The 55,935-nt window shown below is 71.7% G+C and carries 59 protein-coding genes, 1 tRNA gene and 1 riboswitch (2 of these 61 running past the window's edge); of the genes, 35 read left to right on the top strand and 25 right to left on the bottom strand.

Annotated elements, in window-relative coordinates:
- The 6 genes from IEZ13_RS18045 to IEZ13_RS18020 all read right to left on the bottom strand — a co-directional run.
- Positions 1–1,366 carry the 5' portion of a serine/threonine-protein kinase gene (locus IEZ13_RS18045; protein WP_183218836.1) on the bottom strand. Its footprint begins 56 nt before the window's first position, so 1,366 of the gene's 1,422 nt are visible here — the first part of the coding sequence; the start codon lies at positions 1,364–1,366; the stop codon falls past the left edge of the window.
- Between the two features lie 64 nt (positions 1,367–1,430).
- A complete protein-coding gene (locus IEZ13_RS18040) occupies positions 1,431–2,165 on the bottom strand; it encodes an anti-sigma factor (protein ID WP_183218835.1) in 735 nt (244 codons plus the stop codon).
- Positions 2,162–2,776 (bottom strand): sigma-70 family RNA polymerase sigma factor, encoded by a 615-nt coding sequence (locus tag IEZ13_RS18035; RefSeq protein WP_183218834.1) that lies wholly within the window; start codon positions 2,774–2,776, stop codon positions 2,162–2,164. The genes IEZ13_RS18040 and IEZ13_RS18035 overlap by 4 nt, the downstream gene beginning before the upstream one ends.
- Positions 2,777–3,078: 302 nt before the next feature.
- Positions 3,079–3,717 carry a hypothetical protein gene (locus tag IEZ13_RS18030; RefSeq protein ID WP_183218833.1) on the bottom strand — a complete coding sequence of 213 codons (639 nt, stop codon included), beginning with the start codon at positions 3,715–3,717 and terminating at the stop codon, positions 3,079–3,081.
- Positions 3,718–3,982: 265 nt separating this feature from the next.
- Entirely contained in the window at positions 3,983–4,264 is a 282-nt protein-coding gene (locus tag IEZ13_RS18025) for a hypothetical protein (RefSeq protein ID WP_229794766.1), read from the bottom strand.
- A 5-nt stretch (positions 4,265–4,269) separates the two neighbouring features.
- Positions 4,270–4,710 (bottom strand): carboxymuconolactone decarboxylase family protein, encoded by a 441-nt coding sequence (locus tag IEZ13_RS18020; RefSeq protein WP_183218832.1) that lies wholly within the window; start codon positions 4,708–4,710, stop codon positions 4,270–4,272.
- A 96-nt stretch (positions 4,711–4,806) separates the two neighbouring features.
- Here IEZ13_RS18020 and IEZ13_RS18015 point away from each other — a divergent pair, with 96 nt between their 5' ends.
- Complete coding sequence (locus tag IEZ13_RS18015) at positions 4,807–7,551, top strand: AfsR/SARP family transcriptional regulator (protein ID WP_183218831.1); 2,745 nt, start codon at positions 4,807–4,809, stop codon at positions 7,549–7,551.
- On the opposite strand, the gene IEZ13_RS18010 is transcribed toward IEZ13_RS18015, so the two are convergent.
- Positions 7,434–8,357 (bottom strand): LysR family transcriptional regulator, encoded by a 924-nt coding sequence (locus IEZ13_RS18010; RefSeq protein ID WP_183218830.1) that lies wholly within the window; start codon positions 8,355–8,357, stop codon positions 7,434–7,436. The two genes, IEZ13_RS18015 and IEZ13_RS18010, sit on opposite strands and share 118 nt — an antisense overlap.
- 83 nt (positions 8,358–8,440) lie before the next feature.
- Between IEZ13_RS18010 and IEZ13_RS18005 the strand changes: the two genes are divergently transcribed.
- The 16 genes from IEZ13_RS18005 (at position 8,441) to IEZ13_RS17930 (ending at position 24,517) form a co-directional block, all read left to right on the top strand.
- Complete coding sequence (locus tag IEZ13_RS18005; RefSeq protein ID WP_203833688.1) at positions 8,441–9,289, top strand: EamA family transporter; 849 nt, start codon at positions 8,441–8,443, stop codon at positions 9,287–9,289.
- Between the two features lie 60 nt (positions 9,290–9,349).
- Positions 9,350–9,925, top strand: coding sequence for a hypothetical protein (locus IEZ13_RS18000; RefSeq protein WP_183218828.1), 576 nt, complete (start codon positions 9,350–9,352; stop codon positions 9,923–9,925).
- Positions 9,922–10,683 (top strand): aminotransferase class IV, encoded by a 762-nt coding sequence (locus IEZ13_RS17995; protein WP_183218827.1) that lies wholly within the window; start codon positions 9,922–9,924, stop codon positions 10,681–10,683. Before IEZ13_RS18000 ends, IEZ13_RS17995 begins: the two co-directional genes overlap by 4 nt.
- An 891-nt stretch (positions 10,684–11,574) precedes the next feature.
- Complete coding sequence (locus IEZ13_RS17990) at positions 11,575–12,306, top strand: DUF7873 family protein (protein ID WP_183218826.1); 732 nt, start codon at positions 11,575–11,577, stop codon at positions 12,304–12,306.
- Between the two features lie 864 nt (positions 12,307–13,170).
- The gene (locus IEZ13_RS17985; protein ID WP_183218825.1) at positions 13,171–13,914 is read left to right on the top strand and encodes a GntR family transcriptional regulator; all 744 of its coding nucleotides are present in this window, start codon (positions 13,171–13,173) and stop codon (positions 13,912–13,914) included.
- A gap of 17 nt (positions 13,915–13,931) precedes the next feature.
- The gene (locus tag IEZ13_RS17980) at positions 13,932–14,159 is read left to right on the top strand and encodes a 4Fe-4S dicluster domain-containing protein (RefSeq protein ID WP_183218824.1); all 228 of its coding nucleotides are present in this window, start codon (positions 13,932–13,934) and stop codon (positions 14,157–14,159) included.
- Positions 14,156–15,505 carry an aliphatic sulfonate ABC transporter substrate-binding protein gene (locus tag IEZ13_RS17975; RefSeq protein WP_183218823.1) on the top strand — a complete coding sequence of 450 codons (1,350 nt, stop codon included), beginning with the start codon at positions 14,156–14,158 and terminating at the stop codon, positions 15,503–15,505. Before IEZ13_RS17980 ends, IEZ13_RS17975 begins: the two co-directional genes overlap by 4 nt.
- The gene (locus tag IEZ13_RS17970; RefSeq protein WP_183218822.1) at positions 15,502–16,326 is read left to right on the top strand and encodes an ABC transporter permease; all 825 of its coding nucleotides are present in this window, start codon (positions 15,502–15,504) and stop codon (positions 16,324–16,326) included. Before IEZ13_RS17975 ends, IEZ13_RS17970 begins: the two co-directional genes overlap by 4 nt.
- Positions 16,323–17,051: an ABC transporter ATP-binding protein gene (locus tag IEZ13_RS17965; RefSeq protein ID WP_183218821.1), complete on the top strand. Its 729-nt coding sequence runs from the start codon at positions 16,323–16,325 to the stop codon at positions 17,049–17,051. Before IEZ13_RS17970 ends, IEZ13_RS17965 begins: the two co-directional genes overlap by 4 nt.
- The gene (locus tag IEZ13_RS17960; protein ID WP_183218820.1) at positions 17,048–19,726 is read left to right on the top strand and encodes a fumarate reductase/succinate dehydrogenase flavoprotein subunit; all 2,679 of its coding nucleotides are present in this window, start codon (positions 17,048–17,050) and stop codon (positions 19,724–19,726) included. Before IEZ13_RS17965 ends, IEZ13_RS17960 begins: the two co-directional genes overlap by 4 nt.
- A gap of 9 nt (positions 19,727–19,735) precedes the next feature.
- A complete protein-coding gene (locus tag IEZ13_RS17955; RefSeq protein ID WP_183218819.1) occupies positions 19,736–20,401 on the top strand; it encodes a M23 family metallopeptidase in 666 nt (221 codons plus the stop codon).
- 120 nt (positions 20,402–20,521) lie between these two features.
- Positions 20,522–21,661 (top strand): NAD(P)/FAD-dependent oxidoreductase, encoded by a 1,140-nt coding sequence (locus IEZ13_RS17950; protein WP_183218818.1) that lies wholly within the window; start codon positions 20,522–20,524, stop codon positions 21,659–21,661.
- Between the two features lie 8 nt (positions 21,662–21,669).
- A complete protein-coding gene (locus IEZ13_RS17945) occupies positions 21,670–22,551 on the top strand; it encodes an RNA polymerase sigma-70 factor (protein WP_183218817.1) in 882 nt (293 codons plus the stop codon).
- A gap of 43 nt (positions 22,552–22,594) precedes the next feature.
- Positions 22,595–22,969 (top strand): PH domain-containing protein, encoded by a 375-nt coding sequence (locus tag IEZ13_RS17940; protein WP_183218816.1) that lies wholly within the window; start codon positions 22,595–22,597, stop codon positions 22,967–22,969.
- Positions 22,970–23,022: 53 nt separating this feature from the next.
- A complete protein-coding gene (locus IEZ13_RS17935; RefSeq protein ID WP_183218815.1) occupies positions 23,023–23,604 on the top strand; it encodes a hypothetical protein in 582 nt (193 codons plus the stop codon).
- Positions 23,605–23,716: 112 nt separating this feature from the next.
- Positions 23,717–24,517, top strand: coding sequence for a poly(ethylene terephthalate) hydrolase family protein (locus tag IEZ13_RS17930; RefSeq protein ID WP_203833689.1), 801 nt, complete (start codon positions 23,717–23,719; stop codon positions 24,515–24,517).
- Here IEZ13_RS17930 and manD read toward each other — a convergent pair whose 3' ends face one another.
- Entirely contained in the window at positions 24,518–25,726 is a 1,209-nt protein-coding gene (manD, locus tag IEZ13_RS17925) for a D-mannonate dehydratase ManD (RefSeq protein ID WP_183218814.1), read from the bottom strand.
- Between the two features lie 95 nt (positions 25,727–25,821).
- On the opposite strand from manD, the gene IEZ13_RS17920 reads away from it, so the two are divergent.
- Positions 25,822–26,322: a SigE family RNA polymerase sigma factor gene (locus IEZ13_RS17920; RefSeq protein ID WP_183218813.1), complete on the top strand. Its 501-nt coding sequence runs from the start codon at positions 25,822–25,824 to the stop codon at positions 26,320–26,322.
- Positions 26,323–26,324: 2 nt separating this feature from the next.
- Entirely contained in the window at positions 26,325–27,509 is a 1,185-nt protein-coding gene (locus IEZ13_RS17915; RefSeq protein WP_183218812.1) for a WD40 repeat domain-containing protein, read from the top strand.
- A gap of 1 nt (position 27,510) precedes the next feature.
- On the opposite strand, the gene IEZ13_RS17910 is transcribed toward IEZ13_RS17915, so the two are convergent.
- Entirely contained in the window at positions 27,511–28,479 is a 969-nt protein-coding gene (locus IEZ13_RS17910; protein ID WP_183218811.1) for a 2-dehydropantoate 2-reductase, read from the bottom strand.
- Between the two features lie 224 nt (positions 28,480–28,703).
- On the opposite strand from IEZ13_RS17910, the gene IEZ13_RS17905 reads away from it, so the two are divergent.
- From IEZ13_RS17905 to IEZ13_RS17890, 4 genes are all read left to right on the top strand, one after another.
- Entirely contained in the window at positions 28,704–29,201 is a 498-nt protein-coding gene (locus tag IEZ13_RS17905) for a hypothetical protein (protein ID WP_229794765.1), read from the top strand.
- A 70-nt stretch (positions 29,202–29,271) separates the two neighbouring features.
- Positions 29,272–30,666 (top strand): CoA transferase, encoded by a 1,395-nt coding sequence (locus IEZ13_RS17900; protein WP_203833690.1) that lies wholly within the window; start codon positions 29,272–29,274, stop codon positions 30,664–30,666.
- A gap of 134 nt (positions 30,667–30,800) precedes the next feature.
- Complete coding sequence (locus IEZ13_RS17895) at positions 30,801–31,403, top strand: TetR/AcrR family transcriptional regulator (RefSeq protein WP_183218809.1); 603 nt, start codon at positions 30,801–30,803, stop codon at positions 31,401–31,403.
- A gap of 109 nt (positions 31,404–31,512) precedes the next feature.
- Positions 31,513–32,874, top strand: coding sequence for a gluzincin family metallopeptidase (locus tag IEZ13_RS17890; protein WP_183218808.1), 1,362 nt, complete (start codon positions 31,513–31,515; stop codon positions 32,872–32,874).
- 57 nt (positions 32,875–32,931) lie between these two features.
- Here IEZ13_RS17890 and IEZ13_RS17885 read toward each other — a convergent pair whose 3' ends face one another.
- Entirely contained in the window at positions 32,932–33,426 is a 495-nt protein-coding gene (locus tag IEZ13_RS17885; protein WP_183218807.1) for a GNAT family N-acetyltransferase, read from the bottom strand.
- A gap of 236 nt (positions 33,427–33,662) precedes the next feature.
- A riboswitch (cyclic di-AMP (ydaO/yuaA leader) is annotated at positions 33,663–33,836 on the top strand.
- On the opposite strand from IEZ13_RS17885, the gene IEZ13_RS17880 reads away from it, so the two are divergent.
- The 4 genes from IEZ13_RS17880 to IEZ13_RS17865 all read left to right on the top strand — a co-directional run bounded on the left by IEZ13_RS17880 (position 33,835) and on the right by IEZ13_RS17865 (position 36,258).
- Entirely contained in the window at positions 33,835–34,371 is a 537-nt protein-coding gene (locus tag IEZ13_RS17880) for a LysM peptidoglycan-binding domain-containing protein (protein ID WP_183218806.1), read from the top strand. Its footprint overlaps the riboswitch before it by 2 nt.
- A gap of 62 nt (positions 34,372–34,433) precedes the next feature.
- Positions 34,434–34,751, top strand: a complete 318-nt coding sequence (locus tag IEZ13_RS17875; RefSeq protein ID WP_183218805.1) for a hypothetical protein — start codon at positions 34,434–34,436, stop codon at positions 34,749–34,751.
- A gap of 12 nt (positions 34,752–34,763) precedes the next feature.
- Complete coding sequence (locus IEZ13_RS17870) at positions 34,764–35,924, top strand: DUF6745 domain-containing protein (RefSeq protein WP_183218804.1); 1,161 nt, start codon at positions 34,764–34,766, stop codon at positions 35,922–35,924.
- Positions 35,925–35,946: 22 nt separating this feature from the next.
- Positions 35,947–36,258 carry a transposase gene (locus IEZ13_RS17865; RefSeq protein ID WP_183218803.1) on the top strand — a complete coding sequence of 104 codons (312 nt, stop codon included), beginning with the start codon at positions 35,947–35,949 and terminating at the stop codon, positions 36,256–36,258.
- A 585-nt stretch (positions 36,259–36,843) separates the two neighbouring features.
- On the opposite strand, the gene IEZ13_RS17860 is transcribed toward IEZ13_RS17865, so the two are convergent.
- From IEZ13_RS17860 to IEZ13_RS17840, 5 genes are read right to left on the bottom strand one after another with little or no spacing between them, the layout of a single operon-like run.
- Positions 36,844–37,701: an STM4011 family radical SAM protein gene (locus IEZ13_RS17860; protein ID WP_183218802.1), complete on the bottom strand. Its 858-nt coding sequence runs from the start codon at positions 37,699–37,701 to the stop codon at positions 36,844–36,846.
- Positions 37,698–39,002, bottom strand: coding sequence for an STM4012 family radical SAM protein (locus IEZ13_RS17855; RefSeq protein WP_183218801.1), 1,305 nt, complete (start codon positions 39,000–39,002; stop codon positions 37,698–37,700). The genes IEZ13_RS17860 and IEZ13_RS17855 overlap by 4 nt, the downstream gene beginning before the upstream one ends.
- Positions 38,999–39,796, bottom strand: a complete 798-nt coding sequence (locus tag IEZ13_RS17850) for an STM4013/SEN3800 family hydrolase (RefSeq protein WP_183218800.1) — start codon at positions 39,794–39,796, stop codon at positions 38,999–39,001. Before IEZ13_RS17850 ends, IEZ13_RS17855 begins: the two co-directional genes overlap by 4 nt.
- Positions 39,784–40,899 (bottom strand): STM4014 family protein, encoded by a 1,116-nt coding sequence (locus tag IEZ13_RS17845; RefSeq protein ID WP_183218799.1) that lies wholly within the window; start codon positions 40,897–40,899, stop codon positions 39,784–39,786. The genes IEZ13_RS17850 and IEZ13_RS17845 overlap by 13 nt, the downstream gene beginning before the upstream one ends.
- The gene (locus tag IEZ13_RS17840; RefSeq protein WP_183218798.1) at positions 40,900–41,820 is read right to left on the bottom strand and encodes an STM4015 family protein; all 921 of its coding nucleotides are present in this window, start codon (positions 41,818–41,820) and stop codon (positions 40,900–40,902) included.
- A 124-nt stretch (positions 41,821–41,944) separates the two neighbouring features.
- On the opposite strand from IEZ13_RS17840, the gene IEZ13_RS17835 reads away from it, so the two are divergent.
- From IEZ13_RS17835 to IEZ13_RS17810, 6 genes are all read left to right on the top strand, one after another.
- Positions 41,945–42,040: transfer RNA gene (locus IEZ13_RS17835), tRNA-Sec, on the top strand.
- Positions 42,041–42,067: 27 nt separating this feature from the next.
- Positions 42,068–43,081 carry a selenide, water dikinase SelD gene (gene selD / locus IEZ13_RS17830; protein ID WP_183218797.1) on the top strand — a complete coding sequence of 338 codons (1,014 nt, stop codon included), beginning with the start codon at positions 42,068–42,070 and terminating at the stop codon, positions 43,079–43,081.
- Positions 43,078–44,373, top strand: a complete 1,296-nt coding sequence (selA, locus tag IEZ13_RS17825; RefSeq protein WP_183218796.1) for an L-seryl-tRNA(Sec) selenium transferase — start codon at positions 43,078–43,080, stop codon at positions 44,371–44,373. Before selD ends, selA begins: the two co-directional genes overlap by 4 nt.
- Positions 44,364–46,145: a selenocysteine-specific translation elongation factor gene (gene selB, locus IEZ13_RS17820; RefSeq protein ID WP_183218795.1), complete on the top strand. Its 1,782-nt coding sequence runs from the start codon at positions 44,364–44,366 to the stop codon at positions 46,143–46,145. Before selA ends, selB begins: the two co-directional genes overlap by 10 nt.
- A complete protein-coding gene (locus IEZ13_RS17815; protein WP_183218794.1) occupies positions 46,142–46,555 on the top strand; it encodes a rhodanese-like domain-containing protein in 414 nt (137 codons plus the stop codon). The genes selB and IEZ13_RS17815 overlap by 4 nt, the downstream gene beginning before the upstream one ends.
- A 25-nt stretch (positions 46,556–46,580) precedes the next feature.
- Positions 46,581–47,117 (top strand): MauE/DoxX family redox-associated membrane protein, encoded by a 537-nt coding sequence (locus IEZ13_RS17810; RefSeq protein ID WP_183218793.1) that lies wholly within the window; start codon positions 46,581–46,583, stop codon positions 47,115–47,117.
- Between the two features lies 1 nt (position 47,118).
- On the opposite strand, the gene IEZ13_RS17805 is transcribed toward IEZ13_RS17810, so the two are convergent.
- The 9 genes from IEZ13_RS17805 to IEZ13_RS17765 form a co-directional block, all read right to left on the bottom strand.
- Positions 47,119–47,811, bottom strand: coding sequence for a hypothetical protein (locus tag IEZ13_RS17805; RefSeq protein WP_183218792.1), 693 nt, complete (start codon positions 47,809–47,811; stop codon positions 47,119–47,121).
- Positions 47,808–48,326 (bottom strand): SigE family RNA polymerase sigma factor, encoded by a 519-nt coding sequence (locus tag IEZ13_RS17800; RefSeq protein ID WP_183218791.1) that lies wholly within the window; start codon positions 48,324–48,326, stop codon positions 47,808–47,810. Before IEZ13_RS17800 ends, IEZ13_RS17805 begins: the two co-directional genes overlap by 4 nt.
- Before the next feature lie 72 nt (positions 48,327–48,398).
- Positions 48,399–48,884, bottom strand: coding sequence for a hypothetical protein (locus tag IEZ13_RS17795; protein WP_183218790.1), 486 nt, complete (start codon positions 48,882–48,884; stop codon positions 48,399–48,401).
- Positions 48,885–48,959: 75 nt separating this feature from the next.
- On the bottom strand, positions 48,960–49,112 hold the full coding sequence (locus tag IEZ13_RS17790) for a hypothetical protein (protein ID WP_183218789.1): 153 nt from the start codon (positions 49,110–49,112) through the stop codon (positions 48,960–48,962).
- A 23-nt stretch (positions 49,113–49,135) separates the two neighbouring features.
- Positions 49,136–49,684, bottom strand: coding sequence for a hypothetical protein (locus IEZ13_RS17785; RefSeq protein WP_203833691.1), 549 nt, complete (start codon positions 49,682–49,684; stop codon positions 49,136–49,138).
- 1 nt (position 49,685) lies between these two features.
- A complete protein-coding gene (locus tag IEZ13_RS17780; RefSeq protein ID WP_183218787.1) occupies positions 49,686–50,204 on the bottom strand; it encodes a hypothetical protein in 519 nt (172 codons plus the stop codon).
- A 4-nt stretch (positions 50,205–50,208) separates the two neighbouring features.
- Positions 50,209–50,907, bottom strand: a complete 699-nt coding sequence (locus IEZ13_RS17775) for a hypothetical protein (RefSeq protein WP_183218786.1) — start codon at positions 50,905–50,907, stop codon at positions 50,209–50,211.
- A gap of 1,027 nt (positions 50,908–51,934) precedes the next feature.
- Positions 51,935–52,426, bottom strand: coding sequence for a hypothetical protein (locus IEZ13_RS17770; protein WP_183218785.1), 492 nt, complete (start codon positions 52,424–52,426; stop codon positions 51,935–51,937).
- A gap of 403 nt (positions 52,427–52,829) precedes the next feature.
- A complete protein-coding gene (locus IEZ13_RS17765) occupies positions 52,830–52,994 on the bottom strand; it encodes a MerR family transcriptional regulator (protein WP_183218784.1) in 165 nt (54 codons plus the stop codon).
- A 99-nt stretch (positions 52,995–53,093) separates the two neighbouring features.
- On the opposite strand from IEZ13_RS17765, the gene IEZ13_RS47915 reads away from it, so the two are divergent.
- Together IEZ13_RS47915 and IEZ13_RS17755 are read left to right on the top strand one after the other, a co-directional pair.
- Positions 53,094–53,228: a hypothetical protein gene (locus IEZ13_RS47915; protein WP_229794764.1), complete on the top strand. Its 135-nt coding sequence runs from the start codon at positions 53,094–53,096 to the stop codon at positions 53,226–53,228.
- Positions 53,229–53,304: 76 nt separating this feature from the next.
- Positions 53,305–55,248 (top strand): cellulase family glycosylhydrolase, encoded by a 1,944-nt coding sequence (locus IEZ13_RS17755; protein WP_183218783.1) that lies wholly within the window; start codon positions 53,305–53,307, stop codon positions 55,246–55,248.
- A gap of 341 nt (positions 55,249–55,589) precedes the next feature.
- Here the strand turns inward: IEZ13_RS17755 and IEZ13_RS17750 are convergent, their stop codons facing one another.
- Positions 55,590–55,935 carry the final stretch of an SDR family oxidoreductase gene (locus IEZ13_RS17750; protein ID WP_183218782.1) on the bottom strand. Its footprint extends 398 nt past the window's final position, so 346 of the gene's 744 nt are visible here — the last part of the coding sequence; its start codon lies beyond the right edge, outside the window; it ends in the stop codon at positions 55,590–55,592.

The raw sequence follows: 55,935 nt of genomic DNA, 5'->3' as shown, positions 1-55,935 counted from the left end.
CCCAGTCGGGGTCGGCGACCGTCCACCGCAGCAGGTACGACCGGGAGCCGGCCGCGACCAGCACCCGCCGCTCGTGGCGGACCGTTCGAGAGTCCGGCCGCCACGTGTACTCCCAGTCCGCCCCACCGCCTTTCAGCAGCAGGACGCCCATGCTGATCCGCTGATAGCCGGGCAGGTCGCCCCGGGCCAGCGACGCCTTCTCCCGGCCCTGCCAGTAGGCGAGCGGCTGCCGGGTGACGACCGGTGACACGTTCACCCGCAACGCCCGCCGCCCGCCAGGATCGCTGAAGCACACCTCGTTGCCGTCCATCGACCGCCGCCACCCGGGCGGCACGGCCAGCGCGAACCCGGACGGATCCCGCGTCCACACCCATCCGTCCGGCAGCCCGGCCGGAACCCGGTCGCCGGCGGCCGTGACCGGTTGTGGGGCGGCGCCGCCGCAGGCGTCCTGTGCATAGGACATGAGCGCGGTGAAGGAGGACGGCGCCGGCGCCGGTGCCGGCACTGACCGGTGCGGGGCCAGCACCACCCCGGCGGCTCCGGCCAGCGGCAACAGGAGGAGGGCGACGGCGACCCGGCGGCGCCGGGACTTCGGGCGCAGCACGGCCCGCAGCCGTGTCTCCACCTCGTCGGTCGTGGGGCGGTCCGCCGGATCCTTCGCCAGCAGGGCCAGCAGCAGCCCGGCCAACCGGCCGGACCGTACCGGCCGGTGCGGCGGATCGCTCAGCAGCGCCCGCAACGCCGTCCCGCCGTCGTCCCGGGCGAACGGCGCCCGCCCCTCGACCGCCGAGTACAGGGTGGCCCCCAGCGACCACAGGTCCCCGGGAACGCCCGCCTCCCGCTCCAGCAGCCGCTCCGGCGCGATGTAGCTGGGCGAGCCGAGCCGCGGATCCGGGCCGTCCTCGCCGCCACTGTCCAGTGAGGCCAGACCGAAGTCGGTCAGCACCACCCGGCCGTCCGCGGCGAGCAGCACGTTGTCCGGTTTCACGTCCCGGTGCAGCACCCCGGCGGCGTGCGCGGCCCGCAGCGCGGCCAGCATGCCGAGGCCGATCCGGGCCGCCTCGCGGGGCGCCAGCGGGCCGTCGTCGCGGACCACCTGGTGCAGCGAGCGGGACGGCACGTACTCCATGACGATCCAGGAACGGCCGACGTCGTACACCTTGACGACGCCCGGATGGTCGAGTCGCGCCGCGGCCCGCGCCTCCCGCACGGCTTGCGCGGCGAGCCGCGGGCTGGACGGCGTCACCATCTCCTTGACCGCGACCGTACGCCGCAGCAGCGTGTCCTCGGCCCGCCACACCCGGCCCATGCCGCCCGTGCCGATCAGCTCCAGCAGCCGGTACCGGCCGTCCAGGTCCCCGTCCATCTCCCCACCCCGATTCCTCGGCTGGAAGGGGTTCGGACCGCCGGGGCCGGCGGATGGGCGGGAATCAGGTCAGCTTCACGACCGCGTCCAGCGGTGTGGTCGGTGTCGCCGAGCCGGGAGCCGGCTCCACGGTCACCCCCACATCGGATGCCCCGGGCATGCCGTCGACCACCTGCACCGCCGTGGACTGGCCCTCGCCGAGAGCGCCGGCCGACGCGGGTGCGCCGCCCCGGATCGTCCACAGCTGGTAGACCTTCCCCGGATCGGGGGCCCCGTCGGCGGCCAGCATGATCACCCCGGCGTTCCGCGACTGCGAGCTGGCCACCGTGACCCGGCCGCCGCTGTTCAGCCGCTCGGCGTGCACCTGGACGTCCGGGGCGGACAGGATCGACCGGACCCGGGCCTCCCGCTGCTCGGCGAGAGCGGCGACCTGGCGCGCGTCGCGTACCCGCTGATCTTGAATGGCGTAGACGGCCGCGCCCGCCCCGGCCGCCGCGACCACGACGGCGGCCGCGGCCACCAGCCGCAACCGGCCCGGCGACCGGCGCCGCGCCGGGGGAGGCGCCGGAGGCGCGAGCTGACGGGTGCCGGCGATCTCGGCCAGCACGTTCTCCCGCAGCCGGGGCGGCGGCGCCGACCAGGCCCCGTCGGCCAGCCGGGCGGCGACCTCCCGCAGCTCGTCGGTCTCCATCCGGCAGACCTCGCACTCCCGCAGATGCCGGTCGAAGGCGGCCCGCTCGAGGTCGTCGACCGCGTCCAGCACATACGCCCCGAGCAGGGCATGCACGTCCGGGCTCATGCCGCCACCCCCGCCGAGAGGCAGTCGCGAAGGCGGATCAGGCCGTCGCGCATCCGGCTCTTGACGGTCGGCAACGGCACCCGCAGCAGCTCGGACACCTGCGGATACGAATGTCCCTGATAGAACGCGAGGGTGACGGCCTCCCGCTGCACCTCGGTCAGCACGTCCAGACAGTGCCGCACCTGCTGGCGTTCCAGCCGTCCGGTGACCTCGTCGGCCACCTCGTCATAGGGCGTGCCGATCGACGCCACCCCGACCTTCACCGTCCGCTCGGCCGCCGCCTGCTCGGCACGCACCCGGTCGACGGCCCGCCGGTGCGCGATCGTGAACACCCACGAGGTCGCCGACCCGCGCTCCGGATCGAACCGGGACGCCGTCCGCCACACCTCGACGAGCACCTCCTGCGCGACCTCCTCGGCCTGCGCCGGATCCCGCAACACCCGCCGGACCAGCCCGTAGACGCGTGGCGCCACCAGGTCGTACAGCCTGCCGAACGCCTTCTCGTCACCTCGCGCCACCGCCGCCAGCAACACCTCGGCGCCGGGCGCCGTCCCCGGTCCGGGCACCGGAGTCAGATACTCCGGCCGCCCGCCGATGTCGCGCTCCGCCATGTCTCTCCGCTTCTCGCAGACCGACTCTTCCCAAGCCATTCGCAGCGGTCACCCTCACGGATGGGTGAGATTCTCCCCGATTTTGTACGCTCACCGCCGCGATCTCCGTGCCACACCGGGCCGCGACGCGCCATCACGCGCCACTGCCCACTCACCCACCCACCCACGTGCCGCCGCCCGCCACATCAACCCGCGGCGATCTTGGAGGTTTCCGCCATTTCGGGTGGATGGGCGTCCAACGGCCGAGCGTCACCGGCGGCAGAAGCGGGGCGTCGCGGCGCGGTTGAGCGTCACGATGACGCTCAGGACCAGTCGTCTGATCGCCCGGCGGGGGCGGACTCGGCGGCCAGGCGGTTCCACTCGGCCGTGCCGCCGCGCAGGGGCCGACCCTCGGTGCGGGCGTCCTCGTCGCGGGTGAGGACCAGCGTCACCGGCGGCAGACCCTCGGCCCGGGCGGCGGCCAGGCGACTGTGGCCGTCGATCAGGAGCCAGCCGTCCAGGTTGCTCGCCCACCACAGCAGCAGCGGGGGCAGCAGGCCGTCGCCGGCCAGTTTGCGGTACGCCTTCACCCGGCCGTCGTCGGGTGTGGGCAGCGGGCGCAGCGGGACCACGCCGTTCCAGCCGTCGCCCAGCCAGTCGAGTTCGGCGCCGGGCCAGTCCAGCACCAGGTCGGTGGTGAGGCTGTAGGGCGGCAGGTTGCGGACGCCGGGAAGCCGGGGCCAGCCGGCGCTGAACCGGTGGGCCCAGGACACGGCGGCGGTGATGCGGCGGGCCTCGTCGGCCCGGACCGGCGGCACCGGGGAGCGGAATCCGCCGGTTCGGTGCAGCCGGACGCGGTAGCGGTGTGGATGGACCCGGGCGAACAGAACCGGCTGCCCCTGCTGGCGCAGCAGCATCCGGTCGGTGCCTGCCAGCTCCCACCACATACCCGGCACACTCACGCCGGAGATCCTGCCGCATCCGGTGCGGGGTCGGCGACCGGGTTCGGCCGCCGTGGGGTGAGGGTGACCACCGATCTACGCCCGGCGCGGGCCTCGCGGGCCGGACCCGGCAGACGGTCGCAATCTGCCCCGGGCGGTACGCCATCCCCGTACAAGGAAAGGGAGAGAGTGCGGCGCCCGGGGCCGTGAGCCCGCGATCAGCGTGGGGTGCGGCGAATGATCGGGTTTCCGGTGTTCCCGGTCCGCCGCATTCCGGTGGAGCGGCTCATCGCTGATCCACCACCAGGCCGTTGCTGGCGGTCGCGTCACTGGTCAGGGCCATGGCGAGCGGCGCCTCGGGGAAGGTGGCGATGGCGGCCAGCGCGGCGTTCAGCTCCTGCTCGCCGGACCAGTGCCACGTGTCGGTGTAGGTGCCGTCGTCGAGCCGGACCAGCACCGCCGCGGTGAGGCCGGGGTGGGTCTCGCGCACCGTGCCGATCAGCGACGCCCGCCGGGCCAGGAACTCCTCCAGGTCGGCCGGGTCCACCGAGTACCGGTGCGAGCGCACCGCGGTCACCATGAACCGGCCTGCTGACGGATCGGGGCGTTGAGCCGGTTGAACAGGTTCGTCGTGGCGATCGTCAGCAGGATCGCGGCCAGTTGCGGCTCGCTGAAGTGGGCGGCGGCCGCGTCCCACACGTCGTCCGGCACGGCGGCCGGCCGGTCGGTGACCGCCTCGGCCAGCGCGAGCGCGGCACGTTCCGGCTCCGAGTAGTACGGGGTCTCCCGCCACGCCGCGACCACGCCGATCCGTTCGCCGGTCTCGCCGGCCTTGGTCAGGTTCTTCACGCCGGCGTCGACGCAGAAGCCGCACCCGTTGATCTGGCTGACCCGCAGGTGCACCAGCTCCAGCAGTTCCTCCGGCACACCCTGGGTGCGGGTGGCCGCCATCAGGCTCTGGATCGGCCGCATCGCGGCGGGGACGAGCACGGCCGGGTTCTTCATGCGCTGCATGGGTCTCTCCTTGTTCGTTCTGCTTCGTTCTCGTGAGACAGAGGTTGTCGGACCCCGTTGATAGATTCGCGATGCATCGACGATGGGAGGCACATCGTGGGGGGCCTTCGCTTCGCACTTCTGGGGCCCGTGCTGGTCACGGACGGCGGCGAGCCACTGCCCGGCCTCGCCCCACGGCACCGCGCCGTCCTCGCCTACCTGCTGCTCCACGCGGGGACGGTGATCCCGATGGAGCGGCTCATCGAGGCCGTGTGGGGTCTCGACCAGCCGGAGACGGCGCGGTCGCAGATCCACGCGGCGATCACCGCGCTGCGCCGGGCGATGGGTGGGGCCGAGGTGCTGCTGACCCGTTCGGGCGGCTATCTGGCCGATCCCGGGCCCGGCAGCCTGGATGTGCGGGAGTTCAGCGATCTGGTGGCCGAGGGCCGGCTGCGGGAGGCGCTCGGCCTGTGGCGGGGCGAGGCGCTCGCCGACGTGCACGCGCACTACGCCCCCGCCGCCCGCGCGCTGCTGGCCGACCGGCGGCTCGTCGCGATCGAGCGGCTGATGGAGGCGGAGCTGACCGCCGGGCGGCATGCCGCCGTGCTGGACGAGCTGGCCGGGCTCGTGGCGGCGCACCCGCTGCGGGAGCGGCTGGCCGGGCAGCTCGTCACGGCACTGCACCGGTCCGGGCGGCAGGCCGACGCGCTGGCCGCCGCCCGGGCGTACCGGGAGGGGCTGGCCGAGGAGCAGGGCCTCGACCCGGGGGCGGGCTTCCTGGCCGTGGAGCAGAGCGCCCTGGCGGCGTCCCGGTCCAGCTTCCTGCCCTACGACGTGCCCGACTTCACCGGCCGCGACGACGAGCTGGACCGGATCGTCACCGATCCGCGCGGCGGCATCGTCACCGTCGACGGGATGGCCGGGGTCGGCAAGACCACCCTGGCGATCCGGGCCGCCCACCGGCTGGCCAGCCGCTTCCCGGGCGGGCAGCTGTTCGCCGACCTGAGCGGGCACACCGCGTCGGCGGCGCTGGAAATCCTGCTGCGCCAGCTCGGCCTCACCGAGATCCCGCCCACCGAGGCCGGTCGCGCCGCCCTGTGGCGGGCCGAGTTGGCGGCCCGCCGGGTCCTGGTGGTGCTCGACAACGCGACCGACGGCGGTCACGTCCGGCCGCTGCTGCCCGGCAGCTCGGAGAGCCTGCTGCTGATCACCAGCCGGCGCCGGCTGGTCGACGTCGACGGCGCCCGCGCCCTGTCCATGGAGGTGCTGCCGCCCGGCGACGCGCTCGCCCTGTTCGCCGGCATCGTGGGGGAGCGGGCGGCCGCCGAGCCCGCGGCGGTCACCGAGGTGCTCGGCCTGTGCGGGCATCTGCCGCTGGCCATCCGGCTGGCCGCCGCCCGGCTCCAGCACCGGCCACGATGGAGCGTGTCCTATCTGGCGGGCCGCCTGCGGCTGGCCGACCTGGCCACCCCGGAGCGCAGCGTGGCGGCCGCCTTCACGGTGTCGTACGAGCAGTTGGACCCGGCCGAACAGCGCATGTTCCGGCTGCTCGGGCCGGCCCCGGTCCGTGACGTCGAGCCGCACGCCGCGGCCGCCCTCGCCGGCCTGCCGGTGCCCGAGGCGGAGGACCTGCTGGAGAGCCTGCTCGACGCGAACCTTCTGATCCAGCGTGAGCCCGGCCGCTACACCATGCACGACCTGCTGCGCGAGCACGCCCGAGCCTTCCCGGAGGAGGACGGGGCGGTGATGCGGCTGCTCGTGCACTACCTGCACCGGTCCCGGTCGGCGGTCCGCCGGTTGTTCCCGGCCAACGTCGGCGACCGGCCCGGGCTGCCACCCGAGCTGACCCCGGTCGAGCCGATCCGCGATCCCGCCGAGGCCCTCCGGTGGCTGGACGCCGAGCGCGGCAACATCATCGCCACCGCCGCCCACGTCCCCCGCATCTGTGTGGGGCACCTGGCGCACGCGCTCCGGCCGTACCTGGACCGGCAGGCCCACCACGACGACGCCGTCACCCTGCACGGCATCGCCCTGGAGCGCAGCCGCGCCAACGGCGACCCGGACGTGTCCGGCCGTGCGCTCGCCGACCTCGCCTGGACCCACTGGCGGCGCGGCGACTACGAGCGGGCGCTGGACTGCGCCGGGCAGGCGCTCGCCGTCGCCGAGGACGATCCGTTCCCCCGCTCGATGGCCCTGCACACGCTCGGCGACGTGGCCTGGCGCCGCCGCGACACCGCAACCGCCGAGCGGCACCTCAAACAGGCCCTCGACCTGGCCCGGATCGCCGGGGACCGGGCCCGGGAAGGGTTCGTCCTCGGCGACCTCGGCATGGTCCTGGACCAGCCGGGCCGCCACGAGGAGGCCCGCCGCCACCTGGATCTGGCCCTCGCCCTGCACCGGCGCGACGGCAACCCGCTCGGCGAGGCGCGGGTGCTCAACCAGATCGGCACCCTGCTGCGCCATCAGGGCCGCCCCACCGAGGCGGTGGAGCGGCACCGGGAGGCGGGCCGGATCTACCGGGCCATGGGCAACCGCACCGACGAGGCCGCGGCGTTCAACGGCCTCGGTGAGGCGGCGCTGGCCGGCGGCGACCCGGAGCGGGCGATCGAGGAGCACACGCGGGCGGTGGCGTCCGGCGACCGGCCGGAGCGGGCCCGCGCCCATCACGGCCTCGCCCGGGCCCTGCTCGGCCTCGGAAGAGCCGGCGACGCGGCGCCGCACCTCGACGAGGCGGTGCGTCTCTATCAGGAGCTGGGCGTGCCCGAGGCGGAGGAGGCCCGATCGCTCATGCCCGATTCGAGCAGGCGGAGCAGCAGGGCCAGTGGGGGCCAGCCGGTGCGGCCGGTGCGGACCACCGCGTAACAGCGCAGGATCGGGGCCGGGTCGCGCAGCGGCAGCAGGCGCACGCCGGGGCGGGTCGGGCCGGCGACCGGGAGCAGCCCCACGCCGAGGCCCGCCACCACCAGGTCCTGCAACAGCTCCAGGCTGTCCGAGCGATGGGTGATCAGCGGGTCGAAGCCGGCCATCGACGCGATCGTGCGGACCACCTGCTCGTCGGCGACGCCACGGGAGTTGACGATCCAGTCGTGGTCACGGTAGCGGGCGAACACGGTGGGGGCGTCGGCGTCCGCGTGCGGGTCGGCGGCCGGGACGCCGAGGGCCCACTCCGCCGACCACAGGGGACGGGACACGACCGTCCGGTCCGGGGCGGCGGGGGCCAGGTTGAAGTCGTAGGTGAGGGCCAGGTCCAGGTCGTCGGCGGCGATCATGGCGAGCGCCTCGTCGGTCTCGTGTTCGTGGATGCGTACTCGTACCCGGGGGTGATCGTCGGCGAGCCGGGCCACGACGGGCAGCAGCGATCGCCGGATGGCCGTGCCGAAACCGGCGGCGCGCAGCGTCCCGGCGGGTTCCGCGGCCGGATCCAGGTCGAGCCGGGCCGCCTCCAGCGCGGCCAGGATGGTGACCGCGTGCTCGGCGAGCCGCCGCCCGGCCGGGGTGAGCCGGACCCGCCGCCCGTCCGGCTCGATCAGCGGCGTCCCGGCCTCCCGGGCCAGCGCCGCGATCTGCTGCGACACGGTCGACGTGGTGGTGTGCGTCTCCTCGGCGACGGCCCGCATCGACCCGAGCCGGGACAGCATCAGCAGAGTCTCCAGGCGGCGCACGTCCATACCCCAATTGTTAAGTGGTAGCGAACGGTATGTCCAGCATCGTCACGTGGACGCGAACGGTCCGGATCGCATCTACTGGCGGCATGACGCTCACCGCCGTACGCCCACGCACCGACACCCGCACCGGGGCGGCCCTCGCCGTCACCGCCATGACGTGCGTGCAATTGGGTCTGGCCGTCTCGGTGGGCCTCATCGACGACATCGGTGTGGCCGGCGCCGCGTGGATCCGGCTCGCGTGGGCCGGTGTGCTGCTGTTCCTGCTCGTCCGGCCGCGCCTGACCGATCTGAGCCGGCGCGCCCTGTGGTCGGCGGTCGCCCTCGGCGTGGTCACCGGGACGATGACGATGCTGTTCATGGCGGCGGTCGCCCGGCTGCCGCTGGGCACCGCGAGCGCCCTGGAGTTCCTCGGCCCGCTCGGGGTGGCCGTGATCCGCGGGCGGCGGGCACTGTGGCCGCTGCTGGCCGGGGCCGGCGTGCTGCTGCTGACCGAGCCGTGGCACGGCGGCGCCGACCCGGTGGGGGTGGCGTTCGCGCTGGCCGCGGCGGTGTGCTGGGCCGCGTACATTCTGCTCACCCAGCATGTCGGCGACGAGGGCGCGGGGCTGAGCGGCCTGGCCGTCTCGATGCCGGTGGCCGGTCTGGTCGCCACCGTGGTCGCCGGCCCGCAGGTGATCGGCCGGGTCACCGTCGACGTCCTGGTGGCCGGGCTGTTCCTGGCCGTGCTGCTGCCGGTGGTGCCGTTCGTCCTGGAGTTCCTGGCGCTGCGCCGGCTCACCACCGCCGCCTTCGGCACCCTGATGAGCCTGGAGCCGGCCATCGCCGTGCTGGCGGGCCTGGTCCTGCTGCACCAGGTTCCGGGGTGGACGGCGGTCGCCGGCATCGGCCTGGTGGTCGCCGCCGGGATCGGTGCGGAACGCTCCGGCGCCCGTTAATGCGTTGCGGACCGGCCGGGACGGCGGCTACAACCGGCCGCCGGACCGGATGGAGAAAACTTGACCTTGGATATCCGTCCGCTCACCGGCCCCGGTGAGCTGGACCTCTTCAACTCCTTCGAGTACGCGCTCAACGAGGAGATCCCCGGCGATCTGAGCGCCGGCCATCGCCGCCCCGAGTGGCTGTGGGTGGCCGTCCGCGACGGCCGGGTCACCGCCCGCGCCGCCTGGTGGTCCCGCCACGGCGACGAGAAGCCGATGTTCATGGACATCCTCGACGTGGCGCCCGGCCACCTCGACGACGGCGTCCAGTTGATCGAGGCGGCCGCCGTCCACGCCCCGGAGTACGTTCGGTTCGTCCCACCGGACTGGCGCGACCACGGCCACGACTGGCTGCACGTCCTGGAACGCTCCGGCGCCCGGATCTTCGTCGAGCGGCTGCGCCTGCAATGGCAGCCGGGCACCCCGGTCCGGCCGTCCACGGGCCGCCTCGTCTTCCGGGAGCCGCACGACGCCGACGAGCTGATCGGGCTCATGGAGCGGGTGCTCGACGACCTCGGCAACGTGCCGATGGCGGCCGCCTTCGCCCGGGCCGGTTACGCCGTCCTCGAACACCAGGTAGACATGACCTGGTGACGTATGTGGAGATCAACGGTGCGGCGCCGGACGTCGAGGCGCTGCACCGGGCCGCCACCCGGATCCTCGGGCATTTCACCACCATGCAGGTCCGCGGCGGCGCGGTGGCCGGCCTCGACCTGCACCTGCGGCGGCTGCGGGAGGGCTCGGCCGAGCTGTTCCCCGGCGCCGAACCGGCCGCCGACGACACGATCCGGGCGCTGATCGTCCAGGCGCTGCGCGGCGAGCCGGACGCCACGGTCCGGGTCACCGTGCTCGCCGCCGACGAGGTCATGGTCTCCGTCCTCGAACCCGGGGCCGACACGCCACCCCCACCGCTGCGCGCCCGCACCATCGTCTACGAACGCGAACTGCCCCACCTCAAGCACCGCGCCACCCTCGGCCTGTTCCACCACGCCGCCGAGGCGCAACGCGCCGGTTTCGACGACGTCGTCTTCACCGGCCGCGACGGCCTGCTCCGGGAGGGCTCCGTCTGGAACCTGGCGTTCTCCGACGGCAAGCGCGTGATCTGGCCCGACGCGCCGATGCTGGCCGGCGTGACGATGCTGTTGCTGCGCCGCGAACTCGACGTCCCCCAGGCCGTGCGCCCGCTCACCGCCGCCGACCTGCCCGCCATGACCGGCGCGGCCGCCACCAACTCCCGCCACCCGGCCCAGCCGATCGCCGCCATCGACGACGTCCTCTTCCCGGACACCCCGGCCCTGACGTCGGCACTCCAGGAGGCTTGGCGCCGGGTCCCCTGGCAAAAGATCCACTGATTTTGGTACGGGTGACGCCGTCCCGTCATTTTCAGGGCGGTTCCGCCCCGCCGCGCGAGCTCCCTGCCCGCTCCAGCCCGTGCCGCGCCCGCCGGGCGTAGATCGGTGCCTGGGCGGGTCGCCACTTCCTCAGGCGCCGCCGCCCCTGCTGTCGGTCACGTCGGGCGGGTGGTCGGGGTGTTGCCGGCCGGGCTCCCGGGTTGCCCCCTGCCGGTCGCCTGCGTTGGTTTTGTTTCCCAGGCGCGGGGGGTTGCCCGCTCGCGGCCGTTGCGCCGGTCGCTCTGGGCGGGTGGTCGCGCTTTCACGAGGGTGGGCGCGCACGGTGGCGGTGTCGTGGTCGCCTGCGTGGTCTATCGCCGCGATGGCCGCTCACGGGGCAGCCTTCGTGTGCTTTCACCGCCGAAAGCCCGGTCGGTCGGAACTCCGCCTGAGTGGGGAACCCGGTTCACCGGCCTTTGTGGAGGATAGGGGTGGCCGGAACAGCACGGATGTACCACGCATCCTCACGTATCCAAGATTGCGGTCTCGGTGAGTGACTTCCGGCGGGTTTATCGTGGCGCGACCGGCATCGACCGCCACCACCCACCGTGCGCAACCGGAGCAACGGCCGGGAGAAGACCGCCCCGGTTGCCTGGCGAGCACAAGCGCAACCACCCGCCCAGAGGGAGCGGCGTGACGGCCGGGAGCAGCGCGCAGCGCAACCGCCCACCCGGAGCGAGCGGCGGCACATGCGAGGGTGTCCAACCGATCTACGCCCGGCGCGGGCGGCACGGGCTGGAGTGGGCGGTCAGGTCGCTGTCCGCCCGGGGCAGCGCGCGTAGCCCGTACCGGAAATGGGTTTGGGGGTTGGCCGGGTGGTGTTAGCGTTCGGGCCGCTGAAAGGGGACATCGGTGCCGAAGCTGAATCAGATCATCGCCGTCGAGAAGGGCGTCAAGAGCAAGGCGTTCGCCGACCTGAGCGAGGCGCATCACGCCGTGCAGAAGACGGCGCCGCTCGCCGGCATCTCCCGGACCTACCAGCCGAAGGACGAGGAGGGTGAGCAGCTTCCCGCCGAGTCGACGCGGGTGCAGATCAAGGCGGAGGAGATCCTCCGTGACGTGTCCCGCACCCTGACCCGGCTGTTCGACGTCACCGCCACCAAGGACTGGACGAACTGTGTGGCCCGCGCCGACGTGGTCGTCGACGGCCGCGTGATCGCCGCCCAGGTGCCGGTGACCTACCTGCTCTTCCTCGAGAAGCAGCTCGTCGACCTGCACACGTTCGTGAAGAAGCTGCCGGTCCTCGACGCCGCCGAGTCCTGGGTGCGCGACGACTCCACCGACAGCTGGCGGACCGACCCGGTGCGCACCAACCGCACCAAGAAGGTGCCGCGCAACCACGTGAAGGCGGAGGCCACCGAGAAGCACCCGGCCCAGGTCGAGGTGTACTACGAGGACGTCACCGTCGGCTACTGGACCACCGTGAAGTTCTCCGGCGCGCTGCCGGCCAAGCGGGTCAACGAGATCCTCGACCGGGTGCTGTCGTTGCAGACCGCGGTGAAGTTCGCGCGCGAGGAGGCCAACAACACCGAGGCCGTCGACCAGCGGGTCGGCGCCGCGGTCTTCGACTTCCTGTTCGGGTGATGACCCGTCACAGACCCCCGTGGGAGCGCGGGGTGCGCCCGAATTCCGGGCGCGAAGCTGACAGCTGAGGCTGAAGCTGAACCACCCGGTGACAGTGCGGGTTCGAGTCCCGCCCCCTGCATTCCACGCGGGGGTAGCCCAACTGGCAGAGGCAGCCGGGATGAGACTCAGATTCTCGCTCCAATGTCAGCATTCACCACTGATCGCCAGATCGAACGAGCAGGACAGAGACACCGGATGCCGGTTCAATTCCGGCCCGCTCCGCTTTCGGGGGGCGGTAGTTTAAAGGCAAAACCCGGATGTCATCAGAGTGATCCTCGCTCTTAAACGTGCTGGCGTGTGCAACTCAGTGGTAAGCGGAAGCCCGGGGGCTGGCCATGCCCCCGGGCTTCACCAGTCAGCAACGGCCGCTCAGCTGCGACAATGCGGCCTGATCGAGCTGGACATTGCGCCCTCGGATGCGTGTTGGACGCACGACCGGCCGTTCTGGCGCGGTCCGCCGGGTCGCCGCGGGGCCGCCACCTGTCCGGCCTCAGCGATGTACTGCTGACCCGTTTCGCCCTTACCGAAAACACCCACGACCAATTGCGGGGGCGGTCGCGCACGTGGGGGCTTCCGTGTGCGGTGGCAGCGGTGCGAGCCGGGCCGGCAGCGGGAGAGGGCGGATGGCGGCGGCCGGGGCGGGCCTTCGGGCCGTGTCCCAGGATCCGAGCGTGTTTTCCGGCGCAACCATCGCTGCTGCGGAAGAAACCGCAGCTCAGGGGTGGCAGCGAGGGTGGGCGCAGGTGGCGCAGCCGCCCACTGCTTCCAGTTTTCCTATGAGCTTTGTAGGTTTATCCCGATGAAGCGCGGGAGGTGAACGGGATGAGACAACCGGCAACGGTCGAGGCGCGGTGGCGGCGCGCCGACCGGGCGCGGCAGATCGCCGACGTGCTGCGGCACCAGGTGCTCGGCGGGGTGTTCCGGGTGCTGCCCGGCGAGGCGCAGCTCTGCCACGACTTCGAGGCGTCCCGCAACACCGTCCGGGAGGCGCTCGGACTGCTGGCCGCGGAGGGTCTGGTCGCGCGCCAGCCCGGCGTCGGCACCCTGGTCGTCACCGCCAAGTACGCCCACGGCCTGCACCGCCTGGCCGGGCTCGCCGAGACCCTGCACGGGCACGGCGAGATCACCAACGAGGTGCGTACGGTCGCGCTGGTCCGCCCGCCCGCCGTGGTCGCGCAGCGGCTCCGGATCCCGGACGGTGAGCAGGTCGTCTACCTGGAGCGGGTCCGCAGCCTGGACGGCACCCCGGTCTCGCTGGATCTCACCTATCTGCCGCAGGACATCGGTGTCCCGCTGCTCGCCGAGGATCTGGCCGGGCGGGACGTGTTCGTGCTCATCGAGGAGCTGACCGGGCAGAGTCTGGGCACCGCCGACATCAGCATCGAGGCGGTCAACGCCGACCCGCACAGCGCCGACCTGATCGGTGTCGCCGACCGGGCCGCGCTGCTCATGATCGAACGGGTCACCCATCTGGCCGACGGCCGCCCGGTGGATCTGGAGTGGATCCGGTTCCGTGGCGACCGGCTGACCCTGGTGACCCGGCTGAGCCGTATCAGCAGTTTCTAGAATCGCAGGAGAATCCCATGGCGCTGGTCGATCAACGGGTCGATGTGCCCGTAGTCATCGATAAAGGTCTATGTATTGACGAGTGCACGCTCTGCGTCGACATGTGCCCACTGGACTCGCTGGCCATCGACCCGGAGACCAGCAAGGCGTACATGCACGTGGACGAGTGCTGGTACTGCGGCCCGTGCGCGGCCCGCTGCCCGACCGGCGCGGTGACCGTCAACATGCCGGTGCTGATCCGATGAGGGCCCGGCTCGCGTTCCCGCTCACGGCGCTGCTGGCGCTCACCGGCTGCACGGTGGCCGGGCAGGCCGCCGACGCCGGCGCCGAGCAGGTCGTCGTCGGCTACCAGTCCAAGACCATCAACACCGTCACCGCCGGCACCCTGCTGCGCGCCCAGGGCTTCCTGGAGAAGCGGCTCGGCGACGGCTACCAGGTCGTCTGGCAGGACTACGACACCGGCGCCCCGATCACCGCCCAGATGATGGCCGGGAAGATCGACATCGGCTCGATGGGTGACTATCCGCTGCTCATCAACGGCGCCCGCGGCCAGCAGTCGGAGCAGACCCGGACGAAGATGATCGCGGTCACCGGCTTCAACCAGCGCGGCGCCCTCAACACCGTGGTGGTCGCGAACGACTCCAAGGTGCGGTCGCTCTCCGAACTGAAGGGCAAGGTCGTCTCCACCAGCGTCGGCTCCGCCGCGCACGGCCTGTTCGTGCAGGCGCTGCGCAAGGAGGGGCTGAAGGACACCGACGTCAAGGTGGAGAACCAGCAGCCACCGATCGGCGCGTCCGCCCTGCAGTCGGGCAACGTCGACGCGCTGTCACAGTTCGTCGCCTGGCCCGGCCTGCTCGTGCACCGCGGCGAGGCCACCGTCCTCTACGACGGCGGCGCGCTCGGCGTGCCCACTCTGCACGGCACCGTCGTCCGCGAAGCCTATGCCGACGAGAAGCCCGACGTCGTGAAGGCCTTCCTGGCCGCCCAGCAGGACGCCACCGAGTTCCTCTGGAAGAACCCGGTGCAGGCCGCCGAGATCGTCGCGAAGGAGACCGGGCTGCCGGCCGAGGTGGTATACCTCTACAACGGCGCGAACGGCATCGCCACCTTCGACCTGCCGATCAAACCCGACCTGCGGGCCGCTCTCGATCAGGACGTGCCGTTCCTGAGGTCGATCGGGGTGCTCCAGGACATCGACCTGGACGCGTTCGTCGACGACAGCCTGGTGCAGGCCGGTGGCACGCCCGGGGCCGTGCTGAGCGGCACCGACGCGATCTGTGGGAAGCCGGTCGGGGACAAGGCGCTCGCGGGGGAGCTGTGGCTCGACGGAGAGAGTGGCACGCAGGCCACCGCTGACCCGACCTGCCTGCTCAAGGCGGTGAAGGCCGCGACGACGGCCGGTAAGAAGATCCGGGCCGCGTACGTGCCGGACGCCGGCACCGGCACCCGCTGGTTCGCCGACAAGAGCACCTGGGTACGCGACGGCGACCGCTTCCTGCCGTTCGTCACCGAGGCGGCGGCGCTCGCCTACAACACCGCCCACCCGGGGTCGCGCGTCCTCGCGTACGAGAAAGCGGTGAACGAGGCATGACCACCACCCTCGCCGCACCGGCACGGGAGACCCGGACCGAGTCGAGCCCGAAGCGGCCGGCAGGCCGCCAGGCGAGTCGCTGGCTGATCCGCGCCGCCTCGCTGGTGACCGCCCTGCTCATCTGGCAGTGGCTGACCGCCACCGACGCCACCCTGTGGATCCGCTTCGACCGGCTGCCCACGCCGGTCGAGGTGGCCGGGCAGCTCGGCCTGCTGCTGCGGGACCCGCTGTACTACCTGGACATCGCGCAGAGCCTGGTCCGGATCCTCACCGGGTTCGCCCTGGCCGCGGTCGCCGGGATCGCCGCCGGCATCGCGGTGGCCCGTTCCCGGCTGCTGTCCGACCTGCTGCAACCGCTGTTCGAGGTGGTCCGGCCGATCCCGGCGATCGCCCTGGTGCCGGTCGCGATCCTGCTGTTCCCGGAGAACGAGCAGGGCATCGTGTTCATCACCTTCACCGCGGCGTTCTTCCCGATCCTGGTCAGCACCCGGCACGCGGTCCGCGCGCTGCCGACGGTGTGGGAGGACGCGGTCCGCACGATGGGCGGCGGGCGCTGGCGGGTGCTGCTCAGCGTGGTGCTGCCCGGGGCGCTGCCAGGCGTGTTCGGTGGCCTGTCGGTCGGCATGGGCGTGGCCTGGATCTGCGTCATCTCCGCCGAGATGATCTCCGGTGACTACGGCGTCGGGTACCGCACCTGGCACGCCTACACGATCGTCGACTACCCGGCCGTGCTGGTCGGGATGATCACCATCGGGGTGCTCGGCTTCGCTACCGCGGGCGCCGTCGAACTGCTCGGCCGCCGGGTGGTGGGGGACCGGTGAGCCTCGCCTTCCACATCAACGGCGTGAGCCTCGGGCACGGCGACGAGACCGTGGTGCGCGACCTCGACCTCGACATCCGCCCCGGCGAGGTGCTGGTCGTGGTCGGCGCCTCCGGCTGCGGCAAGTCCACCCTGCTGCGCAGCCTGGCCGGCCTGCTCCCGGTCCGCGGCGGCGCCCTGCTCGCCGACGGCGCCCCGATCACCGGCCCGTCCCCGGACCGGGCGCTGGTCTTCCAGGACGACGCCCTGCTCCCGTGGCGCAGCGCCCGCCGCAATGTGGAGCTGCCGCTGGCCATCCGCCGGGTGCCGCGCGGCGAACGCCGCCGGCTGGCCGACCACTGGCTCGCCCAGGTCGGGCTCGCCGACCACGGCGACCGGCGGCCCGGCAAGCTGTCCGGAGGCATGCGCCAGCGGGTGCAACTGGCCCGCACGCTGGCCGGCGAACCGAAGGCGATCCTGATGGACGAGCCGTTCGGGGCGCTGGACGCGCAGACCCGCGCCGCCATGCAGCGGCTGCTCGTCGACGTGCTGCGGACCACCCCGGCCACCGTCGTCTTCATCACCCACGACGTCGACGAGGCGCTCTACCTCGGTGACCGGGTCGCGGTCCTCGGCCCGGAGGGCGTGCGCACCCTGATCGACGTCCCCGAACCCCGCGATCCGGCGACCCGCGGCACCCCCGTGGTCCGCGCGGCCCGCGAGGAGATCCTGAGGAGCCTCACGTGACCCGCCACCTCACCACCGACGTGCTGGTCATCGGCGGCGGCACGGCCGGAACCATGGCCGCGCTGTCCGCCGCGGCCGCCGGCGCGAACGTCCTGCTCCTGGAGAAGGCGCACGTCCGGCACTCCGGGGCGCTGGCCATGGGCATGGACGGCGTCAACAACGCGGTCATCCCGGGCAAGGCCACCCCCGAGGACTACGTCCGCGAGATCACCCGCGCCAACGACGGCATCGTCAACCAGCGCACCGTCCACCAGACCGCGGTCCGCGGCCACGCCATGGTGCAGCGGCTGGAGAGGTACGGCGTCAAGTTCGAGAAGGACGAGTACGGCGAGTACGCGGTCCGCCAGGTGCACCGCTCCGGCCGGTACGTGCTGCCGATGCCGGAGGGCCGCGACATCAAGAAGGTCCTCTACCGGGTGCTGCGCAGCCGCCACAACCGGGAGAGGATCCAGATCGAGAACCGGGTCATGCCGGTCCGGGTCCTCACCCACGAGGGCCGGGCGGTCGGCGCGGCCGGTTTCGACACCCGCAGCGGCGAGTTCGTCACCGTGGCCGCGAACGCCGTCGTCCTGGCCACCGGCGCGTGCGGGCGGCTCGGCCTGCCGGCCAGCGGCTACCTCTACGGCACCTACGAGAACCCGACCAACGCGGGCGACGGGTACGCCATGGCCTACCACGCCGGGGCGGAACTGTCCGGGATCGAATGCTTCCAGATCAACCCGCTGATCAAGGACTACAACGGGCCCGCCTGCGCCTATGTGGCCAATCCGTTCGGCGGCTATCAGGTCAACAACCGGGGCGAACGGTTCGTCGACTGCGATTACTGGTCCGGGCAGATGATGTCCGAGGTGGCCCGGGAACTCGACTCCGACCGCGGGCCGATCTATCTGAAGCTCAGCCATCTGCCGGACGAGACGATCGCCACCGTGGAGGGCATTCTGCACTCCACCGAACGGCCGTCGCGGGGGACGTTCCATGCCGGGCGCGGGCACGATTACCGGACTCACGACATCGAGATGCACATCTCCGAGATCGGGCTGTGCGGCGGCCATTCCGCGTCCGGTGTGTGGGTCGACGAGAACGGGGCGACCACGGTTCCGGGCCTTTACGCGGCCGGTGATCTGGCGTGTGTGCCGCACAACTACATGATCGGCGCGTTCGTCTACGGCGATCTGGCGGGGACGCACGCGGCTTCGTTGGAGAAGAGCGACATCTCCGATCTGCCGCAGGACCAGATCGCCGCTGCCAGGGAACTGATCTATCGCCCGCTGGAACACCCGGACGGCCCGCCGCAGCAGCAGGTCGAATACAAGCTGCGCCGGTTCGTCAACGACTATGTGGCCCCGCCGAAGTCGGCCGCCAAACTCGAGATCGCGGTCGAGACGTTCCACCGGATGACCGGCGAGATCGCCGAGATGGGCGGCCGCACCCCGCACGAGCTCATGCGCTGCGTGGAGGTCAGTTTCATCCGCGACTGCGCCGAGATGGCCGCCCGCGCCTCCCTCGTGCGCACCGAGAGCCGCTGGGGCCTCTACCACGACCGCGCCGACCATCCGTCCCGTGACGACGACGAATGGCTCTACCACCTCAATCTGCGCCGCAACGCCGCCGGTGAGATGGAATTCGTCAAACGGCCGGTCGCCGAATACCTCTTCCCGGTCGACGGATTCCAGCCCCCGTCCGGCGCCCCCGAAACCCCCGTCTCCGAGCCCAGGAGATTCGGCGCCGCCGCACTTCACAAAACCATTGATCGTACGGGTGAGAGCACCTCGACCGCCGCGGCCGCGCGCATCGTGGCCGTCCTGGCGCTCGCCGAACAGGAACCCGCCCTGACCGCTTTCGCCCAGTACCTCGACGACGCCGACGCGGGCGTACGCCGTACCGCCGTCGCGACGCTCACCGAGGTCGCCCCGCCCGGCGTGGCCGACGCCCTGGTCGGCGCCCTCGCCGACCCCGACCGCACGGTGCGCGCCGCCGCGGTGACCGGCCTGCGGGAACTCGCCGACGTCCTGCCCGCCACCGAGGACCTGGCCCAGCGGCTGCGGGCCGGCTACGCGAGCACCGACACCGCGGTCCGCGAGATCGTGATCGAGCTGCTGCGGATCATCGGCCTGGGCGGCTCCGCCGACTTCCGGGCCGCCGCCGAGGACGTCGACGTGGCGGTCCGTCTCCAGGCCGTCCGCGGTCTGGTCCGCCGCGACGACGTCGGCGGTCTCGCCGCGGCCGCCCTCGACCCGGCCCGCGAGGTGCGGGTGGCCGCCGCGCACGGCCTCGGCACGGTCGGTGACCCGGCCGCCGCCGGCACCCTGCACCGGCTCACCGGCGACGACGACGTCCTGGTCCGGGCCGCCGCGCTGGCCGCGGCCGCCGGAATCGGCTGCCCGCCGCCGCTCGCCGCCACCGCGGTCACCGCGCTCGGCGACCCGGCGTGGCAGGTGCGCGAGGGCGCCGCCAAGGGCCTGGCCGCCGCCGAACCGGACGTCGCCGCCCCGGCCCTGTCCGGCGCCGTCCGCGACGGCAACCTCGACGTCCGCAAGGCCGCCGTCCGCTCGCTGGCGGCCTGGCCGCACCGCGACGACGTGGCAGCGGCCCTGCGTGCGGCCGCCGACGACCCGGACGCCGACGTGCGGGCCTGGGCCCGGCGCGGGACCGCCACCGCCGGAAACGGGCGCTAGGGTGTCGCGATGCGCAATCTAACCTGGCTGGCGGGATTGACCGCGGCCGCTGTGGGCCTCTCCGGCTGCGGCGTCCCCGGCTCGAACCCGGCGGGGCCCGCCGCGGAGGCCGCACCAGCGGCGGCCGTGGCGCCCGTCGAGGTCGAGCTGGCCGCGGCCGCCGCCACCTACAAGTACGTCTTCCCGGTACGGGCGAAGAACGCCTCGTACCACAAGACCCACTCCGGCTACCCGGCGACGGACATCTTCGCCGCCTGTGGCAAGCCGTTCGTCGCCACCACCGGTGGTGTCGTCCTCGAGGTGAGCCGGGTCGACAAGTACAAGAAGGGCGTGCCGGACGGGCCGTACAACGGCGGCAAGTTCGTCTCCATCCTCGGCGACGACGGCGTCCGCTACTACGGCTCGCACCTGAGCAAGGTGACCGCCGGCATCAAGAAGGGTGTCCGGGTCAAGGCCGGGCAGTCGCTGGGCAAGGTCGGCAAGACCGGCAACTCCAGCGGCGTCTGCCACGTGCACTACGGCATCTCGCCGGCGTGCAAGAAGACCGGCGACTGGAAGGTCCGCCGCGGCGTCGTCTGGCCCGCGTCGTACCTCACCTCGTGGCGCAAGGGCGGGCAGAAGAGCCCGGTCAAGGCGGTCGCCACCTGGAACAGGAAGAACAACTGCAAGGCCTGACCTCCAGGCGTGACGCCTCACCCCGGTGAACGCCGGGGTGAGGCGGCTCACAACTGTCACACTCCCCGGCCGGCCGGTGTCTCGTGCCCGAACCGCCCGAACGAGCCTCAGGGAGTTCCGATGAACGTTGTAGTGATCGGCGGCGGCTACGCCGGAGTCATGGCCGCCAACCGTCTCACCCGCCGTGACGACGTGACCGTCACGCTGATCAACCCGCGCCCGGTCTTCGTCGAACGGCTCCGCCTGCACCAGCTGGTCCGCGGCAACCACGAGGCGGTCGTCGACTACCGGGACGTGCTCGCCGACCGGGTCCGGCTGCGCACCGCCACCGTCGACCGGATCGACGCCCCCGCCCGCACCCTCACCCTGACCGACGGCGCGACCGTGGGCTACGACTACCTCGTCTACGCGGTCGGCAGCGGCAGCCCGCGGGCGCCCGAGCACGCCCACCCGATCGCCACCCTGGAGGACGCGCGCTGGCTGCGGCCGCTCGTGGCCGCCGCCTCCGCCGTGACCGTCGTCGGCGCCGGGCCGACCGGACTCGAGACCGCCGCCGAACTCGCCGAGGCCGGGCACACGGTGACCCTGGTGTGCGGGGACGTCCTCAACCCGTACCTGCACACCAACGGCCGCCGCTCGGTCGCCGGGCAGCTGGCCCGGCTCGGGGTGCGGGTGGTCGACGGGCCGGGCGCAAGCGTCACCGCGGTCACCCCGGACACCGTCCGCCTCGCCGACGGCCGGGAACTGCCCAGCCCGCTGACCGTGTGGGCGGCCGGGTTCAGCGTCCCCGACCTCGCCACCCGCAGCGGCCTCACCACCGACGACGCCGGCCGGCTGATCACCGACGAGACCCTGACCAGCGTCGACGACGCGACCATCGTGGCGGCCGGGGACGCGGCGGCGCCGTCCGGACGGCCGTACCGGATGGGCTGCCAGTCCGCGATCCAGCTCGGGCCGCAGGCGGCCGAGACCGTGCTCAGCCGCATCTCCGGCGCCACACCGGCGGACGCCGAAGTCGGATTCGGCGGCCAGTGCATCAGCCTCGGCCGGCGCGCCGGGATCTTCCAGTTCGCCCGGCGCGACGACCGTGTCCTCCCGCTGTACCTGGGCGGGCGGCCCGGCGCCAAGCTCAAGGAGTTCGTGGTGGCGCACACCGTCAAGCAACTGGCCGACGAGGCGCGCCGCCCCGGCGCACGCGATCTGTGGATCCACGACCGCAACCGCGCCCAGGCCGTCACCGCCGCCGCCGGTGTCGCATGATGATCGATATGCGCGACGCCACCGACGACTTCGTCACCTACCGCAACCTGCTCTTCACCGTGGCGTACGAGATGCTCGGCTCCGCGGCCGACGCCGAGGACGTGCTCCAGGAGACCTGGCTGCGCTGGGTCGACGTCGACCTCGACCAGGTCCGGGACCGGCGCGCCTACCTGGTCCGGATCACCACCCGGCAGGCCCTCAACCGGCTCCGTACGATGCAGCGGCGCCGCGAGTCGTACGTCGGCTCCTGGCTGCCGGAGCCGCTGCTCACCACCCCCGACGCGTCCGGCGACGTGGAGCTGGCCGAGAGCATGTCGATGGCCATGATGCTGGTGCTGGAGACCCTGGCGCCGACCGAACGGGCCGTCTTCGTGCTGCGTGAGGTGTTCGACGTGGGGTACGACGAGATCGCGGAGGCGGTCGGCAAGACCCCGGCCGCGGTCCGCCAGATCGCCCACCGGGCCCGGCAGCACGTCGATGCCCGGCGCCCCCGGCAGACCGTCTCGGAGGGTGAGGTCCGCGCCGCCCTCGACTCGTTCCAGAAGGCGCTCGGCGCGGGCGACCTCCAGGGACTGCTCGACGTGCTGGCGCCGGACACCGTCCTGATCGCCGACGGCGGTGGCCTCAAGCAGGCGGCGGCCCGCCCGATCATCAGCGCCGACAAGGTGGCCCGCTTCATGCTCGGCGGCCTGCGGAAGGCCCGGATCAGCTACACCACGGCGTTCGCCACGGTCAACGGCAGTCCGGCGCTGGCCGTCCACGTCGACGGCGAGTTCGACGGGGTGATGGCCGCGCGGGTCGACCAGGGGCGGATCACCGGCCTCTACTACGTGCGCAACCCGGAGAAGCTGACCCGCCTCACCGACGCCGCCGAGGTGACCCTGCGTTGAGACATTCCGGCCGGGTGCTGCACGGGGCGGCTACCGTGAGGTCGTGATTGACTTCTCCAGCCCATCGGTCTTCAAGCTCAACCCGTGCGACCCGGCCTCGGTCTACCCGCAGGTGGCGCCGCTGCTCATCCCCGGAGAGCAGCTGATCGCGGCGTTCAAGACGACCCGCGACTTCGTGGTCTTCACCAACAAGCGGCTGATCGCCGCCAACGTGCAGGGCATGACCGGCAAGAAGGTCGACTACACGTCGCTGCCCTACGGCAAGATCCAGGCGTTCTCGATCGAGACGGCGGGCAACTTCGACCGCGATTCCGAGCTGGAGATGTGGTTCAGCGGCCTCGGCAAGGTCCGCCTCGAATTCAAGGCCGACTCCGACATCCGCGCCCTCAGCCAGATGATCGCCGGCTTCGTCCTTTAAGTTCCTTTTCACCGGTACGGGGTGAGGCCGCCATCGCCGAATCCCGGCCCGGCGTGCCCGCGTTCGATGTCCCGGTCAGTCCCGGCGTGGTCCTCCTCGCCGCGGGCGTCACCCTCATGATCGGCCGCAATCTCAGCGGCGTGGTTCGCGACCAGTTGGCGTACCCGGGCGATGCCTGGTTCACGGCCGGGTTCGCCCTGCTCTGGGCCGCGATGCTGGGTGCGGTCTGGACCAGGGCGCTGCGCGGGGCCGTCCTGCGGCTGCGCCCCGACGGCATCGAGGAGCACCGGTTTTTCGGATCGATCCTCGTGCCGTGGTCCGCTCTCGAGACCCCGCGGTCGTCCCTTCCTCGCGGGGACCAGCAGATCGCCCTCTTCCTGGCTGATCCGGGAGCGGTCCGCAGGCGGGGCCTCCGCTCCCGAAACGCCACCACTCTGCCGGCGATCGGTGTCGACGCCGAGTTCCTGGCCCGGGCCGTCCACGAGTACGCGAACCGGCCCGACCTGCGCCCGGCCATCGGCTCCCCGGAGGAACTGGCCCGCTTCCTGGCGATTCCGCAGATCGCCCGGCTCAACGATTCGAGTGCGGCACGCCGAAACGCCGGTTCGGATACCCCTACCGCTGGAAGCCTCTGACCATCCGTCGACAGGAATCCTGTCGACGACGCAGGTGATTTCGCCGATCCCCTCGTCAATATTGACGGGCATCGTTTTATTCATGTTGAGACCGTCAAGATGGATCGGCGCGGTGCTCGTATTGCTTGCGTCCGTGGCCGCCATCGTCACCACGCTGCTGGTCACACCGGTGGCGGCCCAGGCCGCGCCGGGTGGATCCGGCCCCTACCCGGCCGACTACGAGACCACGATCCGCCTCTACTCCCACACCATCTACCGCCCGAACACCCTGCCCGCCGGCCTGATGCCGATCGTGGTGTGGGGCAACGGCGCCTGCCGGGCCGACGGCACCTGGTTCCAGAACATCCTGAAGGAGTTCGCCTCACACGGCTTCCTGGCGATCGCGAACGGCCGTCCCGGCGGCGCCGGAAGCACCGACGCGGACATGCTGATCGAGGCCATCGACTGGGCCGTCGCGGAGAACTCCCGGGTCGGCAGCAAATACCGCGGCCGCCTGGACACCGGCAGGATCGCGGTGATGGGCCAGTCGTGCGGCGGTCTGGAAGCCCTGGAGGCCGGCGCCGACGCCCGGGTCGACACCACCGTGTTCTGGAACAGCGGCCTGCTCAGCGACCTGGAGAACTACCGGCTGTCGCGGCTGCACGGGCCGGTCGCCTACATCACCGGCGGGCCGGACGACATCGCCTACCCGAACGCGGTCGACGACTACGGCCGCCTGCCGGCCGGGCTGCCGGCCTTCATGGCCCACCTGCCGGTCGGTCATTACGGCACGTTCTCTCAAACCAACGGCGGAGAGTACGGCCGAGTCGGCGCCGCCTGGCTGAAGTGGCAACTCAAGGGCGACCAGACGGCCCGCACAGTACTCACCGGACTCTCCTCACCGTGGACCGTGACCAGCAAGAACCTGTTCTGATCACCAGCTGTGCATGGTGCCGTCCTGAAGGCGGTTGACCGGCAGAGACGCTGCCCGGTACGGATACCGCGCGGCCAGATCCTCGTCGATGTCGATGCCGAGGCCCGGCTCCTCGCCCGGGTGCAGGTAGCCGCCCTCGAACCGGTAGCCGTGCGGGAAGACCGCGTCGGTGGTCTCGGTGTGGCGCATGTACTCCTGGAGGCCGAAGTTGGGGATGGAAAGGTCGAGGTGCAGGGCGGCAGCCATGCAGACGGGGGAGAGGTCGGTCGCGCCGTGCGAGCCGCTGCGTACGTGGTAGAGGTTCGCCAGGTCGAAGATGCGCCGCAGGTGGGTGATGCCGCCGGCGTGCACCACCGTCGTCCGGATGTAGTCGATGAGCTGCTCGGTGATCAGCTGCTGACAGTCCCAGATGGAGCTGAACACCTCGCCCACCGCGATCGGGGTGGTGGTGTGCTGCCGGATCAGGCGGAAGCCCTCCTGGAGTTCGGCCGGGACCGGGTCCTCCATCCAGGTGAGGTGGTAGGGCTCCAGGCTCTTGCCGAGCCGGGCCGCCTCGATCGGGGTGAGCCGGTGGTGGACGTCGTGCAGCAGTTGAAGGGTCGGCCCGAACTCCTCGCGGACCCGGGCGAACACCCGCGGGACGTGGTCGAGATAGTGGGCGGTGGACCAGACGTTCTCGGTGGGGACGGCGGCGTCGGCGGGCTCGTAGAACATCCGGTCCTTGCTGACGCCGTAGGTGCTCTCCAGCCCGGGGATGCCGGTCTGCACCCGCACGGCCCGGTAGCCGAGCTTCACGTAATCCGCGATCTCGGACAGGACGGACTCGATGGAGTCGGCGTTCGCGTGTCCGTAAACGGTCACCCCGTCGCGGGAGCGCCCACCCAGGAGCTGGTAGACCGGCAGGCCCGCGACCTTGCCCTTGATGTCCCAGAGGGCGGTGTCCACGGCCGCGATCGCCGTCATCGTCACCGGACCGCGCCGCCAGTAGGCGCCCTTGTACAGGTACTGCCAGATGTCCTCGATCCGCGCCGGATCCCGCCCGGTCAACTGCGGCACCACGTGCTCGGTGAGATAGGCGGCGACGGCCAGTTCCCGCCCGTTCAGTGTCGCGTCCCCGACCCCGTACACCCCCTCGTCGGTGACGATCTTCAAGGTGACGAAGTTGCGGTCGGGGCAGGTCACGATGACCCGGGCCTCGGCGATCTTCACTCGGGATCCTCCTTGACGAACGATGTCGATGGGTCCGGCTCGATGAAGTCTGTCAGTGCGGGTTTCGCCGGCCGCCCAACCATCCAGGGGTGCCCATGCGTTGGACAGGTGTGGACAGCGAATTCGCCGCCTTCGTCGAGGCACGCCAGCACCGGCTGCTGCGCTCGGCGTACCTCGTCTGCGGCGACCACCACCTCGCCCAGGATCTGTTGCAGGGCGCCCTCGTCAAACTCGCCCTGCGGTGGAGCCGCGTGCGCGACGGCGACCCCGAGGCGTTCCTGCGCACGGTCATCTACCGCGACGCCGTCTCCTGGTGGCGCCGGCGCCGGCGCGAGGACCTCAGCGACGACCCGCCGGAGCGCTCCGACGGCGGCGAGGACGTGCCGAACCGGCTGGTCTTCGCGGCGGCGCTGCGCAGGCTGCCGCCCCGCCAGCGCGCCGTGCTGGTGCTGCGGTACTTCGACGACCTCACCGAGGCGCGGACCGCGGAGATCCTCGGCGTCACGGTCGGAACGGTGAAGAGCCAGGCCAGCGCGGGCCTGCGGAAACTGCGGGAGCTCGCGCCGGAGCTCGGCGAGATGGCCGGGAGGGGCTGACGATGGGAACGAACCGGCTCACGGAACTTCTCGAGGAGACCGCGGCCGAGGTGCCGGCGCCGGCATTCGCGGCGACCGCCTGGGCCACCGCCCGCCGGGTCCGCCGGCGCCGGCAGCTGATCGCCGGGGTCGCCGCCTTCGCCACCGTGGTCGCGGTGAGCGTGCCGCTGCGGACCGGAGGAAACGGCGAACCCGCCCCGGTCGGCGTGACGCCGTCGGCGATCGCGGTCGCCCCCGGCGTCGACGCCGTGCCGGCCGATCTCGCTCGGCAAACCCTCGCACCCTTCCCGGAGGCGCTGACCATCCCGGCCGACGCCCGCAAGCTGTCCGAACATCCGGTGGAGCGGGCGGCCGTGGTCGTCCAGCAGACCGATGCGGAGGGCCCGCCAGACGCCCCGCTGTATGTGCTCGACCTCGCCGGCGAGTGGACCCGGATCGACGTGACCGGCCTGGAACCCACCCGGGACGAGAGCGGCAATCAGGCGTACGCGCTGCGCTCCACCGCGCTCTCCCCGGACGGCCGCCGGGTCGCCGTCCCGCAGCCGCAGGCCCTGGTGGTCATCGACCTGACCACCGCCGAGGCCCACCGCATCCCGGTGCCCGGCTGGAACGAGCAGGTCATGTGGTGGGGTGACGAGACCGTCCTGGTCGGCGCGGACGGCCCCGGCGTGGTCCGGGTCGACTGGCGGACCGGCACGGTCACCCCCGAACCGGCCGGGATCTCTGCCTGGAGCAGCGCCGGCGCCCGGCAGGTCAGCGCCGGTGCACTCACCGAACTGGTCGTGGTCGAGGACCGGCGGATGGCACGCGGCTGGGTGCTCGGCGACCCGAGGCCCGCGTGGGAGTCACCCCTCGACGAGAGCGGTCTGCCCAGCGCCTACCGGATCAGCCGGTGGTACGGCCCCGCGGTGCCCGACGGCGCCGGCCGGGTGGCGGCCGCCGCCTGGGGCGGCCGGGGCGAGATGCTGACGGTCGTCAACGCGCGCACCGGCGCCGTGGAGCGGATCCTCGACCTCGGCTACGAGCGCATGAAGAGCTGCTGCACGGCGCTCGCATGGGTCGGCGACCACGTCCTGCTGGTGAAGACCGACCGGGAGGGCCTGATCACCTGGGACACGCGTACCGGGGTGGTCACCCAGGTCACCGTCGCCCCGATCGAGGCCCGCCTGTCGGTCCGCCTGTCCTGACCTACTTGTGGTTCACCCCGTGCATCAACGCCAGGATCGCCCGGTTCAGCGGCACCGGCACCCCGTGCTGCTCGCCGAGCCGCACCACCGCGCCGGTGATCAGCTCGTGCTCGGTGGCCCGGCCGGCCAGCCGGTCGTACAGCATCGACGTGCCGTCGTCCTCGGCGAACCCGTCGTAGATCTCCATCGTGTGCTCGATGTCGGCGTCGGAGAGCCGGGCCCCGGCCGCTCGGCCCACCGCGATCGCCTCGTCGAGCAGCGCCCGGGTCAGTTCCCGGACCGCCGGCTCGTGCTGGATGACCGACATCCGCTTCATGGTCAGTGAGGTCACAGGGTTCGCCCCGACGTTGGTCAGCAGCTTGCGCCACGCCGCCGTGGAGAAGTCGGCGACCCGCTCGACGTGCAGCCACGACCCGTCCAGCAGCGCCGTGAACCGGTCCGCCGGATCGGTCCGCGACAGCTCCGTGGCCGTCACGGCCGGGCCCTCGCTGAAGGTCGCCCGCGCCGTGCTCGCGGCCGTGCCGGGCGCGCCCGGCACGGTGATCCGGGCGCCCATCCGGTGCAGCACGTGACCCGGGCCGAGTGACTCCGCCGCCACGTAGACCAGCGCCGGCAGCACCCGTGTGCCGCGCGGCACCAGCGGTTCGATCCGCTCGGCGTGGTCGACGCCGTTCTGGAGCACCACCACGGTCGTGTGCGGCCCCACCAGTGGCCCGAACCAGGCGGCCGCGCCTGTCGCGTCCTGCGCCTTGGTGGCCAGCAGCACCCAGTCCACCTCGGTCGCCTCGCTCGGGTCGACCAGCACCGGGACGTCCAGCTCACGAACGCTGTCGGCGCGCTCGACGATCAGCCGCTCCGGGCGACGCCGGGCGCAGACGACGACGTCGTGCCCGGCGTCGATCGCCGCGGCGGCGACCACCGTGCCGACCGCGCCGGCGCCGATGACCGCGACCCGAGTCCTCGTGGACATGAACCAGCCTCCCGAATAACTGAGAATGTTTTCTCAGTTCCCATCTTGCGGGAGAAGTTTTTCGGCTCCGTTACGTCTGACCGGAAACGGTCGTCCGTCACACCCCTCGTGTCCTACGGCACACGAATCAACATCCGGAATCACCCCCGCAACCCGCGCGCGGTAGCCTGGCGAAGTTGAGCGGAGGGCAGATGGACACGTTCGGGATTGAGCCCACTGATGACATGGGTGCGGCTCCGTCGGTGGCACGGTTGCTGCTGGAGCTTCGCGGCCGCACGAGCGTCGACGTCCGCCCATCGGGCCGCTCGCTCCAGGTGCGCCCGAAGGACTCGAACGTCATCGCGGTGCACATCCACCCCGGCGGCATCGACCTGGCCCTCGACCAGGACCGGGCCAACGAGGTGGCGCTCTCCATCGAGGGCGCCTATGTGCGCGACGACGAGCCGGTCACCCAGGTCTCCGTCGAGGCGTATCTGATCGACGCCAACTACGACGCCCTGCTCGCCGCCGCGGTCGAGGCCGTCGAGCAGCGCGCCGCCGGGAAGCCGGTGAAGGCCGCCGCCGCTGCCCCGCGTGCCCGCGCCACCTCCACCGGCACCCGGGCCCCCGCGAAGCCGAAGGCCGCCGCGAAGCCGGCGCCCCGCCCGGAGCCGCCCCGCTGCCCCAAATGCCGGCAGTACGAGCTGCTCGCCAGCGGCGAGTGCCCATCCGGCTACTGCTGACCCGGCGGGCCGCAACACGCGGCCGGCCGCCGAACCCGGCACGCCACCGACGTCCCGGCATGATGTCCGGGTGAACCTGCTGCCCGGAGTGCTCGCCGCCCTCGACCTTCCCGCGCCTTTCGGCACACCGGCGGCCCTCGGCGGCCCCGCGCTTGCGTCGCTGCGCTTGACCGGCGGGCCGGTGTTCGCGTCGCCGCTCGCGGTCGGCGACTGCGCGGTCGCCTCGGTGGCCGCCTGCCTCGTCGCCGCCGCCGACCTCGCGCACGCCCGCACCGGCCACCGCCCCGGCATCGCCCTGGACACCGCCCACGTGGCGGCCGCCATGCGCAGCGAGATCCACCTGCGCGACCCGGCCGGCAACGGCATCGACGGCTTCGCACCCATGTCCCGCCTGTGGCCGGCCGCGGACGGCTGGGTGCGCACCCACGCCAACTACCCGTGGCACCGTTCCGCGCTGCTGACCGCACTCGGCGTCACCGACGATCCCGGCCCGGCGATCGCCGCGCTCCCGGCCGCCGAGGTCGAACGCCGTGTCTACGCCGCCGGCGGCCTCGCGGTCGCCGCCCGCACCCCGGAGCAGTGGCGTGCCACATGCCCGCCGGACGCACCACTGGTCAACCTCACGCCCACCACGCACGCGCCCGCCCTGCCCGCATCGACGGGCCCACTGCCCGCCTCCGGCCTACGGATCCTGGATCTGACCAGGGTGATCGCCGGACCGGCCGGCACCCGGATGCTCGCCGCGCTCGGCGCCCACGTCCTGCGGGTGGACGACCCGAACCGTCCGGAACTCCCGCTGCACGCCCTCGACGGCGTCATCGGCAAGGCCAGCACCGAGATCGACGCCACCACCGCCGGGGGCCTGCGCACCCTGGATCGCCTGATCGGCGACGCCGACGTGGTGGTCACCGGCTACCGCCCGGGCGCGCTGCGCCGCTTCGGCCTGGCCCCGGACCGGATCGCCGAACGCCATCCCGGCACCATCGTCGCCACCCTCTCCGCCTGGGGAACCACCGGCCCATGGGCCGACCGCCGCGGCTTCGACAGCCTGGTCCAGATCGCCACCGGCATCGGCTGGGCGGTCAGCCCCGACGGCATCCGTCCCGGCACGCTCCCGTGCCAGCTGCTCGACCACGCCACCGGCTACCTGCTCGCCGCCGGCATCCTCACCGCCCTGGCCCGCCGGGCCCGCGGCGGACCCGCCACCCACGTCCGCGTCTCTCTCACCCGCACCGCGACCTGGCTGCTGGATCAACCCCGTGGAACCCCTCTCCCCGGTACGGACGACGCGCACTCGAACATCGACGATCATCGTGTCCCGCTGGGCGACGGCTGGACCGGCATCGGCCCGCCGGGCCTCCTGGACGGCCACCCCCTGCGCTGGCCCCACCTGCCACCCCGCTACGGCCGCTCCCCGGCCACGTTCCTGTCGGATGGAATGGGCGGGAACGGACAGGCCGGGTGACCCACCACTCACGCCCGGATGGGCGCGGCACGGTCTTGCGTGGCAGGTGCTCGCGTGGCTCGGCGGGACGGGGCCGGTGCTTTCGTGGCAGGTGTGGCCGTACCCCTGATGGTCCGGGTCTTTAGGATTTCGGCATGTCGGCGGCGGGATCTCGGGAGCGGCCACGCCGTGGTGACGCGCGATTGCGGCGCGCCGCGCTGCTGGCCGCGGTGGGGGAGTTGCTGGCCGAGCGTGGGCCGGGGTTCTCGCTGGCGGAGGCGGCCGGGCTGGCCGGGGTGTCGACGGCGACCGCCTACCGGAACTTCGCCGACCCGGGGAGTGCGATCGACGCGTTCTTCGCGGAGCTGGTCGGGGATCTGCTGGAGGCGTTCGACCGGTTGCCCGGTGGCGGGGATCCGCTGGCGGACGTGCGCGCGGTCTGCCGGGAGTGGGTCGAGCAGGCGTCGCGATGGGGTGCCGCGGCTGTGCACATTCGGTCACCGCGGGGTGTGCTGGCGCGCCGTGGCGAGGAGGATCCGTTCGTCGGCGGGCTGTACGAGCGGCTCGCGCGGCTCGTCGAGGCGGCGATCGCGTCGGGGGCGGTGCCGCGGCAGGACGTGCGGTTCGCGGTGCTGATGTGGGTGACGATCTTCGATGAGCGGGTGGTCGTGGATTTGACCCGGACGCTCGCATGGAGCGCGGACGAGGCGGCGGAGCATCTCACCGGGGCGCTTCTGCGGGTGCTGGGGCGATCCTGAAGGGTGTTCTCTCGTCTTTTGGATGGTTCTTGGACAGGTACGTTGACTTACGCTCGACTGAGGAATCCGCTGTAGGTCCTCGGAAATTCAACGGCGGCCGGAGGCTCTCATGTCTTTGGAACTGGATCGCAGGCTCGCGGATGTCGGCACCCGATTCCGGATCTTTCCTCAACCCCGATTCCTGATGAAGGCGGACGGATCGGGGCCGCTCTTCGCGGAGCCCGAGCTGGTGATCGTCTCGATCGAGCCGGCCGCCATGCGGCCCGGACCGGGTGACGACCGGATGTTCGTGGTCGACGCGATCGGCAAACTGCCCTACAACAACTTCTTCCGGCCGCCGTTCCGCGGCACCAAGCGGGACCCGATCCAGCCGGACAGCGAAGGTCATTTCGATCATCTCGACCCGGCCACCCGGGAATTCTCGGCGGCCACCATGTACGCGACCGTTCGCCGGGTCCTCGACATCTGGGAGGACTACTTCGGGCGTACCATTCACTGGCATTTCGAGTCCGATTTCGATCGACTGGAACTGATCCCGTTGATCGAGTGGAACAATGCGCAGTCCGGGTACGGGTTCCTCGAATTCGGCTTCGGCCGGTCGCCGAACGGGACGATCGACCACACCCGGCCGTACTGTGAGAACTTCGACGTGCTGGCCCACGAACTGGGGCACAGCATCATCTTCGCCGAGGTCGGCGCGCCGGCCAGCAGGCAGGACGAGGGCATCGACTACGGCGGCATGCACGAGTCGGCCGGCGACCTGGTGGCGATCGTGTCGTCGCTGCACTTCCACTCGGTCGTCGACCATCTGCTCGAGTCGACGCGGGGCAACCTGCTCACCATCAACGGCCTGGACCGGGTGGGCGAGCTGTCCGACAGCCGGGAGATCCGGGTCGCGTTCAACGCCATGCGGATGTCCGACGTGGGCGACGAGCCGCACGAGCGGTCACTGCCGCTCACCGGGGCGATCTTCGACACCATGGTCGAGGTCTTCCAGCACGACCTGGTCGCCAAGAAGCTGATCACCGACGACCTGCGGATCCGGTCGACGAACCTGCCCGGCACGGCCCAGGACCTCGACGAGATCCAGGCCGAGTTCACGGCCGCCTACACCGGCAGCGAGGACGCCTTCAAGGAGTCGCTGCTGCGGGCCCGCGACTACCTGGGCCGGTTGCTCGCGGTCACCTGGAGCGCCATCTCAGCCGACTTCCTGACCTATCACGGCATCCTGCGGGCCATCCTCCAGGCCGACCGGGAGATCACCGGCGGCGAGAACGCGCAGATCATCCGGGAGTGCTTCGCCTGGCGGGAGATCGCCCCGGTCCCGACCTCGATGCTGCTGCGGCCGCACACGCTGGCGTCGTGCGGTTTCCAGGCGAACGACAGCGGTTCCGCCGCGGCGTCGCCCCGTGACCGCCTGCTCCCGGACCCGCGTCCCAACGGCTCCGCGACCACCTCCGCTCATCTCTGACGATCCGTACGCCGCGGGCACGCGCCCGCGGCGTACGGTCTCTCCCCGGTGGGGAAGTCAGGCGCCGCGGTACTCCCGGACGACGTCGTCGCCGTCGCGGCCGGTCTCGGCGAAACCGGCCCTGGCGGCGACCGCGGCCGACGCCACGTTGGCCGGGTCGTGCCGGATCGCCACCCGCTCGATGCCGGGCAGGGTGAGGGCGACCCGGGTGATCACTCGCACCGCGGCCGTCATGTGGCCACGGCCGGCGTACGGCGTACGCATCCAGTAGCCGATCTCCAGGACGTCCGGCCCCATCCGGGTCATCAGGCCGATCGAGCCGATCAACTCACCGACCGCGGTGAAGATCGCGTAGTTGAAGTTGTCGCCGTCGAAGTTGCGCCCGATGTAGTCCCGGGCCTGGTCGACGCCGTAGTTGTCGGTCGCGAACGGCAGCCACGGGCGCAGCTCGGGCAGTGACTCCTGGACGGCGGCCGCGAGTTCGGCGGCCCACTCCGGTTCCCAGCGCTTGAGGACCAGGTCACCGGCGTTGATCATCTCGGGTGGTTCCATGAGCGGACATTCTGCCCGGAGCGGGCGCCGGCTCGATGCGCAGGCCGGTGACCGGGTCCTGATGAGGCACGAAAAGCCGCTCTAAACAGGAATAACCCCTGTGTCGGGTATTTCTGGGCGAAAGCAAGATCAAATCGGGCGAATACTGAGAAGAACGTCACTATCCCCGGCGTGAGGCTTGGTATTCATCCATCGACCGTGGATACCGTCGGGCCGTCCCGCGTACGGCGGGCACTGTGGACGGACCGCCGAATCCTGCCGCCGCCCACGGACACGAATCGACGGCAGGAGCGGGGGACCCACTTTTTCCGGCGCGCCGCGCGCGCCTCGGGGTGAAGCCGTGCGTGAAACGGCCGGGCCACTCTGCCCGAACCCGACAGCTCACCTCGCAGGCGTGGAGGATCATCCATGTCTCGGATCGGTAGACGAACGCGCCTTGCCCTCGGTCTGGTGACCGCCGGGGTGACCGGAGCCGGCCTCCTGCTCGGCCCGGCGGCCCCGGCTCAGGCCGCGGCCCGCCAGGTCAACTGGGATGTCATCGCCAAGTGCGAGTCCGGCGGACGGTGGCACATCAACACCGGGAACGGGCACTACGGCGGCCTGCAGTTCAGCCGCAGCACGTGGAAGTCGAACGGCGGCGCCAAGTACGCGCCGACCGCCGACAGGGCCGCCAAGGCCGAGCAGATCGCGATCGCCGAGAAGCTCTACCGCAAGCGCGGGCTCAGCCCATGGCCGACCTGCGGAAAGAAGCCCGGCGTCTACAAGAAGACGTCGAGCGCGAAGAAGCCGAGCGGCAAGACCTATGTGGTCCGCTCCGGCGACACCCTCGCCTCGATCGCGCGCAAATTCAAGATCAAAGGCGGTTGGCGTACGCTCTACGCGCACAACCGGGACCGCATCTCCAGCCCCGGCCTGATCTTCGTGGGGCAACGAATCCGCCTCTGAAGAATGTCGTACCCCCTCGGTAGCGTCCCGCGTGACAGAGAAAGTGCTGCCGGGGAGGCCGGATGTTCCGTCAGGGCGATGTGCTGATCATCCCGGTGCCGCAGGCCGATGTCCCGGCCTGCGCACCGGTCCCACGCGATCGGCGAGGGCGGATGGTGCTGGCCCGAGGTGAGGCCACCGGCCACGCGCACGTGGTCGGTGGCCCGGGCCTGGTGCTGCTCGCCGACCTCGACGATCCGGAGCGGATGTTCCTGGAGGTGCCGGCGCACGGCCGGGTCACCCACGAGGAGCACGGTCCGATCCCGCTGCCCGCCGGGCACTACCGGGTGGTGCGCCAGCGGGAGTACATTCCTGGCGCCTTCCGGCCGGTCGCGGACTGAGGGGGGCGGGCTGTGCGACTGACACACACGCAGGAGTCGATGGCCGCGGCGATCGAGGACCAGTGGCTGGCCGCGGCGATGGAGACCGGTCCTGCCGACCGCGCGGCCGCTGAGGAGGGCGTCCGGGAGGCGTACCGTCTCGCCGGCGCCGAACCACCCGAGCGGATCTACTGGCTCGGTTCGCCCCGCGCGGCAGCGGCCGCCGCGGCCTTGCTCTCCGGCGCGGTCGAGCCGATCCCGGACGCCGCTCCGGGCAGGGAGGTTCCGGAGTGGTTCGCTGAGGCTCAGGGCGAGTTGCGCCGCCAAGGATGGGCGCCGGGAGAGCGCGCGGGCCGGTCGATGCGCGGCCTGGTGCGGACAGCGCCGTGGGCGGCCGCTCGGAAGGGCGCTCTCGCCGCACTCGGCGCCGAGGGCTGGGCCCAGCTGAGCGCGGCGGCCGGGCGCCGGTCCTGGCCCCTGGTGATGGACATGGTCGCGGGGCGGCTGCGGTCCCGGCTGGGTGAGGACCTGGCCGTCGAACTGCCCGGCGCCGGCCCGGCGGTGCTCGACGCCGTCTACGGGCAGCACGACGGGACGTGGTTGAGCACGTTCGAGGCGGCGGCCCGGGTGTGCCCCGGGGCAGACCTGATGACGGGCCTTGCCGGCCTCGCCCGGGTGGCCCGGCACAGTGGCTGGTGGTGGGCGTTCGAAGGGGCCGCCGTGCTCTCCGAGCGACCCGTCACCCTGGCCCGGGACAACGTCGGGCGGCTGCACCGCGGTGACGGCCCGGCCATGGAGTTCACCGACGGATACGGATTGTGGGCCTGGCGCGGCATGCCGATCCCGTCCGACCTGGCGGCCGAACTGCCGTCCCTGACCGTCGACCGGGTCCGCCGGGAGACGAACGCCGAGATCCGCCGCGTGATGCTGGAGCACTTCGGCTACGAGCGCTACCTGAGCGAGGCCGGCGCCACGCGAATGGGCTCCGACGAGACCGGCACACTGTGGCGGCTCGACCTGCCCGGCGACGAGCCCTTGGTGATGGTCGAGGTGATCAACTCAACCCCGGAGCCGGACGGCACGAGCCGCGTCTACTGGCTGCGGGTCCCACCCGTGACCCGCTCGGCCCGCGAGGGCGTGGCATGGACGTTCGGCCTGACCGAACAGGAGTACCAACCCCTGATCCAGACCTGACCCACGCCACAGCGCTCGCGTTGTGCCCGTCCGCCGAGCCCCTGCGGCGGCCCGGCTGCTTGAGATCCCTGGGATCGGCCCGGCCGCCGCTGCCACGATCATCGCCGAGGTCGGCGTGGACATGACCCATTTCCCGAGCCCGGCCCATCTGGCGGGCTGGGCCAGGTTCACCCCCGGTGCCAAGGAGTCCGCCGGCCGGCGCGGAGGAGCCCGCTTCCACGATCTCGGCGCCGACTTCTACCTCAGCCGTACCGACACCGAACGCCGCGAACGCAACCACATCCGTCAGCTCGAAGCCCTCGGCTACCGGGTCACCCTCGACCTCGCCGCGTAGTCACCCCTTCGATCGAAACCCATCCCACGCCGCTTCGCGGCGCGGGATGCTGCCGCGCGTCCGGACGCCGTCGATTTTCGAGTTGGATCGGTGGGACACCCCCGCATGTGCCTTCCGCTCGCTCCGGGTGGATGGTCGCGGTGGTGATTCGGAGGTGGGCGCACACGAAAGCCGTTACGTGGGTGGCCATCGCGGCGATAGGCCACGTAGGCGACCACGACACTGCATCCGTGTGCGCCCACCCTCGGGTCAGCGCGACCACCCACCCCAGGGTGACCGGCGCTACGGGCCGAGAGCGGGCAACCCGGTGCAGACCGCGACCACCCCCCTCGGGGTGACCGGCGGCAAGTGGCGGAAGTGGCGGTCGGGCTCGGCCTGCCCGGGCACCGATCTGCGCCCGGCGGGCGCGGCACAGGCCGGAGTAGGCAGCAGGATCGCGCCGACCAGACGGGACAAACCTGAAAAGGCGGGACGGGGACACGCGTACAAGAAGAAGGGAGCTGGAAGCGAAACGCGGACCTCGACCACGAATTTCTTTGGTGCGGTGTGGCCGTTCGGTGGCCTCGGTCGGGCCGGGAGCTGAGGTCAGGGGAGGGGCCACATCGCGGGGATGCGTTCGAGGAGGCCTTCGGTGTAGACGTCGCGCAGGTGCAGTGGCTTGAGGTGCACATAGCCGATGTGGCAGTCGCACAGGGCGTTGGTGCACGGGCGCGGTCGGAGGGCCGCGCGCCACGTGCCGTCGTAGAGGTTGCCGATCGGCTCCTGGATGAAGTGGCATCGGCGGACCGTGCCGTCACCGAGCACCGAGATGGCGGTCTCGCCGGCGTGACACGGCAGGCCGAGTGACGGGTGCGGGCGGACGCTGTCGCCGAAGCGGGGATCCAGCGCGGTCCAGCGCCGCTCCTCCTCGGTGGTGTAGACGTGGCCGTCGGCCGCGTTCACCCACAGGTAGACCGTGGACGGCAGCGCCGAGCGCAGCGCGACGGCCTCGTCGTAGTGGCCGGGGAGGCCGACGACGCCGACCGAGTAGCGGATGCCGAGCCGGTCGAGTTCCCGGCAGCGGGCCAGGAACCGTTCGCGGGTCACCTCGCCCGGGTGGTAGGTGGTCCACAGGGCGGCGACGCCGGGGTTCGCCGCGGCCAGCCAGCCGGTGCGGGCGGCCAGGTTCGTCTGGATCGCGACCCGGGCGACGTGCGGCAGGTGGGAGAGGCGCACGATGGCGTCCCGGTACCAGGACCGGGTGAGCCCCTCGCCCCACGGCGTGAACAGCACCGACAGCCGCCGGTCGGTGGTCGCCTCCACCCAGCCGGTGAAGCGCTCCAGGGCGGCCCGGTCGGCGCGCAACACGCCGGGCGGGTCGACGCGCTTGGCGAACGGGCAGTACGGACAGTCGTAGTTGCAGCTCGCCAGCGGCCCACGGTAGAGCACGTAGAGGTCGGTCATCGCAGAACGTAGGTCCCCATCGCTTCCCGGACGCCTGCCGACACCAGCCACGGTCCGATGGCGTCGGACCAGGCCAGGCCCTCGCCGGTGAGCTGCGTCCGGGCCGGGTTCAGCCAGCCCCGGTCCACCAGGTCGTCCAGTTGCGGGAAGTCGCCGGTGTGCGCCGTGCCGAACCGGGAGCGGTAGGCGGCGGCGTCCACCCCCTCGGCCCGCAGCAGCGACTTGAGCAGCCAGCGGCGCCGCTGTTCGACGGCGTCCAGGCGGAAGCCGATCTCGGCGTACCGGAAATCGGTCTGTGGTCTGGAAAGGTAGTCGTCGATGACCGCGCGGACCTCGGGGACGGCGACCGCGTAGTCGAACGAGTAGTGCAGCTCCGTCGTGTAGGAGCGCGCCCCGCAGCCCAGCCCGATCATGCCGTCGTCTTGGCAGCAGTAGTCGGGGCCGTCCGGGACGGGCGCGCCGGCCCGGCGGAACTGGCGCATCGAATGCCGCACGTAGCCGGCGGCGGTCAGCACCTCGACCGCCTGCCGGTACAGCTCCTGGCGCTGGCGGTCCCAGTGGGCTCGGGCGTGGGCGCGCCGGCCCAGTCCGGTCAGCGGGCGCACGTAGAGCGGGTACAGGTACAGCTCCTCGGGCCGCCAGCGCAGCGCCTCGTCGAGTGAGTGCTGCCAGGTGGCCGCGGTCTGCCCGTCGATGCCGTAGATCAGGTCGATGTTGAGCACCGGGATCCGCGCCTCCCGGATCGCCGTCAGCGCCGCCCGCACCTCGGCGAGGCGCTGTGGCCGGCCGGCGGCGCGGGCCTCGGTGTCGAGGAAGCTCTGCACGCCGATGCTGATCCGGGTGGTGCCGTGTTCGGCGAGGACGGCGAGCCGGTCGGGGGTGGCGGTGGCCGGGGACGTCTCCACCGACAGCGGGACCGCGGTCGTGCCGAAGGCGTCGCCGACGATGCCGAACAGTTCCGACAGTTCCGGGGCGGTCAGATAGGTGGGGGTGCCGCCGCCGATCGCCAGCCGGGAGAACACGGCGTCGGGGGAGAGGCTGTCGCGGACCGCGGCCGCCTGCCGGCGAAGCTGCGCCAGATACGCGGTGACCTGCTCGTCCGGCGGGTTGGCGCGGGTGAACAGGTTGCAGAAGCCGCAGCGCATCTCGCAGAACGGCAGATGCACGTATCCGAACAGGGAGTCCTGCCGCTCACCCGACCACACGTCGCTCAGCAGCGGCCGCGGGTCGAGTCTCCGGTACGCGGTCTTGTGCGGGTACGCGTACAGATACCCCTGATACGGCGAATCGTCGAGGCTCACGATGGCTCCAGGATGAAGTCGGCGTACGGCACCGTCCACACCGTCTCGTGCGCGACCCGGTGACCGACGTGACCGTCCTCGCCGTAGAGCGTGCCGTGATCCGAGCAGATGATCACCAAGCATGGTCGCTCACGCCCGCTGACCAGCCCGAACAGCCGGTCGAGGCGACCGTCCACATACTCCAGGGCGGCCGCGTGGGTCGCCACCGAGTCGCTGCCGGCGCCCTGGACGTAGTGCTTGTTCGGCTGGTGCATCGCGGCGACGTTGAGAAAGGTGAACAGCGGCCGGCCGGCGGGCAGTCCCGCGATGATCGATTCCAGCCGGTCGAGCTGGGCGCCGAGACAGTCCGGTGCGGTCACCCCGAAGGCGCTCTCCCAGTGCGACTCGGCGAACATGCCCGGCAGCACCCGGCCCAGCGGCGCGGCCGGATTGAAGAACCCCACCCCACCCAGACAGACCGTGTGATATCCGGCGGCGGCCAGCCCGGCCGGAAGATCGGGGGCGTCGAACACGAACGTCCGCGGCCCGCTGGTCTCGCTGCCACCGAACCGGGCCGCGAACAGCCGCTCGTGCGGCCCCGGCGTCACCGGCGTCGGCAGGAAACCCGCGAAGAAGGCGTGATGCGCCGCATAGGTGAAGCTCGCCGGACTGTGCCGCCGCTCCCACACGCCGCCGGGCAGCACCTTCGCCAACCGGGGGGTGCGCCCGTCGGCCAGGCACCGCTGCGCCACATCGAACCGCAACGTGTCCAACGTGACGAACAGAAGGTCATGGGTGCCGATCAGCTCACGCACGAAGCGTCCGCCCACCCGTCGAGGAGGGCGGCGACCTGCGCGTCATACGTGTCCTGGCCGTCCGCGAGCACGCCGGGCAGCAGATCGCCGAACGCGTTCACCTCAGCCACCGCATGATCACGCCAACCCACCCGGAACATCAGATCAACACCGACATGCAGGGTACGGGGAAAGCACGCCGCCACCCGCACGCACGTCTCCATCGCGGCCGCCCACGATCGTTCACCGGCGGCGGCCCGCACCGCCCCGACATCGCCGCGGGCGTTGCCGAGATGCAGGTTCGTCATCGGGGACCGGCTCGTCCGCACCACCACGTGCCGTGGCCGACCGGCGATCACCACGACCCGCAGGTCGAGCACCCGGTCACCGAGGGACGCCTTGGGGAACCACTGCTCGACGTGCAGCCCGTCCGGCGCCAGCAGGTCGACGATCGTGCGGATGGAGGATTCGTCGTCATAACGGCGTACCCCCAGGTTGTTGAAGAGGGACCCACCGCTCAGCTCGACCGAGGTGACGGCCGTGACCCGCCGCCCGGCCGCGGCGAAGGCGATCACCCCGGAGGCGGAGGAGCCGTGGGCGGGTTTCACGAAGACCCGCCCCCACCCGGCCGCCCGCATCGCGGCCCGCAGCGCTTCGTAACCGTGCACCGGCGCGGAGGCCGCGGCATTCGGGGCCGCCGCCGGGGAGAGAGCGAGCGCGGGCGGAACCGGAACCCCGGCGGCCGACAACAGCGCGTGGCAGCGGCGCTTGTCCGTCATGGTCAGGATGTCCGCGGGATCGCTGAGCGGCAGCCCGCCACCGTCGGCGATGCGGGCGAGGGCCAGCCCCAGCCCGGCGAAGGCCGCGCCCATGCCCAGGATCTCGCCGTGCCGGGCCGTCGTGGCCGGGCGGCCCGAGCCGAGAGTGCGGAGCAGACGGTCCACCTCGGCGTCCTCGCCCGGCGAGTCGATCCGGACCAGCGTGCCGGGGCCGGGAACGTGACCGGCGGGCAGCACCTCGCGCCACGGATGGATCGCCGGCGCGGGCAGCCCGGCCCGCCGCACCGCGGCGGTGAACAGGGCGACCCGGCGGTTGGACGGGTTACCGACGAGGGCGAGCGGCATCTACTCCGCCACCGCGGTGTACCGGCCCCAGCGCTCCTCCTTCTGCGGGTCGGAGACGTCGACCGTCACGCCGGGCAGGTCGTCGACCACCCGCTGGGCCATCTCCGGCGACATGAAGTGGTGGTGCAGGTCCAGCGACTCCAGGTGGGTGAGCGGCTGCCCGGCCAGCAGGCTCGCGGCGCCCGCGTCACCGAGGACGCCGAGGGACAGGTCGACGCTGGTGAGCCGGGAGACCACCGGCGCGGCGGCGACCGCGGCGGCCAGCTCCTCGGCGATCTCCGCGTTGCGCAGGCCCAGGTGGGTGAGCGCGGGCAGGGAACGGCCGGCCAGGATCGGCTCGAGATCCTCGGCGCGGGCGTCGCCGCCGTAGTTGGCCACCCCGAGCCACAGCTCCAGGTGGGTGAGGCTCGGCAGGTCGCTGGCGCCGATCGCCCGGATCACGGAGGCGGGCAGACCGCCGGACTGGAAGACCAGCGCACGCAGGCTCTCGTGACGCACCGGGCTCAGCTCGAGGCCGTCGGCGCCGCGCAGTTGCAGCCGCTCCAGCGCCGGGAACGCGGTGAGCAGCGGGGTGATGTCACTGTGGTGGATCCACGAGATCTCGCACTGCTCATAGCTCATCTCGCCGATGAACAGCGCGCGCAGGCCGGTGAGCCGGGCCGCGTTGTCGAGCAGCACCCGGATGGGGAAGGCCGTGTCGTAGGCGCACCCCCACTCGCCGATGATCAGCGCGGTCGGGCCGGCTGGGCCGCTGCGCGCCAGCATCCGCTCGAAGGCCGCGGCGAACTCCTCCTCGGAGGCCTCGAAGTCCTCCATCTCGATCCGCCAGGCCACGGCGGCCGGGTCGGCCGGATCGGGGTCGTCCTCGGACTGCACGACGGGAAGATCCGCGAACGTCGTCACGAACTCGTGAATGGTCACGGCGCAGAACTTAGCAGCGACCACCGACACTTTTCGAAACCCTCGCACCCGTTACCAGGAGAAAGCACACCGCGGGCACCAGCCCTCCAGCCTGGAGGGGGTGGTCTAAGATCCATCCAGGTATGGAGGCGTTTGAGTTCCTGGTGGTCTCCCCCGCCTTCAAAGCGGGTGGGCCTGGCTCAGCCCGGCCGGCGGGTTCGATTCCTGTCCGCCTCCGCCATAAGACGTCTACGGGGGGAAACGTCGGATGGATCTGGTCGAGGATTCGTTGCGCCTGACCCAGTTCGCTCGCGGTGGCGGTTGTGCCTGCAAGATTCCGCCGGGTGAGCTGGAGTCCGCGCTCGGCGGGGTCTTCGACGCCGGCCCGGTGCCGTCGCCGTGGGAACTGCTCGTCGGCCTGGAGTCCGGCGACGACGCGGCGGCCGTCCGGCTCGACGGCGACACCGCGATCATCGCGACCACCGACTTCTTCACCCCGGTGGTCGACGACCCGTACGACTGGGGCCGCATCGCCGCCGCGAACGCCCTGTCCGACGTGTACGCGATGGGCGGCGACCCGGTCCTCGCGGTGAACCTGCTGGCCTGGCCGCGTGACCTGCTGCCGATGGCGGTCGCCTCCGAGGTGCTGCGCGGCGGGTACGCCATCGCCCGCGAGGCCGGGTGCCATCTGGCCGGCGGGCACAGTGTCGACGACGCCGAGCCGAAGTACGGGCTGGCGGTCACCGGGATCGGCGACGCCCGCCGTCTGCTGCGAAACGACGCGGGTCGGCCCGGTGTCCCGCTGAGCCTGACCAAGCCGCTGGGTGTCGGCGTGCTCAACTCCCGCCACAAGGCGACCGGCGAGGTGTTCGCGCAGGCGGTCGCCGCGATGACCACCTTGAACCGGGCGGCGTCCAAGGCCGCCCTGGCGGCGGGCGTGGTCTGCGCCACCGACGTGACCGGCTTCGGTCTGCTCGGCCACCTGCACAAACTCGCCCGTGCGAGCGGGGTGACGGCGGTCGTCGACGCGGCCGCGGTGCCCTATCTCGACGGTGCCCGCGAGGCGGCGCGCGACGGTTTCGTCAGCGGCGGGTCGCGCCGCAACCTCGACTGGGTGCACCCGCACACCAGCTTCGGCCAGCACGTCACCGAACTGGAGCGGCTGCTGCTCGCCGACGCGCAGACCTCCGGCGGCCTGCTGGTCGCCGGCGAGATCCCGGGCGGCACGGTGATCGGTGAGCTGATCGCCTTCGACGGCGAGCACACGCTGGTGGTGCGATGAGCGGCGATCCGCGCCGCGCCATCGCCCGCACCGACCTCCTGCTCGCCGACCCGCTGCTGGCCGACGCCCACCGGCAGGTCGGCCCGGTCCTGGTGAAACAGGCTGTCCGTGACGCCCAGCAACTGGCCCGGGCCGGCCGCATCGAACCCGCCGCGGTCCTGTACACCGCGCTCGCCGCGCTTCCGGTCACCCCGACCAGGCTGCGACGGGTCATCAACGCGACCGGCGTGGTGCTGCACACCAACCTCGGCCGGGCCCCGCTGTCGGCGGCGGCCGTCGAGGCGGTCACCGCCGCCGCCGGCTATGTCGACGTCGAGTACGACGTGGCCACCGGCGCCCGCGCCCGCCGCGGTCGCAGCACCCTGGAGGCGTTGCGCGCCGCCGTCCCGGACGCTGGTGACGTGCACGTGGTCAACAACGGGGCGGCCGCGCTCGTCTTGGCGGCCACCGCCCTGGCGGCCGGCCGGGAGATCGTCGTGGCCCGGTCCGAGATGGTGGAGATCGGTGACGGCTTCCGCCTGCACGAGCTGCTGGCCGGCGCCGGTGCGCGGCTGCGTGAGGTCGGCGCCGCCAACCGCGTACACCTGCGCGATTACGCCGACGCGGTCGGCCCGGACACCGGTTTCATTCTCAAGGTCCACCCGTCGAACTATCGGATCGAAGGCTTCACCTCCAGCGTCGGCGTCGCCGAACTGGCCGGGCTGGGTGTGCCGGTCGTCGCCGACATCGGCTCCGGCCTGCTGCGGCCCGAACCCCTGCTGCCCGACGAGCCCGACGCCGCGACCTGGCTGCGGGACGGCGCCACGATCGTCACCGCCAGCGGCGACAAGCTGCTCGGCGGCCCGCAGGCCGGACTGCTGCTCGGCGACCGCGACATGATCGAGACGCTGCGCCGCCACCCGATCGCCCGTGCCCTGCGCGTCGACAAGCTGACCCTCGCCGCGCTGGAGGCGACCCTGCGCCGGCCGGTCACTCCCACCGCTACGGCCCTGCACGCCGACCCGGTCGAGCTGCGCGAACGCGCCGGGAAACTGGCTGCCCGGCTGGTGGCATCCGGTATCGCGGCGACGGTGACGGCCAGCGACGGTGTGGTCGGCGGCGGCTCGGCGCCAGGCCTGACGTTGCCCGGATGGGCCGTGCGGCTCCCGGCCGAACTGGCCGCGCCGCTGCGTCGCGGCATGCCGTGCGTGGTCGGCCGGGTCCGCGACGGCCACCTGCTGCTGGACCTGCGCTGCGTCCCGTCGGCCGACGACGAGACCCTCGTCGAGGCTGTGGAGCACGCGTGTTCGTGATCGCGACCGCCGGGCACGTCGACCACGGCAAGTCGACGCTGGTGCGTGCCCTCACCGGGATGGAACCCGACCGGTGGGCAGAGGAACGCCGCCGCGGCATGACCATCGACCTCGGCTTCGCGTGGACGAGCCTCGCCGACGACGAGATGACCGCCTTCGTCGACGTGCCGGGCCATCAGCGGTTCGTGACGAACATGCTCGCCGGGGTCGGCCCGGTCACCGCCGTGATGTTCGTCGTCGCCGCCGATGAGGGCTGGCGGCAACAGTCGGCGGAGCACCTGGCGGCGTTGCACGCGCTCGACGTACGCCACGGGGTTCTCGCCGTCACCCGCAGCGACCTGGCCGATCCCGGCCCGGCGATCGCGCAGGCCCGCGAGCGGCTGGACGGCACCGGCCTGGCCGGGATCCCGGCGGTCGCGGTCTCGGCCGTGACCGGTCAGGGCCTTGCGGCGCTGCGGGACACGCTGCGGGATCTCACCCGCGCGCTTCCCGCACCGGCGCCGGGACCGGCGCGACTGTGGGTGGACCGGTCGTTCAGCGTACGGGGCAGCGGCACCGTGGTGACCGGGACCCTGGCGTCCGGGACCGTGACGGTCGGCGACGACCTGCTGCTCTACCCGTCCGGCCGTACCGTGCAGGTCCGCGGCTTGCAAAGCCTCAAAACCGACGTCGACCGGGCGGGCGCGGTCTCCCGGCTCGCGGTCAACCTGCGCGGGCTGAAAACCGACGAGGTACGCCGGGGCCACGCTCTGGTCCAGCCGGGCGCCTTCGCCCCGGTCACATCCATGGACGTGCGCCTGGTTCGGGCCGCCGACCGGCTGCCCGCCCAGCTGACGCTGCACCTGGGGTCGGCGGCGGTGGCCGTACGCGTGCGGATGCTCGGCCCGTCTGCCGCCCGCCTCACGCCGGCGACGCCGTTGCCGTTGCACGTCGGCGAGCGGGGCCTGCTCCGTGATCCGGGCGCCCGGCACGTCGTCGCCGGGTTCGTCGTCCTCGACACCATGCCGCCCGGACTGCACGCCCGCGGCGACGCCCGGCGGCGGGCCACCGCTCTGGCCGGGATGCGTGACCGTCCGACGGTCGCCGAGGAGGTGGGCCGCCGCGGCGCGGTCCGGCGCGAGGCGCTGGTCATGGCCGGTGTCCTGGCCCCGGGGGACGCCGACCCGGACGGGGTGGTCACCGCCGGCGGGTGGCTGGTCGACCCGGTCGTGTGGAAGCAATGGACGGCCGCACTGCACCGGGTCGTCGACGAGTGGGCGGCGGCGAACCCGTTGTCTCCCGGCATCGCCCCCGACGCTGCGGCTCGCCGGGCCGGGATCACCGATGCGCGGCTGGTCGGCGCCCTGGCCGCCGAGGCGGGGCTGGTGCTGGATGTCAGTGGCGTACACGGCCGGGACACCGGGATCCGCTTCCCGGCGCCGATTCGCCGCGCGCTGGACGAGATCTGTGCCGGGTTGCGTGACGCCCCGTTCGCCGCGCCCGGCGCCGAGGATCTCGCCCGGCTCGGCCTGTCCCGGCGGCATCTGGCCGCCGCCGTCACCGCGGGCGTTCTGATCCGGATCACTGACGGCGTCTACCTGCTGCCCGGCGCGCCCGCCGAGGCGCTGCGGCGGGTCGCCGCGCTACCGCAGCCGTTCACGGTCAGCCAGGCCCGCGCGGCATGGGACACCAGCCGACGGGTGGCGGTGCCGCTGCTGGAGCACCTCGACCGGCAGGGCGCCACCCGCAGGCTCGACACCGCCCGCCGCATTCTGACGAAGGAATCTCGATGACCAGCACCCCGGCTCGCGGCGTTCAGGCGCTTCTCGATGAGGCCCGCGTGGGCGTACGACGGTTGCTGCCGCATGAGGTGCTCGCGGCGGCCGAAGCGGGCGCGTTGTTGATCGACACGCGCACCGATGTCCAACGGCGGGAGCAGGGCGACCTTCCCGGCGCCCTGGTGATCGACCGTACCGTCCTGGAGTGGCGGCTCGACCCGGCGTCCCCGCACCGGATTCCCGAGGCCATCGGCTACGACATTGCGGTGATCGTGGTCTGCCGGCACGGTTACAGCTCGAGCCTGGCGGCGGCGAGTCTGCGCGCGGTGGGCCTGCACCGGGCCACCGACATGGTCGGCGGGGTGCAGGCGTGGCGGGAGGCCGGCCTTCCGATGTGGACCGGTCCCGCCGACGTACGCCGCTGACACCGTCCGGAACGGAGAAGATCGAATGCATCAGCAGATCGCCACGGCGATAGCGGTGGGTGGCGCGCTGCTGCTGTTGGCCGCAGGCGTCGGGCATCTACGCCGGCGGGCGCATCTCGCGGCGGTGCTGGCGGCACAGCGCATGGTTCCGCGGTGGTCGCACCGGCCGTTGGCCGCGGTGGTCGCCGTCGTCGAGGTCGCCGCCGGTGCCGGCGCCGTTGCCGGGTGGCTGACGGCAAGCTGGCCGTTGATGACTCCGGCGTCGGCGATGTACGCGGCATTCGGTGTCTACACCACGGTCCTGCGCATCCGGCGACCTGGAACGCCCTGCGGCTGCTTCGACGGCGACAGCGCCGTCTCCTGGAGCGTGGTGGTGCGGGCCTGGATGTTCTGTGGCGCCGTGATCGTGGCGGCGTCTGCGCCGGATGCGGACGCCGCCGTGACGGATCGGATGGTCGTCGGATGCGCGGCGATACTGGTCGCCCTGATCAGCTGGCTCGCACCTCAGCTTGCTGGTGTGGGCAGGCCGGTCCGGACCGGAGGCGCCGGCTCGCGCCGGTGAATCAGCGCCCCGGGGCCGTTGCGACAGCTACGTCCTTGATGAGGGCGAGCCGAGCAGTGGCGTCGGCGCCGGTTGCAGCCAGGTCCCAGCGGCGGCCCGCCGGGGTGTTCATCGTGAAATAGGTCGTCTGTGCGCTGTCATCCACCGTCAGCAGAGCCTTTGCGCCGCCGAGGGAACCGAACCAGTCCTGAGGTTCGGGGTCCCCGGGCAGGCCAGGGCGGTCCTGGGCGTCTACGACGACGGTGAGCCGGGTCTCGGCGTCCTGCTTGCCCGGCACCGAGAGTGAGGCCCGGTCGCCGGTGCTGGGCAGCGCGGCGGCCGGCGGCTGCGCGGCTCCCGCCGTGTTCAACAACTCGGCCTCGGCGGGGAGGCCGCGCACCACGGCCTCGCCGATCTGCACGCTGTCCGCCCGGATCCGCAGTGGTACCAGAGCCGGCGTTGCCGGTGCGGATGAGATCGACAGTGCGGGGCCGGCCGGCTGGAGATCTGCGGGTCCCGGGCCGGAGGCGTTGAGCATGCTGATTCCGGCGGTGGCCCCCAGCGCTACCGCGCAGACGGCTGCCGCGGCGGTGCCGGCGGTCCGGCGCGCCCGGCGCCGACGCGCTGTCGTGGTGAGCCGGTCGGCGTCGACCGGCAGGTCGTAGGGGCCGTCGCGGAACTCGGCGGCCAGCAGTTCTTCCAGTTTCTCCGTCATGGCGTCTCCTGAAGGTCCGCTGCCCGGTCGACCGACCGCAGCTCATCGATCCGAAGGTTGCGGCGCAGACTCTGCAGAGCGCGACGCCGCAGGGAACGGATGGTGGCGGGCCGGCGGTGCAGCAGACTGGCGATCTCCTCGTCCTCGGCCTCATCGAGGAAGCCGAGAACGAGAACCGTCCGTTGCAGCGGCGGCAGCGTGGCCAACGCCCGGCGCAGCTCATCGCGATGTTCCACCCCGGCCAGGGCTGCGTCCGTGGCGGCCAGAGTCTCACTGACCGCCACGGACGGTCGCCGCCGACGCCACCAGCTGACATTCGTCCGGGCCATGATGGTCTTGACGTAGCCGACCGGGTTGCCGTCTCGCCTGATTCGTGACCATGCGCCCATGGCTTTCACCAGGGAGTCCTGCAGCAGGTCCTCGGCTGCGTGCCGATCGCCGGCGAGCACGTAGGCGTAGCGAGCCAGACCGGGCAGCGCCTGCCGCACGAACTCGTCGAACGTCGTGTCCGTCATGTCACCTCCGTTTTCCTGCCAACTAGTACGCCGGAGCCGGAGCGCCTGTTGCAGGCGCCGGAGGAAAATTTCTCAGATCACCGCGGCGAAGATCCCCCCGGCGAACGCCATGACCAGAATGGCCTTGATCCACCGCTCGTAGAGGGAGAACTCCAGGTCCCACGAGTTGTCGTCGCTGAACCGCAGGTTGGACGTCGTCATGAGGGAACGGCCCAGCCCGAAGCCCAGGCCCGCGACCAGTGCGGCGCCCGGTGACGCGAGCAGGGCGACGGCCGGCAGCAGAACGTACGGCAATCCGCTGGTGACGTAGGTGCGCAGGCCGGTGCCCATCTCAAGCCCGAACTGCAACGGACCGAAGAACCGTCCATGACGGAACACCGTCACGGGCACCAGACGGGCATTCTGCGGCAGCCCGAACGACAGCAGCCCGAACTCCCGCACGGTGATGACGGCGAACCAGCACACCAGCAGCACGACCCACACGCCCGACGGTGCCGCCAGACGCAGAAGGGAGCCGACCACGAGGGCACCGAGCGCGGTGACCAGCGCACCGAGCACCTGCCCCAGACAGAAGGAGAATTGTGGATAACCTCGCCCGACCGGCGAGTTCAGCACGAAGGCCGAGTTGCGGCTTCAAGTGGAGCCGCTGACGGCGAAGCCGCCCGCCGCGCCCGCGACCAGCCACCCGATGAGCGCGGCCACGGAAACGGCGCCGATGTGCAGCAGAACGCCACCGGTCGCCGCGGCACCGATCAGTGCCGCGGCGACAAGCGGGTGCCACAGCACGCGCCGTGGAGTACCGACCGTCATCAGGCCCGAGCGCGGCAGATCGTCAGGTACGTGCGCGTCGATCCGCCGCCGGACACGCGGGTGTTGCCGTCCGAGCAGCGCCACACCTTGGTGCCGGTCTTCCACTTCCACGCGTTCTTGGTGGTGCTCGAACCGCACGCGGTGGAGATCGGCGTGTACGTGTAGAGGATCGGGGCGTCGCGCTCGGTGCCCTTCTTGTGCCACCCCGACGAGCAGTACATGCTGCCCATGAAGTCACCGCCGAAGCAGGCCGCCGGCTCGTTCACGTACGAGCCGCCGGTGTCCTTCTCCTCGCTGTAGCCGCTGGGGTAGGCATCGCTGCAGTCGGTCCGGTCCCAGCCCTTGAGCCCGTTGGGACCGTTCTCCGCCCGGGCCGCCCGCTGACCCCCCAGCGGCGACCAGCTCAGCGCGGTGGCGCCCAGGGTCAGGCTGGAGAAGGCGACACCGCGCAGGACCGTACGGCGCCGGCTGGACGCCTTGCCCAGTCCGGTCAGAGCCAGGGTCGGCTCGGTGCCGACCGAGGTCTCGGCGTCGGGGATCTGTTCCATGTCAAGCGGCATTGGCCCGCCCATTCTTCTCGGATTGACTCAACAGGCCCCACGACTGGAGGACCGGAGTGACGTCACGTTCGTTGGCCGGCAGGTGCAGGCGCCGTACTCGGCCCTGCCCGTCCACCTGCAACAGGATCGGCGTGCTCAGATGAGCGATCGCCGACCATGCGCGTTCGTCCCGTACGACCGGGAGACCACCGGTGAGTCCGTTCCACTGCTTCTCGGGCTCGAAGGTCAGCAGGACCGCTGCCGCACTGTCCGGTCCGGACATCACGGACCCGACCCGCTGAACCACGGCGATGCACAACGGGCAGCCACTGTCGACGGCCAGGACCAGGCCTCCCCGGCCACCGGCCACGCTGGCGGGCAGCTCGATGTCGACCCGCTCGCCGGTAGCCGCCGCGGCATCGATCTGAGCCCGCAGCATCCGGACCTCGCGCAGCACCGCGCCGAGGCCGAGGAACAGAATGATCATCGCGGCCCAGGTCAGAAGCAACAGGGCCCACAACGGACTCACCGAGCTACCGTCCGGACCACTCGACGTTGATGCCGTCGAGCCAGCCGAGCAGTTCCGAGTCCGGCACGTCCTCCAGCGCATCCAGGTGAACCTCGGCCACGGCCTTGGAGAAGCCCATGGTGAAGGCGAAGTTCTCCACGCCGGTAGCCGTCGCCTCGACGCCCGGTAGCCGGGACCGCCAGACCTCTCCGGACGCGGTCTTGGCGCCGCGTGCCTTCGGCAGCAGGTCACGACCCCGGTCGCGGGACGGGACGTTGACCGAACCCCGGTTCTCGATCGTGGCGAGCACATGCTCGCTGGCGACGCTCAGCAGCGTCGACTTCTTCGGGACGACGCGCATGCCCTCCGGCTGGTCGTCGATGTCGAGCACGGAGAACAGGCCGGTCAGATTGACGTCGGTGGGCGCGGGCCCGGAGAAGACCGTCATCAGCTCGTGGTGCTTGCCCAGCAGCGACACGATGGTGGAGCTTCCGTCGTCGGCCTCCGAGATGACCACCTCCCGGTTGCCGACCACCAGCCGCTTCTTCACCGAAGCAGCCACGAAGTACGTGGTGGCGAACTCGTGGTTGCCCCGCGTGCCGATCTGGAAGCCGCGCCCGTAGTTGCCGCCGACGAACCGCACCCCGGCGATCCGATCGGCCAGACTGGACCCGTCGGTCCACTGCACACGGACCCAGGCGCCGCTCGGCGCTCGGGTGTCCAAAGTTGTTAACGCCATTAATAAACCCCCCGGTGTTTGATGGCACGGGGGCATGCCGAGCCAATGTGGAATCGACAAGCGGACCCCCCGTGGCTCCGCAGCCTGCCACACTTGATCAATGGCTCGCTACCCGGCGGGGCGCCGAGACGACCGTCTGGAGGCGCGTCCCGTCAATGTGGAGCCGGCGCTGCGTGAAACGGCGCACAGTGGCTAGGCCCGGATCGAGGGGGATTCCGTGCCATTCGCACACGAGTGAACAGGCTGGGACACGGCCGCCCAGAGTTGCCATGTTCGTGCACGACATCGGTCTGATTGGACCCGTTGGCAGCCGGTCTGGGCAGGGCGGTTGTGCGCCTCGAGCTCCCGCGGCCCCTCATGTGTCGGTTGGTGGCCGGTTGCCGGCGCGAGGTCGAAGCGGGATCAGATGCGATGCATGGTGACGCAAAGTCGCCTTTGGTAATGTCGTATCTCAATGGATTTTGCGTAATCCTCTTGCAATCACAGAATTTGCTAATTCGCAAGCCAGGAATAGCTCGTGAGATTCCGCTTCCGGGTCAATGTAATCGACTCTGTCGGCTCGTTCTTGCTGATCAAATCGTTTCGGTGGAGTATTCCGTATTGCATGGGCGGTTGCCGCTACTCACCAAGGCGGCGACGGCTGGGAAGTCCTGGCGGATCCGAGACCAGCTGGACACCCTCCGGAATCGCGCCCTGAGCGGCTACCGCGAGGTCGCCGAACAACCGTCCACCGACGTTCCATCGAATGAGGGGAATCTGCCGTAGTGGTCCAGCGGCGGATCGCCATCGCAGCACCGGTCGAACACGCGTTCACCGCGTTCGAGCCAAGGCCGGCGCCCACATTTCCGGTACGCGGTAGCGTCCGGCCCGTCGGCGGCGGCCATGTCCCAGGAACAGTGGTGGGCCGACCGCCCGACGCGGGACGGGCTCGACGTCTACCTCGCCGCGTGCCTCGACATCGTCCCGGCTGAGATCATCCCCGCCGGGAGGAATCGGTGTGAACGGTTGCCGCTCAGAACGGCGAGGGCTCATTGAACGGGACGGCGTCGACGTAGCCGGAGGGACGGGGCTCCGGGGTCGCCGGACAATGGGTCCGGGCCAGGCGTCCCAGCGGCTCCTGCGGCTCGTCGAAGCTGCCGCACGCCACGCCGCCGAAATCGATCGTCGACCAGGACTCGAAGACGCCGGTCACCGACGTCGAGCAGGCGACCGTGAACTCGGCCGACACACGCTCCACGCCCACGTAGAACAGGGTCTGCGGAATGCCGGGCACCTCACCGCCCAGCACGCCGAAGCTGATGTCACCGTCCGGCAGCGTGGCCGGACCGGTCTGCACCTTCGTACCGGTCTCCTCGGCGAGCGAACCGGCGAGCACGCCGACCCAGTCGTCCGGGGCGGTCACACCGATGATCGACGGCGCGAACGGCTCATCCAGCACGACCCGGCCGGTCGGATCCTCGAAGTCCTCCTGGAGGGTCACCTGGGTCAGGCGCGGCTCCTTCACGGGAGCCGACCAACGTACGTCCGTGGCCTCGCAGCCCGACGGAACGGCGACCGGATCCGTCCCCGGAGCAGCACAGGCACCCACCGACAGCACCGCTAGAACGGCCGCGCCCGCCCGATAGTTGATCACCGCAGGATCATGCCGATCGCTGGCGGCCGTCACGTGACCAGGGGGTTACGCGTCGTGACGGACGTCCTATGCCGGCCGACCCCTGAGCGCCATCTACCTGCGATGACCCATCGACTCTCTCGCCCGCGCATTCCCATGACCGGATCGAACGGCGGGTCGACTCGACCGCACCTGATGGAGGCGGGGTCATTCGACTGCCGCGGGTGCCCCGGCTGATCGGGCGGCGAGCCGGGATCGGTGCTCCCGGTTGATGGCAATAAGCTGGTCGAGCACGTCACGGGCCTAGGGTGAGTTCCTCGATGTGTTGCGTGATGCGGTCCCGCTCCTGATGCAGCTGCGTCCAGGCGGTGTCGGCGGTCGGTGAGTCGACGCACGGCAGCAACTCGGCGATCGTGCGGCTGGGGAGCCCGGCGGCGTACAGCCGCTGGATGAACCGCACCCGCCTGATCTCCCCGAGCGCTGGACACCGCCGAGGTGCCCGAACACGCACGCTCCTACGCCGGCGGCCCGGTACGCGGTCGACGCCGGCTTCGACGGTGTGGAGCTGCACGGCGCGAACGGCTACCTGATCTCGCAGTTCCTCTCCAGTGACCCCGAACCCGGGGGCAACCTCACGAGCGGCCGGTACGCCGCGCCGGCGCCGGCGACATTTCCGGAACCGGCTACCTCTTGAACACGGTGACGGTGAGATTAAATACTGTCTATGGGAGCGCTCCCAAACCCGTACCCCATCCCCTTGGAGTGATCGAGTGACCGCGAAACCACACCGCGGGCGCCGGTTCGCCGCCGCCCTGCTCGGCGCCGCCCTGGCGCTGACCGGCGGCGCAGCCGCCCCGCACCTCGCCTCGGCCGCGCCCCCGGCCGAGGACTGGCTGCACGTCTCCGGCAACAAGATCGTCGACGCGGCCGGCAATCCCGTCTGGCTGACCGGAGCCAACTGGTTCGGCTTCAACGCCTCCGAGCGGGTCTTCCACGGCCTGTGGTCGGCCAACATCACCCAGATCACCAAGTCGATGGCCGACCGCGGCATCAACCTGGTCCGCGTCCCGATCTCCACCCAACTGCTGCTGGAGTGGAAGAACGGGCAGGCCGCCGCGCCGAACGTGAACACCTACGCCAACCCCGAGCTCACCGGCATGGACAGCCTGGAGATCTTCGAGTCCTGGCTGGACCTGTGCGAGAAGTACGGCATCAAGGTCCTGCTCGACGTGCACTCCGCCGAGGCCGACAACTCCGGTCACATCCACCCGGTCTGGTACAAGGGCACGGTCACCCCGGAGCTGTACTACCAGGCCTGGGAGTGGGCGGCCACCCGCTGGAAGACCAACGACACGGTCGTCGCCTTCGATCTGAAGAACGAGCCGCACGGCACCCCGAACGACACCACGCGCGCCAAGTGGGACGCGACCACCGACGTCGACAACTGGAAGAACACCGCCGAGACGGCCGCCAAGCGGATCCTGGCGATCAACCCGAACGTGCTGATCCTGGTCGAGGGCAACGAGGTTTACCCGCGCGAGGGCGAGACCTGGAGCTCCCCGAACACCGACCCCGACCTGTCGCCGAACTACTACTACAACTGGTGGGGCGGCAACCTCCGCGGCGTCAAGGACCACCCGATCAATCTCGGTCAGAACCAGGATCAGCTCGTCTACTCACCACACGACTACGGACCGCTGGTCTACAACCAGCCGTGGTTCGACAAGCCGTTCGACAAGGCCAGCCTCACCAACGACGTGTGGCGGCCCAACTGGTTCTACCTGCACGAGAACGGCACCGCGCCGCTGCTGATCGGCGAGTGGGGCGGCCGCCTCGGCCAGGACGCGCGCCAGGACAAGTGGATGACCGCGCTGCGTGACCTGATCGCCGAACATAAGCTGCACCAGACGTTCTGGGTGCTCAACCCCAACTCCGGCGACACCGGCGGGCTGCTGCTCGACGACTGGAAGACCTGGGACGAGCAGAAGTACGCCCTGCTCAAGCCGGCGCTGTGGCAGCACGACGGCCGGTTCGTCAGCCTCGACCACCAGGTCCCGCTCGGCGGCGACGGCAGCACCACGGGGATCAGTCTCGGACAGCGCTACGGCGACGGCGGCGAGGACGGCGACACCACGTCACCGACCGCGCCCGGACAGCCGACCGCCGGCACGATCACCGCGAACAGTGTGGCCCTGACCTGGACGGCGTCCACCGACAACGTCGGCGTGACCTCCTACGACGTGCTGCGCAACGGGACCGTCGTGGCCACCGTCTCGGGCACCTCGTACACCGCCACCGGGCTGAGCGCGAACACCGCATACACGTTCAGCGTCAAGGCCCGCGACGCCGCCGGAAACGTCTCCGCCGCCTCGGCCGGACGCACCGTCACCACCGGAACCGGCGGGGGAGACGGCGGCGGCCAGGGCTGCTCGGCCACGTTCAAGACCATCGGCTCGTGGACCGGCGGCTTCCAGACCGAGGTCACGGTCAAGAACACCGGCACCACCGCCGGCACCGCGTGGACCGTGAACTGGACCTTCCCGTCCGGCACCACGGTCGCCTCCCTCTGGAACGGCGCCCTCGGCACACCCGCGGTCACCGTCCGCAACGCCGCCCACAACGGCGCGCTGTCACCCTCCGCAAGCACCACGTTCGGCTTCGTCGGCAGCGGCCCCGCCGCCTCTCCGGCCAACCTGAGCTGCACCCTCACCTGACGATCGGTCACCCTCGGCGGCTCCTTCTTTCTTTCTTGTACGGGTGAGGCGAGCCGCCGTGGGAAGACCGCGATCATCTGCCGGGCCGGGCCCGGCGGCGCGCCCGCCGGGCTTAGCTGCCCACTCACGCTCTCTCCACCCCGCCCCGCCCGTCCGGGCGTGCCGGAAGTCCGCCCAGTGGTCGCCCGCTGGTTCGGACGCGCAAGAAGTCCGCCGAGCGGTCACCCGCTGGTTCGGGCGCGCATGAAGTCTGTCGAGCTGTCTCCTGCTGGTCCGGGCGCGCATGAAGTTTGCCAAGCTGGCTCCTGCTGATTCGGGTGTGCATGAAGTCTGCCGAGCGGTCACCCGCTGGTTCGGGCGTGCAAGAAATCGGCCCAGCGTTCGCCGCCCGACCGGTGCGACGGGGCCAGGTGGGCGCCCCGCCGGAAAGCGCCGAAGGTGGCCCCGGGCAGCCGCACCGGAACGAGCCGACGGTCGCGTCCCGTCGCCTGCAGATAGTCGCGGAACAGGTCCGGAGCCCGCAGTATCTCGGGACCGCCCAGATCGGGGACCCGTCCCGCGGGCGGGCCGTCGGCGAGTTCCGCGATCCGGGTGGCCACATCCCGGGTCGAGATCGGCTGCACCGGCACGTCCGGGGCGAACACGACCGGCAGCCGCGCCGCGATCCGGGCTCCACCGAGGACGAAC

Source organism: Actinoplanes campanulatus, from assembly GCF_014647795.1.
GTDB classification, from domain to species: Bacteria; Actinomycetota; Actinomycetes; order Mycobacteriales; family Micromonosporaceae; genus Actinoplanes; species Actinoplanes campanulatus.
This window is presented reverse-complemented; position numbering and strand designations above follow the sequence as displayed.

Coding starts and splice junctions, on each gene's coding strand:
- IEZ13_RS18040 (WP_183218835.1), bottom strand. CDS start 2,165: ATGAGCCCGGACGTGCATGCCCTGCTCGGGGCGTATGTGCTGGACGCG.
- IEZ13_RS18035 (WP_183218834.1), bottom strand. CDS start 2,776: ATGGCGGAGCGCGACATCGGCGGGCGGCCGGAGTATCTGACTCCGGTG.
- IEZ13_RS18020 (WP_183218832.1), bottom strand. CDS start 4,710: ATGCAGCGCATGAAGAACCCGGCCGTGCTCGTCCCCGCCGCGATGCGG.
- IEZ13_RS18010 (WP_183218830.1), bottom strand. CDS start 8,357: ATGGACGTGCGCCGCCTGGAGACTCTGCTGATGCTGTCCCGGCTCGGG.
- IEZ13_RS18005 (WP_203833688.1), top strand. CDS start 8,441: ATGACGCTCACCGCCGTACGCCCACGCACCGACACCCGCACCGGGGCG.
- IEZ13_RS17985 (WP_183218825.1), top strand. CDS start 13,171: ATGAGACAACCGGCAACGGTCGAGGCGCGGTGGCGGCGCGCCGACCGG.
- IEZ13_RS17980 (WP_183218824.1), top strand. CDS start 13,932: ATGGCGCTGGTCGATCAACGGGTCGATGTGCCCGTAGTCATCGATAAA.
- IEZ13_RS17975 (WP_183218823.1), top strand. CDS start 14,156: ATGAGGGCCCGGCTCGCGTTCCCGCTCACGGCGCTGCTGGCGCTCACC.
- IEZ13_RS17970 (WP_183218822.1), top strand. CDS start 15,502: ATGACCACCACCCTCGCCGCACCGGCACGGGAGACCCGGACCGAGTCG.
- IEZ13_RS17955 (WP_183218819.1), top strand. CDS start 19,736: ATGCGCAATCTAACCTGGCTGGCGGGATTGACCGCGGCCGCTGTGGGC.
- IEZ13_RS17950 (WP_183218818.1), top strand. CDS start 20,522: ATGAACGTTGTAGTGATCGGCGGCGGCTACGCCGGAGTCATGGCCGCC.
- IEZ13_RS17945 (WP_183218817.1), top strand. CDS start 21,670: ATGCGCGACGCCACCGACGACTTCGTCACCTACCGCAACCTGCTCTTC.
- IEZ13_RS17920 (WP_183218813.1), top strand. CDS start 25,822: ATGCGTTGGACAGGTGTGGACAGCGAATTCGCCGCCTTCGTCGAGGCA.
- IEZ13_RS17915 (WP_183218812.1), top strand. CDS start 26,325: ATGGGAACGAACCGGCTCACGGAACTTCTCGAGGAGACCGCGGCCGAG.
- IEZ13_RS17910 (WP_183218811.1), bottom strand. CDS start 28,479: ATGTCCACGAGGACTCGGGTCGCGGTCATCGGCGCCGGCGCGGTCGGC.
- IEZ13_RS17905 (WP_229794765.1), top strand. CDS start 28,704: ATGGGTGCGGCTCCGTCGGTGGCACGGTTGCTGCTGGAGCTTCGCGGC.
- IEZ13_RS17895 (WP_183218809.1), top strand. CDS start 30,801: ATGTCGGCGGCGGGATCTCGGGAGCGGCCACGCCGTGGTGACGCGCGA.
- IEZ13_RS17890 (WP_183218808.1), top strand. CDS start 31,513: ATGTCTTTGGAACTGGATCGCAGGCTCGCGGATGTCGGCACCCGATTC.
- IEZ13_RS17885 (WP_183218807.1), bottom strand. CDS start 33,426: ATGGAACCACCCGAGATGATCAACGCCGGTGACCTGGTCCTCAAGCGC.
- IEZ13_RS17880 (WP_183218806.1), top strand. CDS start 33,835: ATGTCTCGGATCGGTAGACGAACGCGCCTTGCCCTCGGTCTGGTGACC.
- IEZ13_RS17875 (WP_183218805.1), top strand. CDS start 34,434: ATGTTCCGTCAGGGCGATGTGCTGATCATCCCGGTGCCGCAGGCCGAT.
- IEZ13_RS17860 (WP_183218802.1), bottom strand. CDS start 37,701: ATGACCGACCTCTACGTGCTCTACCGTGGGCCGCTGGCGAGCTGCAAC.
- IEZ13_RS17845 (WP_183218799.1), bottom strand. CDS start 40,899: ATGCCGCTCGCCCTCGTCGGTAACCCGTCCAACCGCCGGGTCGCCCTG.
- selD (WP_183218797.1), top strand. CDS start 42,068: ATGGATCTGGTCGAGGATTCGTTGCGCCTGACCCAGTTCGCTCGCGGT.
- selA (WP_183218796.1), top strand. CDS start 43,078: ATGAGCGGCGATCCGCGCCGCGCCATCGCCCGCACCGACCTCCTGCTC.
- IEZ13_RS17815 (WP_183218794.1), top strand. CDS start 46,142: ATGACCAGCACCCCGGCTCGCGGCGTTCAGGCGCTTCTCGATGAGGCC.
- IEZ13_RS17810 (WP_183218793.1), top strand. CDS start 46,581: ATGCATCAGCAGATCGCCACGGCGATAGCGGTGGGTGGCGCGCTGCTG.
- IEZ13_RS17805 (WP_183218792.1), bottom strand. CDS start 47,811: ATGACGGAGAAACTGGAAGAACTGCTGGCCGCCGAGTTCCGCGACGGC.
- IEZ13_RS17800 (WP_183218791.1), bottom strand. CDS start 48,326: ATGACGGACACGACGTTCGACGAGTTCGTGCGGCAGGCGCTGCCCGGT.
- IEZ13_RS17785 (WP_203833691.1), bottom strand. CDS start 49,684: ATGGAACAGATCCCCGACGCCGAGACCTCGGTCGGCACCGAGCCGACC.